The organism is Tessaracoccus oleiagri, assembly GCF_900103275.1.
Classification (GTDB): Bacteria; Actinomycetota; Actinomycetes; order Propionibacteriales; family Propionibacteriaceae; genus Arachnia; species Arachnia oleiagri.
Genome location: NZ_FNGP01000002.1, coordinates 112393 through 170063, shown reverse-complemented (window position 1 = coordinate 170063; position 57671 = coordinate 112393). Strand labels below are relative to the sequence as shown.

Annotated in this window: 48 protein-coding genes and 2 tRNA genes (2 of these 50 only partly in view); 27 read left to right on the top strand and 23 right to left on the bottom strand. The window is 71.1% G+C overall.

Annotated elements, in window-relative coordinates:
* Positions 1–1515, bottom strand: the 5' portion of a protein-coding gene (pepN, locus tag BLR46_RS05790) for an aminopeptidase N (protein WP_093249866.1). It extends 1095 nt beyond the left edge of the window; the window shows 1515 of its 2610 coding nt (coding positions 1–1515); it begins with the start codon at positions 1513–1515; its stop codon lies off the left edge, out of view.
* 50 nt (positions 1516–1565) lie between these two features.
* On the opposite strand from pepN, the gene BLR46_RS05785 reads away from it, so the two are divergent.
* The 10 genes from BLR46_RS05785 (at position 1566) to BLR46_RS05745 (ending at position 14267) form a co-directional block, all read left to right on the top strand.
* Entirely contained in the window at positions 1566–2006 is a 441-nt protein-coding gene (locus BLR46_RS05785) for a ribose-5-phosphate isomerase (RefSeq protein ID WP_093249863.1), read from the top strand.
* Positions 2007–2039: 33 nt separating this feature from the next.
* A complete protein-coding gene (locus BLR46_RS05780) occupies positions 2040–2861 on the top strand; it encodes an Fpg/Nei family DNA glycosylase (protein ID WP_093249861.1) in 822 nt (273 codons plus the stop codon).
* A 27-nt stretch (positions 2862–2888) separates the two neighbouring features.
* A complete protein-coding gene (locus tag BLR46_RS05775; protein WP_093249859.1) occupies positions 2889–4301 on the top strand; it encodes an MFS transporter in 1413 nt (470 codons plus the stop codon).
* Positions 4298–7234: a glycoside hydrolase family 88 protein gene (locus BLR46_RS05770; RefSeq protein WP_093249856.1), complete on the top strand. Its 2937-nt coding sequence runs from the start codon at positions 4298–4300 to the stop codon at positions 7232–7234. Before BLR46_RS05775 ends, BLR46_RS05770 begins: the two co-directional genes overlap by 4 nt.
* 48 nt (positions 7235–7282) lie before the next feature.
* A complete protein-coding gene (locus tag BLR46_RS05765; RefSeq protein WP_093249855.1) occupies positions 7283–7987 on the top strand; it encodes an HAD family hydrolase in 705 nt (234 codons plus the stop codon).
* The gene (locus BLR46_RS05760; RefSeq protein WP_093250738.1) at positions 7987–10467 is read left to right on the top strand and encodes a glycoside hydrolase family 65 protein; all 2481 of its coding nucleotides are present in this window, start codon (positions 7987–7989) and stop codon (positions 10465–10467) included. Before BLR46_RS05765 ends, BLR46_RS05760 begins: the two co-directional genes overlap by 1 nt.
* Positions 10464–11636: a hypothetical protein gene (locus tag BLR46_RS14845; RefSeq protein WP_143008227.1), complete on the top strand. Its 1173-nt coding sequence runs from the start codon at positions 10464–10466 to the stop codon at positions 11634–11636. Before BLR46_RS05760 ends, BLR46_RS14845 begins: the two co-directional genes overlap by 4 nt.
* Positions 11615–12553 (top strand): alpha/beta hydrolase, encoded by a 939-nt coding sequence (locus tag BLR46_RS14840; protein WP_143008226.1) that lies wholly within the window; start codon positions 11615–11617, stop codon positions 12551–12553. Before BLR46_RS14845 ends, BLR46_RS14840 begins: the two co-directional genes overlap by 22 nt.
* Positions 12550–13266, top strand: coding sequence for an alpha/beta fold hydrolase (locus BLR46_RS05750; RefSeq protein ID WP_093249853.1), 717 nt, complete (start codon positions 12550–12552; stop codon positions 13264–13266). Before BLR46_RS14840 ends, BLR46_RS05750 begins: the two co-directional genes overlap by 4 nt.
* Positions 13267–13364: 98 nt before the next feature.
* Positions 13365–14267 carry a GTP-binding protein LepA gene (locus BLR46_RS05745; RefSeq protein WP_093249852.1) on the top strand — a complete coding sequence of 301 codons (903 nt, stop codon included), beginning with the start codon at positions 13365–13367 and terminating at the stop codon, positions 14265–14267.
* Between the two features lie 29 nt (positions 14268–14296).
* Here the strand turns inward: BLR46_RS05745 and BLR46_RS05740 are convergent, their stop codons facing one another.
* Positions 14297–16150, bottom strand: coding sequence for an ABC transporter ATP-binding protein (locus BLR46_RS05740; protein ID WP_218118361.1), 1854 nt, complete (start codon positions 16148–16150; stop codon positions 14297–14299).
* Between the two features lie 118 nt (positions 16151–16268).
* On the opposite strand from BLR46_RS05740, the gene BLR46_RS05735 reads away from it, so the two are divergent.
* Complete coding sequence (locus BLR46_RS05735) at positions 16269–17393, top strand: nucleotidyltransferase family protein (protein ID WP_093249849.1); 1125 nt, start codon at positions 16269–16271, stop codon at positions 17391–17393.
* On the opposite strand, the gene BLR46_RS05730 is transcribed toward BLR46_RS05735, so the two are convergent.
* The 7 genes from BLR46_RS05730 to BLR46_RS05705 form a co-directional block, all read right to left on the bottom strand.
* Positions 17390–18328 (bottom strand): phosphoenolpyruvate carboxykinase (ATP), encoded by a 939-nt coding sequence (locus tag BLR46_RS05730; protein ID WP_143008225.1) that lies wholly within the window; start codon positions 18326–18328, stop codon positions 17390–17392. The genes BLR46_RS05735 and BLR46_RS05730 overlap by 4 nt on opposite strands.
* A complete protein-coding gene (locus BLR46_RS05725) occupies positions 18325–18777 on the bottom strand; it encodes a lasso peptide biosynthesis B2 protein (protein ID WP_176761679.1) in 453 nt (150 codons plus the stop codon). Before BLR46_RS05725 ends, BLR46_RS05730 begins: the two co-directional genes overlap by 4 nt.
* Positions 18774–19943, bottom strand: a complete 1170-nt coding sequence (locus tag BLR46_RS05720) for an asparagine synthase-related protein (RefSeq protein ID WP_143008224.1) — start codon at positions 19941–19943, stop codon at positions 18774–18776. The genes BLR46_RS05725 and BLR46_RS05720 overlap by 4 nt, the downstream gene beginning before the upstream one ends.
* A 71-nt stretch (positions 19944–20014) precedes the next feature.
* Positions 20015–20146, bottom strand: coding sequence for a lasso RiPP family leader peptide-containing protein (locus tag BLR46_RS15045; protein WP_176761678.1), 132 nt, complete (start codon positions 20144–20146; stop codon positions 20015–20017).
* Between the two features lie 49 nt (positions 20147–20195).
* Positions 20196–20462 (bottom strand): PqqD family protein, encoded by a 267-nt coding sequence (locus tag BLR46_RS05715; RefSeq protein WP_093249844.1) that lies wholly within the window; start codon positions 20460–20462, stop codon positions 20196–20198.
* 124 nt (positions 20463–20586) lie between these two features.
* Positions 20587–22332: a SulP family inorganic anion transporter gene (locus BLR46_RS05710; RefSeq protein ID WP_093249843.1), complete on the bottom strand. Its 1746-nt coding sequence runs from the start codon at positions 22330–22332 to the stop codon at positions 20587–20589.
* Between the two features lie 68 nt (positions 22333–22400).
* The gene (locus BLR46_RS05705) at positions 22401–23402 is read right to left on the bottom strand and encodes a cation diffusion facilitator family transporter (protein WP_093250736.1); all 1002 of its coding nucleotides are present in this window, start codon (positions 23400–23402) and stop codon (positions 22401–22403) included.
* 56 nt (positions 23403–23458) lie between these two features.
* On the opposite strand from BLR46_RS05705, the gene BLR46_RS05700 reads away from it, so the two are divergent.
* A complete protein-coding gene (locus tag BLR46_RS05700) occupies positions 23459–23812 on the top strand; it encodes an ArsR/SmtB family transcription factor (protein WP_093250733.1) in 354 nt (117 codons plus the stop codon).
* 7 nt (positions 23813–23819) lie between these two features.
* Here BLR46_RS05700 and BLR46_RS05695 read toward each other — a convergent pair whose 3' ends face one another.
* The 6 genes from BLR46_RS05695 to BLR46_RS05670 all read right to left on the bottom strand — a co-directional run bounded on the left by BLR46_RS05695 (position 23820) and on the right by BLR46_RS05670 (position 28614).
* Positions 23820–24809, bottom strand: a complete 990-nt coding sequence (locus tag BLR46_RS05695; protein WP_245701543.1) for a cation efflux transmembrane domain-containing protein — start codon at positions 24807–24809, stop codon at positions 23820–23822.
* Positions 24806–25297: a transporter substrate-binding domain-containing protein gene (locus tag BLR46_RS05690; protein ID WP_093249842.1), complete on the bottom strand. Its 492-nt coding sequence runs from the start codon at positions 25295–25297 to the stop codon at positions 24806–24808. The genes BLR46_RS05695 and BLR46_RS05690 overlap by 4 nt, the downstream gene beginning before the upstream one ends.
* 68 nt (positions 25298–25365) lie before the next feature.
* Positions 25366–26244, bottom strand: a complete 879-nt coding sequence (locus BLR46_RS05685) for a hypothetical protein (RefSeq protein ID WP_093249841.1) — start codon at positions 26242–26244, stop codon at positions 25366–25368.
* Positions 26241–27515 (bottom strand): hypothetical protein, encoded by a 1275-nt coding sequence (locus BLR46_RS05680; RefSeq protein ID WP_093249833.1) that lies wholly within the window; start codon positions 27513–27515, stop codon positions 26241–26243. The genes BLR46_RS05685 and BLR46_RS05680 overlap by 4 nt, the downstream gene beginning before the upstream one ends.
* On the bottom strand, positions 27512–28048 hold the full coding sequence (locus BLR46_RS05675) for a hypothetical protein (RefSeq protein WP_093249830.1): 537 nt from the start codon (positions 28046–28048) through the stop codon (positions 27512–27514). The genes BLR46_RS05680 and BLR46_RS05675 overlap by 4 nt, the downstream gene beginning before the upstream one ends.
* Before the next feature lie 104 nt (positions 28049–28152).
* Entirely contained in the window at positions 28153–28614 is a 462-nt protein-coding gene (locus BLR46_RS05670) for a GNAT family N-acetyltransferase (RefSeq protein ID WP_093249827.1), read from the bottom strand.
* A 44-nt stretch (positions 28615–28658) separates the two neighbouring features.
* Between BLR46_RS05670 and BLR46_RS05665 the strand changes: the two genes are divergently transcribed.
* From BLR46_RS05665 to BLR46_RS05655, 3 genes are all read left to right on the top strand, one after another.
* Positions 28659–30692, top strand: a complete 2034-nt coding sequence (locus BLR46_RS05665) for an MDR family MFS transporter (RefSeq protein WP_093249824.1) — start codon at positions 28659–28661, stop codon at positions 30690–30692.
* Between the two features lie 207 nt (positions 30693–30899).
* On the top strand, positions 30900–32309 hold the full coding sequence (locus BLR46_RS05660) for a tyrosine phenol-lyase (protein ID WP_093249822.1): 1410 nt from the start codon (positions 30900–30902) through the stop codon (positions 32307–32309).
* 62 nt (positions 32310–32371) lie between these two features.
* Positions 32372–32719, top strand: coding sequence for a UBP-type zinc finger domain-containing protein (locus BLR46_RS05655; protein ID WP_093249820.1), 348 nt, complete (start codon positions 32372–32374; stop codon positions 32717–32719).
* Between the two features lie 15 nt (positions 32720–32734).
* Here the strand turns inward: BLR46_RS05655 and BLR46_RS05650 are convergent, their stop codons facing one another.
* From BLR46_RS05650 to BLR46_RS05630, 5 genes are all read right to left on the bottom strand, one after another.
* Positions 32735–33598 carry a DNA-formamidopyrimidine glycosylase family protein gene (locus BLR46_RS05650; protein WP_093249818.1) on the bottom strand — a complete coding sequence of 288 codons (864 nt, stop codon included), beginning with the start codon at positions 33596–33598 and terminating at the stop codon, positions 32735–32737.
* Entirely contained in the window at positions 33591–38192 is a 4602-nt protein-coding gene (locus BLR46_RS05645; RefSeq protein ID WP_093249817.1) for a DEAD/DEAH box helicase, read from the bottom strand. The genes BLR46_RS05650 and BLR46_RS05645 overlap by 8 nt, the downstream gene beginning before the upstream one ends.
* Positions 38193–38225: 33 nt before the next feature.
* Positions 38226–38298 (bottom strand) — tRNA-Pro (locus BLR46_RS05640).
* Between the two features lie 49 nt (positions 38299–38347).
* On the bottom strand, positions 38348–38725 hold the full coding sequence (locus tag BLR46_RS05635) for a phage holin family protein (RefSeq protein WP_093249815.1): 378 nt from the start codon (positions 38723–38725) through the stop codon (positions 38348–38350).
* An 87-nt stretch (positions 38726–38812) separates the two neighbouring features.
* Positions 38813–38883: transfer RNA gene (locus BLR46_RS05630), tRNA-Gly, on the bottom strand.
* A gap of 67 nt (positions 38884–38950) precedes the next feature.
* On the opposite strand from BLR46_RS05630, the gene BLR46_RS15510 reads away from it, so the two are divergent.
* The 12 genes from BLR46_RS15510 to BLR46_RS05575 all read left to right on the top strand — a co-directional run bounded on the left by BLR46_RS15510 (position 38951) and on the right by BLR46_RS05575 (position 54272).
* Positions 38951–39085, top strand: coding sequence for a hypothetical protein (locus BLR46_RS15510; protein ID WP_281230825.1), 135 nt, complete (start codon positions 38951–38953; stop codon positions 39083–39085).
* 154 nt (positions 39086–39239) lie between these two features.
* Complete coding sequence (tig, locus tag BLR46_RS05625; RefSeq protein WP_093249814.1) at positions 39240–40676, top strand: trigger factor; 1437 nt, start codon at positions 39240–39242, stop codon at positions 40674–40676.
* A 158-nt stretch (positions 40677–40834) separates the two neighbouring features.
* Positions 40835–41431: an ATP-dependent Clp protease proteolytic subunit gene (locus BLR46_RS05620; RefSeq protein WP_093249811.1), complete on the top strand. Its 597-nt coding sequence runs from the start codon at positions 40835–40837 to the stop codon at positions 41429–41431.
* 17 nt (positions 41432–41448) lie between these two features.
* Entirely contained in the window at positions 41449–42087 is a 639-nt protein-coding gene (locus BLR46_RS05615; RefSeq protein WP_176761705.1) for an ATP-dependent Clp protease proteolytic subunit, read from the top strand.
* Between the two features lie 158 nt (positions 42088–42245).
* Positions 42246–43439, top strand: coding sequence for a glycosyltransferase family protein (locus BLR46_RS05610; protein ID WP_093249809.1), 1194 nt, complete (start codon positions 42246–42248; stop codon positions 43437–43439).
* Positions 43436–44644: a glycosyltransferase gene (locus BLR46_RS05605; RefSeq protein WP_093249806.1), complete on the top strand. Its 1209-nt coding sequence runs from the start codon at positions 43436–43438 to the stop codon at positions 44642–44644. The genes BLR46_RS05610 and BLR46_RS05605 overlap by 4 nt, the downstream gene beginning before the upstream one ends.
* Positions 44641–45789: a glycosyltransferase family 4 protein gene (locus tag BLR46_RS05600; protein WP_093249804.1), complete on the top strand. Its 1149-nt coding sequence runs from the start codon at positions 44641–44643 to the stop codon at positions 45787–45789. The genes BLR46_RS05605 and BLR46_RS05600 overlap by 4 nt, the downstream gene beginning before the upstream one ends.
* Positions 45776–47533 carry an ABC transporter ATP-binding protein gene (locus BLR46_RS05595; RefSeq protein ID WP_093249802.1) on the top strand — a complete coding sequence of 586 codons (1758 nt, stop codon included), beginning with the start codon at positions 45776–45778 and terminating at the stop codon, positions 47531–47533. Before BLR46_RS05600 ends, BLR46_RS05595 begins: the two co-directional genes overlap by 14 nt.
* Positions 47526–48608: an aminoglycoside phosphotransferase family protein gene (locus tag BLR46_RS05590; protein WP_143008222.1), complete on the top strand. Its 1083-nt coding sequence runs from the start codon at positions 47526–47528 to the stop codon at positions 48606–48608. Before BLR46_RS05595 ends, BLR46_RS05590 begins: the two co-directional genes overlap by 8 nt.
* Positions 48605–49648, top strand: coding sequence for a hypothetical protein (locus BLR46_RS05585; RefSeq protein ID WP_143008221.1), 1044 nt, complete (start codon positions 48605–48607; stop codon positions 49646–49648). Before BLR46_RS05590 ends, BLR46_RS05585 begins: the two co-directional genes overlap by 4 nt.
* Positions 49649–49722: 74 nt before the next feature.
* On the top strand, positions 49723–51000 hold the full coding sequence (gene clpX, locus BLR46_RS05580) for an ATP-dependent Clp protease ATP-binding subunit ClpX (RefSeq protein ID WP_093249796.1): 1278 nt from the start codon (positions 49723–49725) through the stop codon (positions 50998–51000).
* 59 nt (positions 51001–51059) lie between these two features.
* Positions 51060–54272 (top strand): S41 family peptidase, encoded by a 3213-nt coding sequence (locus BLR46_RS05575; RefSeq protein ID WP_093249793.1) that lies wholly within the window; start codon positions 51060–51062, stop codon positions 54270–54272.
* Positions 54273–54278: 6 nt separating this feature from the next.
* Here the strand turns inward: BLR46_RS05575 and BLR46_RS05570 are convergent, their stop codons facing one another.
* The 3 genes from BLR46_RS05570 to BLR46_RS05560 form a co-directional block, all read right to left on the bottom strand.
* Positions 54279–54872 carry a DNA-3-methyladenine glycosylase gene (locus tag BLR46_RS05570; RefSeq protein WP_093249790.1) on the bottom strand — a complete coding sequence of 198 codons (594 nt, stop codon included), beginning with the start codon at positions 54870–54872 and terminating at the stop codon, positions 54279–54281.
* 6 nt (positions 54873–54878) lie between these two features.
* A complete protein-coding gene (valS, locus tag BLR46_RS05565; protein WP_093249788.1) occupies positions 54879–57422 on the bottom strand; it encodes a valine--tRNA ligase in 2544 nt (847 codons plus the stop codon).
* A 108-nt stretch (positions 57423–57530) separates the two neighbouring features.
* Positions 57531–57671, bottom strand: the final stretch of a protein-coding gene (locus BLR46_RS05560; protein WP_093249785.1) for a DsbA family protein. The gene runs 675 nt beyond the window's last position; the window shows 141 of its 816 coding nt (coding positions 676–816); its start codon lies beyond the right edge, outside the window; its stop codon occupies positions 57531–57533.

Below are 57671 nucleotides of genomic sequence, written 5' to 3'. Positions count from 1 at the left end.
GTGCTTGCGCTCCCCGTCGCGGTAGACCCCGATCCCGACCCGGTGGGTGCGGAGGGTGGGCCAGTCGGGATGGGCCGACTGCTCGAGGTCGAAGCGGGTGAAGCGGCCGTCGGCGTCGAGGGCGAAGTCGGCGCGCAGCGTGTTGACGCCGGCCGTCTCCAGCCACTCGGAGGCGAACCACGACAGGTCCTTCCCGGAGGCCTCCTGCAGCTCGTGCAGCAGATCCGCCAGCACCGTGTTCCCGTAGGCGTGCTTCTTGAAGTAGTCGCTCACCCCGGCGAGGAACGCGTCCTGGCCGACGAACGACACCAGCAGCTTCAGCACCGAGGCGCCCTTGGCGTAGGTGATGCCGTCGAAGTTCTGCTCGACCTTCTCCAGGTCGGAGGAGTCGGAGGCGATCGGGTGGGTGGTGGGGTACTGGTCCTGCGTGTAGGCCCACGCCTTCCGCTCGTTGCTGAACGACGCCCACGGGTTGGCGTCCCCGCCGTGGCGACGCTGGATCTCGTCGGCGGCGTAGTGGGAGGCCCACTCGGCGAAGGACTCGTTGAGCCACAGGTCGTCCCACCACTGCATGGTGACGAGGTCGCCGAACCACATGTGGGCGAGCTCGTGCAGGATGGTGTTGTCGCGGGCCTCGAGCTCGCGGGCGGTCACGCGGGAGCGGAAGAGGTACTCGTCACGGAAGGTGACGCAGCCGGCGTTCTCCATGGCCCCGAAGTTGTACTCGGGGACGAAGACCTGGTCGTAGGTGCCGAAGGCGTAGGGCACGTCGAACGCGACCTCGAACACCTCGAAGCCGCGCTGGGTGGTCTCGAGGATCCGCTCGTGGTCGAGGTACTGGGCCAGCGACTGCCGGCAGGCGACGGAGGCCGCCAGCTCGCCCGAGGCGGACTGGATCGTCGAGCGCACGACGTGGTACTCCCCGGCCACGAGTGCGGTCAGGTACGTCGACAGCACCGGGGTGGGCTCGTGCACCCAGCGCCCGAACCCGTCGCCCAGGTCCTGCGGCTCCACGGCCGCGGCGTTGGAGAAGACGAGCCAGTGCGACGGGGCATCCACCGTCAGCTGGAAGGTGGCCTTCTGGTCCGGCTGCTCGAACGTCGCGTACATCCGGCGGGCGTCGGCGGTCTCGAACTGGGTGTAGAGGTAGACGCGGTCGTCGGCGGGGTCCACGAAGCGGTGGAGGCCCTCGCCGGAGCGGGAGTAGCGGCATACGGCCGTGATCTCGACGACGTGCTCACCCGCCTCCACGTCCAACGGCAGGCGGTACCCGTCGAAGCCGCTGACGTCCATCGGCTCGCCGTCGAGCGTGGCGTTGCGGACCTCGTCGCCGATGAGGTCGATGTGGGTCCGGCCGGCGCGGGATTCGAAGCGGAGCGTCGTGGTGGAGACGAACTGGCGCTCGGCTTCCGGGACGTCGCGGCCCGTCAGATCCACATGAACGTCATATGAACGGGCGGTGACGATTTCGGAACGCTGACGCGCCTCGTCCCTTGTGATGTTCGCTGTCGGCATGGGGCTGAGCCTAGTGCACGCGCGGTTGCCGTCGTGGAATAGTTGGCCCCATGCGTGTTCACATAGCTACCGACCATGCGGCGTTCGAGCTCAAGAACTACCTCGTGCAGCGGCTGGAAGAGGCCGGCCACGAGGTGGTCGACCACGGCGCCCATGAGTACGTGGCCACCGACGACTACCCCGGCTACGTCATCCCGTGCGCCGAGGCCGTGGTGGCGGAGGGGACGCTGGGCATCGTGCTCGGCGGCTCGGGCAACGGCGAGCAGATCGCCGCCAACAAGGTGCGGGGCGTGCGCGCGGCGCTCGCCTACAACCCCGAGATCGCGAAGCTCTCCCGGCAGCACAACGACGCGAACATCCTCTCCCTCGGTGGCCGCATGCAGTCGCTCGAGGAGGCATGGGCGATGGTGGAGACCTTCCTCGACACCCCGTTCAGCGGCGACGAGCGCCACCAGCGCCGCATCGACCAGATCGCCCAGTACGAGGCCTGAGCCGGTCCTGGCTCCGCTGGTAGGTTCCTGACCATGCCAGAGGGTCACGTCATCCACCGTCTCGCCCGTGCGCTCGGCGACACCTTCATGGGCGAGGAACTCGCCATCTCCTCGCCACAGGGCAGGTTCGCCGTCGAGGCGGCCCACCTCGACGGGTCCGAACTCATCGCGACCGAGGCCATCGGCAAGCACCTGTTCCTGCGGTTCGACGTGCCCGGCCCGGACTACGTCCACATCCATCTGGGGCTCATCGGCAAGCTGCAGCTCGCCCCGTCCGCGCCGCCCCGCGGGGCCGTCCGCCTCCGCGTCGACGACGGCCGGACCGCCGCCGACCTGCGCGGCCCGCAGTGGTGCCGCCTCGTCGGGGCCGACGTGCGCGAGGAGGTCTTCGCGTCCTCCGGCCCGGACCCGATCCGCACCGACATGGACCCCGCCGTCGGCTACGACCGGCTCCGGCGCTCGGGCAAGCCCATCGCCGCGCTCCTGATGGACCAGCGGATCGCCGCCGGGGTCGGCAACATCTATCGCGCCGAGGTCCTCTACCGTCACCGGCTGGACCCCGACGTGCCCGGCCGGGAGATCACGCCCAGGACGTGGCGCACCATCTACGCCGACCTCGCGGCGCTCATGGCCGACGGGGTGCGGCAGGGCCGGATCGACACCGTCCTCGACGAGCACACCCCGGAGGCGCAGGGCCGTCCCGCACGCGACGACCCGCACGGCGGCGAGGTGTACGTCTACCGGCGCCAGGGGCAGCCCTGCCTCGTCTGCGGCACCGAGATCCGCTCCAGGCTGCTCGAGGGCAGGAACCTCTACTGGTGCCCGCGCTGCCAACGGCGCAAGCACGCCGCCTGAGCCGCGCCCGCATGCGAGACTGGGCGCGTGAGCAACGCCGCCACCGTCCGCAGCCAGCGCCCATCCGAGATCACCGTGCGTGAACGCCTGACGTTCGCGGCCGGGGACGTCTTCGCCGGGGGAGCATCGTCGCTCATCGCGGTCCTCTACCTCATCTTCCTCACGGACATCATCGGGCTCGCGCCCGGGCTGGCCGGCACCGCGGTGCTCGTCGCGAAACTGTGGGACGCGGTCAACGACCCGCTGATGGGGGCCATCTCCGACCGCGTCCGCACGCGGTGGGGAAGGCGTCGCCCGTTCATCCTCGCCGGGGCGGTGGCGCTCTTGCCGGTGATGGCGCTGCTCTGGCTGCCCGTCGCACCCTTCGACTCCCAGATCGGCAAGATGCTGTGGGCGATGGCGAGCTACATCGTCTACAACACCGTCCAGACCGTGATGGCGGTCCCGTACGCGTCGATGTCGACGGAGATCACCACCGACTACGACCAGCGCAACAAGGTCAACACCACCCGGCTGCTCTTCTCGACGGTCTCCTCCGCCACCGTCACGCTGCTCGCCGCCCGGCTGTTCGACCTCTACCGGGCGGACGCGATCGAGCTGGGCGAGTTCTACGGCGGCATCGTGCTCGGCTTCGGCTCGGTGTTCACGCTGTGCATGCTGGGCGTCGCGCTGTTCTGCCGGGAGCGCACGCCCCAGCCGGCCGGGCACGAGCCGTTCCGGCCGCGGGCGTTCATCGCACCGCTGCGCACCCGACCCTTCCGGCGGCTCCTCGGGATGTACCTGTGCCACTCGCTGGCCATGGACATCGTCTCCGCGACGGTGCTCTACTACGCCCTCTACGTCGTGCCCGGCGCGAACTCGCAGGTCTTCCTCGGCATCTTCATCGCGATCAACGTGATCGCGTTCCCGATCGTCACCTGGCTGGTGGGCTTCACGTCGAAGCACAAGGTGTACGCGACGCTGATCCCGCTCGCGCTGCTGGGCGCGGCTGGAGTGGCGCTGTTCCCCTCCGACGGGCCCGTGCCGCTGGTCTACGTGCTGGCGTTCGTGCTCGCGGCGGGCATGGCCGGCGCCCAGCTGATGAGCTGGGTGATGTTCCCCGACGTGCTGGACGCTGCCGAGCTGGAGACCGGCCGGCGCAATGCCGGCTCGTACTCGGGCCTCATGACCTTCAGCCGCGGCATCGCCGCGGCGATCGTCCTGCAGATCTTGGGCCTCGTGCTGCAGGTGAGCGGCTACGTCGCCCCCGTCGGCAGCGAGGTGCCGACGCAACCGGCGGGTGCGGTCTGGGGCCTCCGCCTGTTCATGCTCGTCGGCATCATCGCGCTGCTGAGTGCGGGCTGGCTCATCGCCAGGCGCTACCCGCTGACCCGCGCCGTCTGCCTCCAGCAGCAGGCCGAGCTCGCCCGTCGCCGGGCCGACGGGTTGGTCGCTCCATGAGGCACCCCGCACCCGCCCTCGACGGCCCCCTCGTCGGTGGGCCGCCCGGGCTCGCCGACCTCGACCGCCTCCTCGCGGGTGAATCCGTCGACGAGCGCGCGGTGGAGCGGCTCTGCGACTTCGTCGACGCCCGGCTGGACTGCGCCGACTTCCGCGTCCTGACGCTGTTGCGCGTCGCGCACGCCGACAACCCGCACGTCAGCGGCGGGCTCCGAGAGCGCATCCGCTCGACCCTGCTCGGCTTCCGCTACTGGATGGACGAGGCGGGGTCCGACTCGATGTGCTTCTGGTCCGAGAACCACCAGGTGGTGTTCGCGACGGCCGAGTACCTCGCCGGACAGCGCTACCCCGACGACGTGTTCACCAACCCGGGGCCCGGGGGCCGGCGGTTGACGGGGCGCGACCGGATGGCCCGGGCGGGAGCACGCCTGGCCGACTGGTACGCCGACCGCCTCCGTTTCGGGTACACCGAGTGGCTCTCGCCCACCTACTACGAGGAGGACGCGGCGGCGCTCGCCCTCATGGTGGACCTGTGCCGGGATCCCGCCCTGACCGAGGCGGCGCGGACCACGCTCGACCTGCTGCTGCTCGACGTCGCCCTGCACCGCTTCGACGGCGTCCTCGCGGCCTCGGCCGGGCGGGCGTACGAGCAACAGAAGCTGTGGCCGGAGTCGGCCGAGATCACTCCCATCGCCGACCACGCCTTCGGGCGCGCAGGGTCGCGCCCACTCGAACGCCTGGCAGGGCTGTTCCTGACCAGCTCCTACGAGACCCCCGCCGCCATCGTCGCCGTGGCGAACTCCAGGCCCTCCGCCGCGGGGGAGACGGTGCGGCAGAGCTTCGGCCTCGACGTCGGCGAGGTAGCCCAGCGGCTGGGGAGCGCCACGTCGGAGCGGCCGGGGCTCTTCTTCTGGCTGATGGAGGCGTTCACCACGCCGGAGTCCATCCGCGTCACGATGGACCTCCTGCGCCGCTGGCGCCTGCGGGACAACCGGTTCCTCGCCCCGCTCGGATCCTTCTCCCGCGTGCCGGCGCCGCTGCTACCCGCACTGGTCAGGCTCCTGAACCCCGCGACGCAGGGAGTCGCGATCCAGCGCGCCGACGTCACCACCTGGCGCACCCCGCACGTGCAGCTGTCGAGCGCCCAGCGCCACCAGCCGGGCGGCTTCGGCGACCAGCAGCACCTGTGGCAGGCGACGCTGCCGGGCCCGGTGCCGGTCTTCGCGACGCACCCCGGCGTACCGATGTTCGACGACGCCGCCCGCAACGTCTCCCCGTCGCGTTGGGTGGGCAACGGCATCAACCCGTACCTGGGCCAGGACGGCCGTGTCCTGCTCGCGCTGTGGGACCTGCGGGTGCGTGGCGGTTTCCTCGAGCGCCGGCGGCAGCGCCACACGCACCTGTACTGGCCCACGACGCGGTTCGACGAGTCCCGGCGCGGCCGTCACGCAGGGGGAGGGGACTGGCTCGCGGCCCGCTGCGGCGACGGGTACGTCGGCGTGATCTCCACCGTGTCGTTGGTCGAGGGCTCCTCCCCGGACGAACTGGTCGCGCCCGGCTCGGTGACCGGCTGGACGGTGAAGGTGGGTGACGCACACCTGGACGGCGACTTCGACCGCTTCTGCGCCGACCTCGCGGCGACGGTCGTGGCGCTCGACCGCGGGCGGCGCGGCCACCTCGTCGTGGGCCGCCACCGGCTCGACCGGTCAGGGCTCCGTGCGGACAGCGTGCCCGTGCCCGCCCATCATCCGCGTCTCGACTCCCCCTGGGGGGCGGCGCCGCGCTTCCCCGACCGCATCGAGGTCACCTGCGGCGGACACACCTGGGAGGCGTCGCCGCGCGGCACTGACGCCGCGACGCGGGCAAGCGCCGAGCGGGGGAGCGACGTCGCCGAACGTGCGCTCCGCACGGCGGTGGAACTGTGCGACTCCCTCGTCGCCCGCCAGAGGGAGGTGGCTCCCTGGATGTGGGGGCCGGCGCTCTTCGGCTACGCGCTGGGCCGCCTCGACGAGCAACTGGGGGAGCCGAGGTACCGCGAACACCTGCTCCGGTACGCGCGGCACCACCTGGCGCACCCGCCACGCATCGACTACTCGGACCATGTCGCGCCTGCACTCGTGACGTTCGCGCTGCAGCAGCGGGGGTACGACGAGTTCGCCCCACTCACCGAGCGGGCCGTCGACTACATCCGCACCGCGCCGAGGGTGGTCGACGACGCCGTCAACCACCTGGGACGCTCGGCCTGGAACCGGCTCTACCCGCGGTCGGTGTGGGTGGACTCGCTGATGATGTTCAGCGTGTTCCCCGCGCTCCACGGGGCCGCGACGGGGGACCGCCGCCTCGTCGACACCGCCGCACGGCAGCCCGCACAGTACGCACGGAGGATGCTCGACCCGGGCACCGACCTCTGGCACCACTCCTACTGGGCGCGGGCCGGGCGCCCCCATCCGCGGTCCTTCTGGGCGCGGGGCAACGGCTGGGTCGTCGCGGCCCTCCCGATGATCCTCGACGCGCTGCCCCCGGACCATCCCGAGCGCGGGCCGATCGTCGACCTGCTGCGCCGCACGAGCGCCGCGCTGCGCGACCGGCAGCGGCCCGACGGCACCTGGCCCACCGTCCTCGGGCCGCGCCCGGGCGGTTACCGGGAGCTGTCCGCCACCGCGCTGATCAGCGCAGGCTGGTCGCACGCCGTCCGCGCCGGTCACCTGCCGGAGGAGTACCGCGGGCCCGCGCTCCGCGCGCTCGACGCGGTCACCCGGGCCGTGGAGCGGCGCGACGGTGCGGTCCACCTGCCGGAGATCTCCGGTCCCACCATCCCACTGCCCGTGTTCGGGCGGCTCGGGTACCTCCTCGTCCCCACCGGGCGCGACCATCCCTGGGGCGTGGCCGCCTACGTCCTGGCCGCCCTCGAGGCACAGGACGGCCCGGCCTGACGATCCGCCTCCTGAGCCGCGCGCTTTCCAGCCACTACGCTGGATCGCATGGATTGGAGCGCCTACTCAGCTGCCCTCTTCGACCTCGACGGGGTCATCACGCCCACCGCGGAGGTGCACATGCGCGCGTGGAGCGAGATGTTCAACGCCTTCCTGCCCCCGGACCAGCCGCGCTACACCGACGACGACTACTACCAGTACGTCGACGGGAAGCCCCGCTACGACGGGGTCCGCGACTTCCTACAGGCGCGTGGCATCAGCCTCCCCGAGGGTCTGCCCTCCGACGACCCCGTTGAGCCGACGGTCTGCGGGCTCGGCAACGCCAAGAACGCCCGCTTCAACGAGATCCTCACCCGCGACGGCGTGCAGCCCTATCCAGGTTCGGCGCGGCTCATCGAGAAGCTCGCCGCTGCGGGCGTCGGCCTGGCCGTCGTGTCGAGCTCGAAGAACGCAGCCACGGTGCTGAAGGCGGCGCGCCTCGACCAGTACTTCCCGGTCGTCGTCGACGGGCTGCGCTCGGCCGAGGAGCAGTTGCTCGGCAAGCCCGAGCCCGACACCTTCCTGCGCGCCGCTGGGCTGCTCGACGCCCCGGCCTCGCGCTGCGTCGTGCTGGAGGACGCGATTTCCGGGGTCCAGGCCGGGGCGGCGGGCGAGTTCGGCCTCGTGGTCGGCGTCGACCGGGGCGCCGGTGAGTCGGCGCTGCGGGAGGCAGGCGCGGACCTCGTCGTCCAGGACTTGGAGGAGCTCCTGTGATCCGTGAGGTGAGCGCCGACCCACTCAACCGCTCCCGCTTCCCGATCGAGGACTGGCGATTAGTCGAGACCGAGTACAGCCACAGGGACCTCGGCACCACCGAGACCCTGTTCACGGTCGGCAACGGGTTCCTCGGCATGCGCGGAAACCCGGAGGAGGGGCGCGACTGCTACGCCCACGGCACCTTCATCAACGGCTTCCACGAGACCTGGCGCATCCAGCACGCCGAGGAGGCGTTCGGCTTCGCGCAGACCGGGCAGACCATCATCAACGTCCCCGACACGAAGCTGATGAAGATCTACGTCGACTCCGAGCCGCTCACCCTCTCGGTGGCCGACCTCGAACGCTACGAACGCGCCCTGGACATGCGGCAGGGCCGCCTGACCCGCAGCCTCGTCTGGCGCACGCCGGCCGGCAAGCGGGTCCGCATCGACACCACGCGGATGGTCTCCTTCACCGACCGGTCGATCGCCCTCTACGAGCTGGAGATCGAACTGCTCGACGGCAACGCGCCCGTCGTGATCAGCTCCCAGATCGTCAACCGGCAGGACGGCGGTTCCGAGTACCGCACGCCCGACGACAACCCTGCCGGCTTCGACCCGAGGCGTGCCAACGGGTTCGCGTGGCGGGTCCTCGAGCCACAGTTCAACACGGCGTCCGGCAACCGGATGGCGCTAGGGTTCCGGGCCGCGAACTCCGGAATGACCATCGGCGTGGCGGTGGACCACTACTTCGAGACCGAGAACACGTACGGTGTCGCCTCCTCCACGGAACCCGACCGCGGCAAGGCGGTCTTCACCGTCGAGGCCGAGCCCGGCAAGCCGATCCGCCTGCGCAAGGCGGTCGCCTACCACGTGTCCCGCAGCGTGCCGGCGAGGGAGCTCATCGACCGGTGCCGCCGCAACCTCGACCGCGTCCGCGACTTGGGCTTCGAGCACTTCCAGCGCCTCCAGCGCGAATGGCTCGACGACTACTGGGAAAATGCGGACGTGGTCATCGAGGGCCAGCCGGCGATCCAGCAGGCGGTGCGCTGGTGCCTCTTCCAGTTGGCGCAGAACGCCGCGCGAAGCGACCAGCTCGGCGTCGCCGCCAAGGGCGTCTCAGGCTCCGGCTACGAGGGCCACTACTTCTGGGACACCGAGATCTACCTCGTCCCGTTCCTCATCTACACGATGCCCAACGTGGCCCGGAACGTCCTCCGCTACCGCGTGAACCTCCTCCCGCAGGCCCGGGAGCGGGCGGCGGTGCTGTCGATGAAGGGAGCGCTGTTCCCTTGGCGCACGATCAACGGCGAGGAGGCGTCCGCCTACTACGCCGCCGGCACCGCCCAGTTCCACATCGACGCGGACGTCGCGTTCGCGGTCACGAAGTACGGCTGGGCCACCGGCGACACGCAGTTCCTCCACCGCGACGGGGCGGCGGTCATGGTCGAGACCGCTCGCATGTGGGCCGACCTCGGCTTCTGGCGCCGCGGCGCTTCCGGCCGTGACGAGTTCCACATCCACGGCGTCACCGGCCCGGACGAGTACACCGCCGTGGTGAACAACAACATGTTCACCAACGTGATGGCGCGCGCCAACCTCCGCAACGCCGCCGCCCTGATGCGCGACATCCGGCGCGACGACCCCGACGCCTACGCCCGACTCGAGGAGACGCTCAACCTCCGCGAGGAGGAGATCGTGGAGTGGGAGCGCTGCGCCGAGGGCATGCTGGTGCTCTACGACGAGACCCTCGGCATCCACCCGCAGGACGAGAAGTTCCTGCAGTCGGAGTTGTGGGACGTCGAGCACACCCCGGACAACAAGCGGCCCCTCCTGCTGCACTACCACCCGCTCGTGATCTACCGCTTCCAGGTGCTGAAGCAGGCTGACGTCGTGCTCGCCCTCTTCCTGCAGGGCGACCAGTTCAGCGCGCAGGAGAAGCGCGCCGACTTCGAGTACTACGACCCGATCACGACCGGCGACTCCACCCTCTCCAGCGTGGTGCAGTCGCTGATCGCGGCAGAGGTCGGGTACCAGGACATGGCCATGAACTACTTCCTCACCGGCCTGTACGTGGACCTGGCCGACCTCCACGCCAACGCCCGCGACGGCGTCCACATCGCCTCCACGGGCGGGGTGTGGAACGCGCTCGTCCACGGCTTCGGCGGCATGCGCGACCACGGCGGGCACCTCTCGTTCGACCCGCGGCTCCCCGAACAGTGGCGCTCCTTGTCCTACCGACTGCAATACCGCGGCTCCCGCCTCCAGGTGGGGCTCGAGAAGGAGCGCATCACCTTCGAGGTGGTCGACGGGCAACCCGTCACCCTGTCGGTGCGCGGCGAGGAGTTCACCGTCGCGCCGGGCGCCCGCGTCGCCGTCCCGCTCGCCGACCAGGGCCCGCGGCTCAAGTCGCTCGAGGGGAGCCACCCCGTGATCGGCAAGGTCCGCGACGACGGCAGCGTCATCCAGGCCGTGGTGCCGGAATCGACGGAGAGTTGATCTTCACCTACCACGGCCTCGTGCTCCGGCTCGACGTGCCGGGGGAGTGGCGGCGCGTCGACGACGAGGACGCGCTGCGATGGTCCCACGCCTCCGGGCTCCAACTGGTGGTGCGATGGCGCGACGCCGAGCGCGGCCGGCTCGAGGTCGACGTCCTCCCCGCCGCGGGGATCGCCAGCGCCCCGGCCCCGCGGCTGCACATCGAGTCCGACCACCCCCTCATCCCGTGGCTCGGGGGCGCGTCGGGGGAGATCGTCGCCCTGACCGGCCGGGGGCCCGTCATCGCGCAGCAGAAGCGCGGCTACGCGTCGGGCTCCGCCGACTCGATGGGACTGTTCGCCGAGCCGCTCGTCGTCGCGCCCGGGCACCCGCTGTCGAGCGTCTGGGTGTTCGAGCGCTTCGAGGGCGATCTCCTGGACGCCCCGATGGAGCCCCGCTGGCTCCCGCCGCGCCGGCATGTCCCGCTCGGCGAGGAGATCGAACTGGCGCTCCCCGACGGCGTGGTGACCGGGGTCGACGCGGTGGAGACCGACGCGGGCTTCCTGCTGGTCGGCGAACCCGGCTTGCACACGGCGCAGGTCGGCGGCCCGACGGGGATCACGCAGCTGGAGGTGGGCTGGTTCCTCGACTGGCTCGAGCTCGTCGAGGCCGCCCGGGCCGGGGCACCCGACGACCTCTGGAGCTACCTGACGACGCTGCTGCCCCGCGACGTCGACGTGGACGAGCTCGACGTCCGCCTCGCCGCCGCACTCGAGACGCCGACCCTGTGGGGCACGCTCGCCGCCGCCCGCGCCGTCGACTACGGGCTGCCCACGTTCGACGAGGCCCGCTCGGCCGCCGCGCGGCTGGTGGAGGGCGCCGACGTGCCGACCCGGATCGCGCTGCTCAGCCGGGGGCTGGTCGACGTGGGGTGCCTCGTCGGGGTCCAGCTGGGCCGGGAGGCGGTGGAGGGGCTGCGTCGCTTCGGGCTCGGCCGGGTCATGTCGCAGTACCCGGACGGCGCCGAGCGCGAGCTGGCGGCCGTCTGGTTCTGGCTGGCGGGGATGGGCGACACGGCACTGGGCGCGCGGATCGGAGGTATCGTCGCGCTCGTCCACGCGCGGGCCCTGAGCCGCGCCTCGCAGACACTGGACCCGGAGGCGGTGGCATGGCTCTCCCTGTTCGCCTAGCCCGGACGATCCTGCCGGTCCTGGCCGCCCTGCTGGTGGTCGCGGGGCTCGTGTGGTCGACGGAACTCGCCCGCACTCCGATCCGGCAGTACCGGGACGTCGCCTACCTCCCCGACGAGAACCCGCGGCACCGGCTCGACGTGTACACGCCCCCCGGGGCCGACGGCGTCCCCGTCGTGGTGTTCATGCACGGCGGCTCGTGGGCGTTCGGCGACAAGGCGCTCGTCCACCCCGACGGGGCGCTGGGCCAGTACACGGAGTTCCTCGTCAGCCAGGGGTTCGCCGTCGCGAGCGTCAACTACACGCTCGTCGGCGGGGGCACCTTCCCGGTGCAGGTGCAGGACGTGAAGTCCGCGCTTGGGTACCTGCGCGATCATGGGGAGTACTTCGGTATCGACCCGGAACGGATGGTGATGATGGGCGACTCTGCGGGGGGACACCTCGCGTTGATGGTGGGGACGTCGATCGGCGACGAGCGGCTCTCGCACGACGGCCAGGAGGGGCTGGACGACGGCGTGCGCGCGGTCGTGAGCTTCTACGGGCCCACCGATGCCACGAAGTACTGGGAGGACCGGCTCGCCAGCGGCTGCGACGTCGGTGTGACCGGGCCCCGCTCGTCCATGGGGACGCTGCTGGGCGGCATCGATCCCGTCGACCCTGCGCACTTCGCGCTCGTCCGCTCCGCCAGCCCGGCGCTCCGAGCCACCCGCAGCGCCGTGCCCAGCCTGATGCTGCACGGGACCAGCGACTGCGTCGTCGCTTGGGGGCAGTCGCTGCGCATGGCGCGGGCACTCGACGAGCTCGGCGTCGACGAGCGGCTGATCGTCGTCGAGGGGATCGGCCACTCGCACCCCGACTTCTGGAACCGGCACGACCTGCGGATGCAGGTGCTGCGCTTCCTCCGGGAGCACACATGAGGCCGCTGATGGTGCTGGCCCACGGCACCCGAACCACGAGGGCGCAGTGGAACGGCTACGACGAGCTGGTCCCCGCCGCCGAGCTGTTCCCGATCGACCTGCCGGGACACGGGACGCGGCAGGGGCAGCCCGTCGACTACGAGTCCGTCATCGGGGTCTTCGACGAGGCCATCGCCACGGCCCGACCCGGCCAGCCCGTCATCCTCGGCGGGCACAGCCTCGGCGGCTACCTCGCGGCGATGTACGCCGAACACCTGACCCAGTCCGGGCGTGCCGCAGAACTGGCGGGGCTGGTCCTCGTGGGCACCACGGCCGACCCCTCGTCGCCGCTGGCGTCGATCTACAAGGGCTTCGCGAAGGTGCTGCCCGTGGTGGGCTTCGAGCGGATGACGAAGATCGCCAACGTCATGTACCGGGCGCTGGGCATCAAGGCCGACTACCCCGGTCCCGAGTCGTACGAGGCGCTCGCCGACGCGTGGGCGCTCGTGTTCGGCCGCTGCGGACCCCACAACCTCCGCGACCTCGAGTGCCCCGTCGTCCTGGTCAACGGCCAGTTCGACCAGATGCGCATCCATGCGCGGCAGTACGCCGCGCAAGTGCCGGGGACGACGATCCACCTCGTCAAGGGCGCGAGCCACGTCCTCCCCATGACCCACCCCGAGGAACTGGCCGCCATCCTCAACCGGGTCGCCGAGTCGTTCATCCGGTCCTGACGCGGCGGCCGTCACCCCACGTTTGCCCTTTCGTCACCTGATCGTGGGAGACGCCGTGGTCAAGTGGCATTTCGGCGCGTTGTCGATAGCATCGGGGCATGGCGAGGGCGCGCATCACCGACAGTTCACTCAGGGACTTCGTACTCCGGTTGGGCGACGAGCATCCGCCCATCGCCCTCGGCTCCGTGGACCGCACCGTCATCGACCCCGATGCCGTGCGCTCGCGCTTCGCCGGGGTCATCAACTACCTGGCCCGCGTGGAGTTGGAGGTGGACCGCAACGTCCTCGAACTACTCACGCTCCTGCCCAGGGCGTCGGCGGTCGACAAGCTCTTCTACCAGGACGTGTGGTACGACCAGGAGATGGCGCACGGCTACGTCCTCGACCAGCTCCAGGCCGACATCGGCATCGAGGCGGACGAGCCGTACATGGTGGTGCCGGCCGAGATGAAGCTGCTCGGCGCGCTCTCGCACCTGGAACCGATCCACGACGTGGTCCGGATGCTCTACTACATCACCGGCGCGGCGACCGAGCGCCAGGCGGTCCTCGCCTACAGCCACTTCATCCGGGGACTGGACGCCATGGGGGAGCACGCGATCTCGAATACGATCGTCCAGCCGATCAAGCGCCAGGAGCCGGGGCACTTCGCGTTCTACCGGATGTCGGCGGAGAAGATGGTCCAGGACGGCGAGCTCCGGCCCTGGCAGCTGTTCCTCACCCGTCTGCTCCGGTCCTCGAGCTTCAGCCTGGTGGGGACGAACAAGAACGAGAAGTGGAAGGCGCAGATGGGTGAGGTCCTCGTCGCCCTCAACTTCGACGACGAGTTGGAGCTCTTCGCGCGGGAGATCGGCCGCATCGAGTGGAGCATCCTCAACGCCCACGACCAGGGCATGCAGTTCCCGCCCTACATCCTGCGGGCGCTGCGGGAGGCGATCGAGGTGTACCGCGGGCAGGGCGACTTCTCGCGGCCGCGCCGCTCCTCGTTCTCCTGGGCCTCGTAGCGAACCAGCCGTGGTCCGGCAACGCCGGGTCACGCGTCCCGGTCACCCCCGGACTCGAGGAAGGCGCCCGCCTGCAGCCGGTAGAGCTCGGCGTAGCGCCCGTCGCGTGCCATCAACTCCTCGTGGCTGCCGGACTCCGCCACCAGCCCGTCGTGGAGGACGTAGATCCGGTCCGCGCCGCGGACCGTCGAGAAGCGGTGCGAGATGAACAGCGCCGTCCGGCCTCGCAGCGCGTCGCGCAGCGAGGAGAAGAGGGCGTGCTCCGCGCGGGGGTCGAGGGAGGCGCTCGGCTCGTCGAGGATGACGAGGGGGGCGTCGCGGTAGAAGGAGCGGGCGAGCGCGAGACGCTGCCACTGGCCGCCCGAGAGTTCGCGTCCCCCGGGGAACAACCGGGAGAGCAGCTGGTCGAACCCCTCGGGCAGCGACTCGATCGTCTCCTCTGCGCCCGCGGCTCGGGCCGCCGCCCGCACCCGGTCGGGATCGGGCGGTGCGTCGGCGCGGCCGATCGCGATGTTCTCCCCGGCGGAGAAGGCGTAGCGGACGAAGTCCTGGAACACGACGCTCACCCGCTGCCGGAGGCTGGATGGCCGGAACTCCGCGACGTCCCGCCCGTCCCAGAGGATGGCGCCGCTGTCGGGCTCGTAAAGGCCGGCGAGGAGCTTGGCCAGGGTGGTCTTTCCGGAGCCGTTCTCCCCGACGAGCGCCACCACCTCCCCGGCGCGGAGCTCCACGCTGACGCCGCGCAGCGCCTCGGTCTCCGCCGCCGGGTAACGGAAGTGGAGATCCTCGGCGACGATCCGCCGGAACGAGGAGGGTGCCTCGTCGCCGCGGTCCTCCTCGGCGGCGGCGGTGCCGAGGGACAGGAAGCGGTCCAGGTCGTCGAGGAACAGGCCGGACTCGAAGACCACCTGCACGCCCTTGAACAGGGACTGGACCTGCGTGGCCAGCATCCGGATGGCGACGATGGCGGCACCGGCCCCCGCGACCCCGATACGTCCCTGCGCGATGAGCCACACGAGGACCAGGAGGGTGACGAGGAGCACCAGCGCGGCACCGAGCTGGCCCAGCACCGTGAGCACGGTGCGGCGGCGCACATGGCCGACGAGGTCGCGCTGGTAGGCGTCGTAGTGCCGCTCGAAGCGCTCCATCAGCCAGGCCGACAGGCCGAAGGCTCGCACCTCCTTGGCCTCGTCGCGTCCAGTCTGGAGGACCGTGAAGTACTCGCGCCACCGCACCGTGACCGTCTGCTCGAGCGCGAAGTCGAACTCCAGGCGCGACTCGCGGCGGTTGGTCAGGAGGACCGGCACGCCGCCCAGGACGACGAGCGGGAGCAGGATCGGCGACACGGTGGCGAGGGCGGCGGCGACGGCCACCGAGGCCGCCAGCCCGCCGGCCATGCCCATGAGCCCCTGCGTCACCTGGTAGGGCCGCGTGAGGGCGTTGGTCTGCACCCGGCTCAGCCGGTTGTAGAACTCCGGCGTCTCGAAGTGGCGGAGGGCCACCCCCGTGGCGACGATGAGGGCGCGCCGCCACATCGAGCGGGTCACCCGTTCGGCCAGCAGACGCTGCACCTGGCCCTGCACCCCGGTGGCGATGAGGGACAGCGCCGAGAGCCCGGCCAGCACGAGGACGGGCGGCGCGAGGGCTCCCACGGATACCTCGGAGAGCACGGCCGAGAGCACCGCTTGGACTGCTAGCACCTGACCGGCCAGCGCCAACGCGGCAGTCAGTTGCAGCGCCAACAGGAGCACGAACAGTCCGCGCCCCGACTTCCAGACGAGGGCGACGCTCGTCGCCACGAGGCTGGTGAGCTGACCCATCGACCTCCGTCGTGCGCGCGCGGCAGCCCTGAGCGACAGCGAGCGCTCCGGCTCGTCGCCCATGGCCACCACCCCCTCGGGCCGAACGCAGGCGCGTAGCACCATTTAACCCGCACCGCCGCCGCTGCGTGGCCGATCGCTGTAGCGTGTGCCTACCGATCCGAGCCGGGGGGAGGGGCCCATGCGACGGCAAGCCTTGCGACAGCGGGTGGGCGAGGCGCTGGTGACCATCTGCCGCGGAGGTCGACCGACGTTCCCCGACGAGCTGTTGGCACTGGGCCACCTCTTCACCGGCGACCTCGTCGCGGGCGCGCGGTACCACCGGATCGCCCCCCTCGCGCACGTCGCACTGCGCGCGCAGCACCCGGAACTGGCCGCGCTGTTCGAGGACGACCGGACGGCGGCGGTCAGCCGGCACCTGCATGTCACCGCCCGGCTCGGTGCGCTCGCCGACACGTTGTCAGGGCTGCGGTGGCTCACCTTCAAGGGGCCGGTCCTCTCCGAGTTCGCCCACCCCGTCCCCGGGCTGCGCTTCTACAAGGACCTGGACGTCCTCGTCTCGCCGGCGAACTTCCGGGAGGCCTGCACCAGGCTCCTGGACGAGGGCTGGCGGGTGTTGCTGTCCGCCGAATCGCTGGAGAGTGAGGAGCTCCCCGGGGAACTGGCCTTCGCCGACCGCAACGGGCTCGTGCTCGACCTGCACTGGGCGATGGTCGTCAGCCGTTCGGTACGCAGCCGATTCACTTCCGACGCCGACGCGCTGCTCGCCCGTCGTCGGCCGGTGACCCTGGGCCCGACCGCCCTGTCGACGCTGTCGCACGAGGACGCGGTGGTGCATGTCGCCCTGCACGCCGCGCTGATCGGCGCGACGAAGCTGGGCCACCTGCTGGATGCCGACCAGCTGGCGCGGCAGGTCGACGACTGGGACGCGGTGGTCCAGCGGGCCGGGGAGTGGGGCGCGCCCGTGGAGGTGGCGGCGGTCCTCGGCCGCGCGGAGAGAATCCTCGGCACACGGCTCCCGGCGGACCTCGCCGCGAGGCTCGGCGTGGGCGCCGGCATGCGACGCCTGCTCGCGGAACTCGACCGCCGACGGCCCGTCCAGCGCCTGCGCGGGGACGCCTCCGTCGCACGTTTGGTGACCCGTGCGCTCCGCCCCGGGCTGGCGGCCACCGGCGGCAGGGCCCTGCAACGTGCCGCGAGCGGCGTGTCACATCGGATCGTGCGTCGCGCCGAACCGGCGCGGAATCCCACCACGCCGGAGGTGCTCGACGCGTACCTCGCCCGGGTGGAGACCGCCGCCTCCTAGGCCGCACCCACCGCTCGCCGGACCGAGGCGGCCAGCCCCTCGGGGAACGGCGGCCCCCAGGGCATCCTCGCGACGAAGACCGGCACCCGGTCGACGAGGTCGCCCAACTGCTGGAACTGTCGCCGCAGGATGTCCGCGTCGCGCCAGCCGATCAGGCGTGGGAACCGGGACAGCAGCAGGAAGGCCGCCATGGGGTCGGGCCGCTCGACGGTGGTCTCCCGGCGGCCATCCTTGTCGGGGAGGGGCACGATGACCGCCCTCAGCGGCAGCGCCTCGTCCTCGGCGGTGGACACCGACAGCGCTTCGCGGGCGTCGCCGGTCGTGCGTTGCCCCGGCCGTACGGCGAAGGCGTCGGCGAGGGTCCCGGCGGACTTGCGGAGCCTGAGTTCGGTCGCGCCCAGGAAACAGCGCGGTGCCATGCCGCCGAGGTCCAGCCGGAGCACGTCGTCCGTGATGAGCCGCGCCCCCTCCGCGCAGAACAGTGTGGCCGTCGTCGACTTGCCCATCCCCGACGAGCCGACGAACGCGAGCGCCTCGTCGCCCACCTGGACGGCGCTGGCGTGCAGCACGGGGTCGCCGCGGAGGGCGAGGACCGTGGCGAGGACGGTGCCGCCGAGCAGGACCGACAGGATCGCGGGATCGGTCCCGGGGAGCGCGTGCACGCTCGCCTGCCGGAGTCCCTCGTCGAGACGGACGTCGCAGGTCCCGTAGAAACGCAGCAGGTACCCGTGGTCGTCGGCGACGACGGTGTAGTACTGCCGGTCCATCTCGAAGTGCAGCAGCACCGAACCCGTCGGCGCCTCGGTCAGTGAGTGCGCGGGCGCGCCGACGGTGATGTCGAGGTCCGCGGGCGTGGCGGTGGGCAGGAGCCGCGACTGGTGCAGCGGCACTTCGGACCGCACCGTGAGACCGTGCATCCGCGTTGTTGCGCTCATCGCCGCACGTCCTTCCCGGGGGTGGTCAACGGCTGGTAGCCGCTGGCCGCGCCGAGCGGGTCGAGGATCGCTCCCTGGATGACGAGCCAGGCGTGGGCCCGCACCTCCCCGTCGATCCGGGCCACCCCCACCTGCAGCGTCGGCCGCAAGCGTCGGAGCAGCCGGCCGCTGACGAGCGCCTGGCGGAGGCACGTGTCGCCGAAGGGCCAATGCCGCAGTACGCGACGTGTCGCGCGGACCCGTGCTCGGGCCCACGGCGGCAGCGTCCTCATCGGTTCGGCCACCTGGCGGGCCTCCGTGGTTGCCAGCGGCACGCCGAGCCCCGCCGCCAAGCGATCGAGGGCGACGGTGCGCAGGCCCAGTTCGACGAGGGCCGCGACGAACACCGCGCTCGCCGCGCGGGAGAGATCCTTGACCGCTCGTAGGGTCCGTCCGGCGCGGGGTCTCACGGCCCCACTCCTGGCCGGCTGGCCAGCCAAGCCTCGTGGAGCAGTTGGCCCGTGGCCATGGTGGGCTCCTCGGAGAGCCACGAGTCACGGAGGCGCGCGACGTCGACCAAGTCAGGGTCCACCCCGGTCCCGTCCCAGTCCCGCGCGAACGCCCTCGTCTGTTCGCCGATGTACGCGTGGTTGAAACTGGCCTTCGTCGCCCGGGCAAGGACCACATCGGGGAGGACGTCGGAGAAGAGCGCCCGCATCGTCGCGGTGCGCCCCGTGAAGCCCCAGCGGCCGCCGGCCCGGGCCAGCGCGGAGAGGAAGCCGGCGTCGAGCAAGGGCTCGGAGGAACGGAGACCGTGCTCGGCTGCCGCCAGGGCCTGGTTGTGCGCCACCACGCGCAGGAACCGCCGGCCCGCGAGGTGCGCCAGGGCGGCGTCGTAGGGCAGCGGCTCGGCGCTCTCGTCGGCCGCCCCGAGCCTGCGGTGCTCGTGCAGCGCGTCCTTGGTGAGCCACGAACGCTCGCCACTGCGGACCATCGCCCGGCGAAGGAGCATACGCCGGACCGGCCCGGGGGCGATCGACTGCGCCGCCAGGGACAGGAGAGCGGCGGAGGGCCTTCGTCCGCGCCGGAGCGCCGTCAGCGGAGTGACCCGGTGTGGCCCGAGGACCGCATCACCCCCCTCGCCCGTCAGCAGGGAACCCGGAGACAACGAGGAGAACGTCCCGGCCATCGTGTGGAGGGCGGGGGGCCAGAGCACGCCGTGCCGCTGCAGTGAACTGCGCGCCGGCTCGCCAAGCAGGTCGGTCTCACCATGCAGGTACTCCAGACGGACCCACTCCGTCAGCCCCAGGTGCTCGATCACGAGCTGCTGCCACTCGTCCTCGCGGGTCTCGGCCACCAACGGGTGGACCCGGGTGACGGGCACCGGCAGAGCATGGCCCTCCCGGCGGGCGAGCGCGGTGGCCGCCGCCAGGACTGCGGAGGAGTCCCGGCCACCGGAGAACAGCACGTAGCACGGGGGCGACTCCAGAGCCGGGCGCAGCGCATCGTCGAGGGCCTGTCGCGGTGTCGCGGTGCCCGTGGGCCACTGGACCTGAGCGAGCGTTCCGTACACCCACCCGGCCGCCACTTCGAGGGGCGCGCTCCGGATGTACTCCCGGGTGGTCGTGGGGTTCATGGTCAGCACCTCCAGATCGACATGGGTCGGGGGCGGCCGGAGCCGCCCCCGAGTCGTCGGGCCATGGCGGTTCAGGAGAGAACCGGTCCCCACGGCGCCCTCTCGTTGTACAGGTCGTCGGTACCGCCCCGTCCTCCGCCGAGCGTGAGGTCGGTCAGCGAGCCGACTTTCGTCAGCTGCGGCGGCTCGTATGTCTCTTTCATAGCTTCACCTCCCCGAAGTGTGCGTGCCTCGTCGCCCGTGCGACGGAGATCAGGCGGTGTTCCGTGTTTCCAGCAGTCCACTGTCATTGAGGGCCTGCACGAAGTGCCGTACGTCCGACTCCGCCTGGTCGTGGTCGATGCCGAAGGCATCGACGAGCGCCTGGGCAAGCTCCTGGCTCGAACGTTCCTCGGTGAGTTCCTTCATCAGGACCGCCCCGCTGGCGTTCGCCGTGAGATACGTCGATGAGGTGAGGTCGAGAATGATCAGATCGCCATCGATCTCACGCCAGGTGATGTCGGTTGTTCGAAGCTTCATGTGCGTCCCCCCGAAAGCACATTCGGCTCGCCCCCAAAAAAATCGAGCCGAATGAACCGAGTGTAGGCGCCGGAAGGGTTCCTGTGAAGAGCCACTTGCTCCCGGTGGTTGCGGCGCCGGGGGGTCAGCGCTCGAGCACGTCCGCCGGCACGCCTTCGGGGAGCCGGCCGTGGCGTTCGCGGTAGCGCAGGGCGTACTCCTTCACCGCAGTCGGCAGGGTGGCGAAGATCTGCTCGTCGCCCACTCGCGCGATGAAGCCGGTGGGGGCGAGCCGTTCGTAGAGGTCCTGCTTCACCCTGGCCATCGCGAACCGGATGCCCCGGTCCTCCAACCGCCTGCGCAGCTGCTCGAGCGTGTCCAGCGCGGTGAGGTCGATCTCGACGTTGGCCTCCGCGTTGAGCAGGAACCAGCGTACGGGCTCGTCGGCCTCGTCCACCGCGTCGAGTGCGCGGGTGAGGAAGTCGTCGGAGTTGGCGAAGAAGAGGGGGGAGTCGTAGCGGAACACGACGAGGCCCTCCACCTGTGCGGCGTCGGGGTAGTCCTCCAGGCTGTGCATCCCGGCGACACCCGGGGCGTAGCCCAGGACGTCGGCGTGCGGACGCGTGATGCGACGGATCAGGTCGAGGATGGACAGGGCGACGGCGATGCCGATCCCGATGAGTACGCCGAACAGGCCGACGCTCACGGCGGTGATCGCCGTGATGACCAGTTCGCTGCGACGGAAGCGCGCGATTCGGCGGAGCTCGCGCACGTCGACCAGCTGGGTGGCGGCGTAGATGATGAGGGCGCCGAGCGCGGCGTCGGGGAACGTCTCCAGGACCGGGCCGGCGAACAGCAGCACCGCCACCACCCCGAGCAGCGCCACCATGGAGTGCAGTTGCGTGCGGGAACCGACGGCGTCCCCCAGCACCGTGCGCGACCCGCTGCACGAGATCGGGAAGCCCTGCAGGAACCCGTTGGCGAGGTTGGCGGTGCCGAGCGCCAGGAGTTCCTGGTTCGCGTCGATGCGCTGGTGCTTCGCGGCGAAGGCGCGGGCGATCAGGACGTTGTCGGAGAAGCCCACCACCGCGATGCCGACGGCGTAGGGGAGGAGCGCCCACACGTCGAGGTCGCCCAGCCCCGGGACGCGCGGACTCGGGAGGCCGCGCGGCACCTGGCCGACCACGTCAAGCCCGTAGCGCTCGAGCCCGAACACGGCCACGACTCCGGCGGCTAGCAGCAGCACGGCCAGCGGTCCGGGGGCCTTCGGGAAGCGCCATCTCGTCAGGTACAGCAGGCCCAGCACGACCACCGAGACCAGGACGGTGGGCAGGTGCGCGGACCCGAGCTTCACGACGAAGGCCGACAATTCCGCGACGGTGCTCTCGCCCTCGACCTCGACCTTGGTCACCTTGTCGAGCTGGCTGACGATCATCAGCACGGCGATCCCCACCATGTAGCCCACGAGCACCGGCGCCGACAGCAGGTTGGTCAGGAATCCCAGCCTGGCGATGAAGCCGACGAGGCAGACGATGCCCACGGCGATCGCCATGATGGCGGCGACCTCCGCATAGCGCTCCTCACCCGCCGCGCCGACGAGCGCACCGACGCCAGCCGCCGTCATCAGGGCGGTGGTCGACTCGGGCCCGATCGAGAGCTTGCGCGACGTCCCCAGTGCGAAGTACACGAGCATCGGGGCGATGATCGCCCAGAGCCCTACGACGGGGGAGAGCCCCGCGATGACCGCGTAGGCCATCACCTGGGGGACGAGGTAGGCGGCGACGGTGAGGCCCGCCACCACGTCGCCGCGGAGCCAGCCGCGCTCGTAGCGGCGCAGGACGGCGATCCCGGGGAGCAACCGCTCCCACATGGGTTCGTCCACGCGCGCCATGGCCAGACATTACCCCCGTGCGCCCTCGTCAGAGGGCCTGCGCCGCGTTCGCGGGGCCGCCACGGGAGTCAGCCGAGGCGCACCTGCACGACCGCGCGGTCGAGGTGGGGCAGCGCCCCGTGCAGGGCCGCGCGGACCTCGTCGGCGATGGCTTGGATGGAGGCCTGGCCGGCCTCTTCGGGAACCGTGATCGTGACCTCGCCCTCGAGGCGGTGCCCCAGCCAGCGGGCGCGGGCGTCGTCCACCGACACCACCCCCGGGACGGAGCGGGCCGCGGTCTCCACCCTTTCGAGGGTCCCGTCGTCGACCCCGTCCATCAGGCGCCGGACGACGGTTCGCATCGAACGGATGAGCACCAGCACGATGACCGCGGCGATGACCAGGCCGATGATGGCGTCGAGCTGGGGGAGGCCGAGCCACGCACCCGCGACGCCGATGATGACCGCGAGCGACGTGAGTGCATCCGTCCGCGCGTGTTGGCCTTCAGCGACCAACGCCGCCGAACCGATGCGCCGGCCGGCGCGGATGCGGTACTGCGCCACGATCTCGTTGCCCGCCGCCCCGATGATCGCCGCCGCGAGCACCCACCCGAGGTTGGTGAGTGCCCGTGGCTCGACGATGGCCCGGACCGACTCCCAGATGATCAGCGCGGCGGAGAGCGCGATGACGAACCCGATCAGTAGGCCGACGAGGTCCTCCGCCCGCTTGAAGCCGTAGGGGTACCGCCGGGTGCGGGGCCGGCGCCCGATCCGGAAGGCGAGGATCAAGGGGATGGTGGTGGCGAGGTGGCCGAGGTTGTGCAGCGTGTCGGCCAGGAGCGCCATGGAGCCGCTGAGGGCGACGATCACGATCTGCAGCACTGCTGTGGCGCCCATGCCGGCGAGGCTGAACCAGGCCGCCCGGATGCCGTAGGCGCTGGCCTCCTCCGCGGTGAGGATCGCCTCGGTGTGGTCGTGGCTGTGCGGGGTGAGGGCATGGCGCAGCCGGCCGAGCGGGCGGTGGTCGTGGTGGTGGTCCGCAGGGCCGTGGTCGTGATCGGTGTGCGGCTCCGCGGGATGGCTGTGGGGCATGGCCACAGCTTATCCTCATGTCTTCGCAGGTATGCAGGTAGGTTAGCCTGGTGGGCATGCCAGTGGGGACGTCGAGACTCGTGCCGGAGCCCGAGCATGCCCGCCTCGCCAGTGAATCGTTCCGGATCCTCGCCGATCCAACTCGGGTCCGGCTGCTGTGGGTCCTGCTCCGGGAGGAGTGCAACGTGGGACGGCTCGCCGAGTTGGTGGACGCGAGCCCCACGGTGGTCAGCCAGCACCTGGCGAAGCTGCGCTCGGCGCGGCTGGTGGACACCCGTCGGGAGGGCACCTACGTCTACTACTCCGCCACCGACGCGCACGTCGGGCGCCTGCTCACCGAGGCGCTGTCCTACGCGGAGCACCAGTCCGGGGCGGCGAGCGGGGACGACCCCCACTCGTACGCCCTCTGAGCGACGCTCAGTCCGCCGGGACCTGCTCCGGCCGGAGCTCGTCGACGACCGCCACCACCACGTCGTGGACCTTCCAGTCCAGGTCCTCCAACGTCGTGCGCAGCTCGACGATCTGGGCGGGCGTCGGGTCCATGCCCAGCAGCGGAACCACGAACATCTCGACGTGGAAGACGTGGCCCTCGTCGCGTACGCGCGCCCGAGCCTCCTTCACCCACGGCACTTCCCGCGCCTTCTCCTCGACCTCCACCGTGAGCGGGTGCGGCCCCTTGTCGTCGTGGGTCTTGGCCCGAGCGTCGGTCAGCCCCGTCACAGCTGCGCGGACGTTGGTCACGCCGTCCTTCACGATGGACGCGGACACGGCGATGGCGGCCGCGGCGTCGGCCCACCACAAGCCCATCCCGATGCCGAGCACGCCCACGACGGTGGCGAGGCCGGTCATCCAATCGGCCTTCAGCATGTCCGCGTCGGCGAACAGTACCTTGTCGTGCAGTTCCTCCGAGAGCTTGAGCTTCATCCGGCCCAGGACCACCATCGGCGGCACCGCGACGAGCATCGCGGCCACCATGGGCCAGCCGGCCCAGATGGCGTGGCCGAACAGCACCGTCATCCCGATGGGCGGCTTGTCCACCATGAGCAGCCCGATCGCCGAGTCCACCAGGAGCAGTGCCCCCATCGCGAACAGTGCGACGGCGGAGACGAGGTGCCCGACGCCGATGGCCCGGTGGTGACCGTAGGGGTGGTCCCGCGAGGGCCCGCGCCGGATCACGCGGGTGGCGACCAGGAACGCGATGGGCGGTAGGAGCGCGAGGATGTCCTCCACCCATGCCACGCGCATGGCCTGCGACTGGCCCATCACCAGGCCGACCATGGTGATGACAGCGGCCACGATCGCGATGGAGATCCACTCCAGGCGGATCGCCTTCCGCATGATCTCGCTCTGCTTGTCGGGCAGGGCGTCGTGCCCCGACCCGGCGGCGGTCTGGCTGTTCGACGTCACCGGATCTCTCCCTCCTGCTCGGCGAGGTAGCGCTCGAGGGCGACCTGGAAGGCGTTCTCGCCCTTCGGGACACCCATCACCATCTTCTGCTGCTTGCCGTCCTCGCTCTTGACCTTCGTGTAGGGCCGCGTCAGCGAGATGTCGCTCTTCCATGGGGACACGGAGGTGAGGCCGCCGATCACGATGTCGACCTGCCCCCGCTTCACCTCGTCGGCCAGGATGGACTCCGGGCCCACCTCCCACTCGATCTCGGCGCCGAGGCTCTCGGCGAAGCCCTCGACGAGCGCCGCCTCGCTGCCGGACACCTCGTCGCCCGGCCCCACCGACGTCCAGGGCTCGTGCTCCGAGACCCCCACGACGAGCGTGCCTCCCCGGACCCTGTCGAGCGTCCCCTCGGAGTCCTTCGGGAACGTGCCGCAGCCGGTGGCAGCGACGACGAGCGCCGCCGCCGCGGCGAGCGCCCGGCGCGTGGATCGCCTTGCAGACATCTGACCTCCTTCGAAGTGATCGATCGTAGCCCCGGGCCCGTGCACGGGGCCCGATGGTGGGCGCGGGCTCAGCCGAGCGGCACCTCCGAGAGGCGGGTGCCCTGCCGGACCGTCATCCTCGCCGTGCCGCCGAGGTCCCTGCCGATGGTCACCTCGACACCCGCGGGGTCGACGATGCCGACGTCGGACATCGCCTGCTGCTGGAGCGCGGCCAGCTCGCCGGCGCTGAACTGCGCGAGGTCGAGGGGAGGCTCCGCGCTCGGGGTGTCGCACCGCCACGCGAGGTCGGTCCCGTCGCGCGCGATGTCGAGGGCGGGCTGGCAGCCATTGGTGGCGCTGGCCGCCGACAGGCCGAAGCCGACGCGTTCCTGGTCGAGGGACAGGCTCGTGAACCGCAGGGACGGGTCGAGGACCGCCGCCTGGGCGAGCAGTTGGTCCCATGTCTCCTCGACGGTCAGCCCGCCGTAGTCCGGCAGCGCGTCGTCCCCCAGGTGGACGGCGACGGGATCCGCGCCGCCCAGAGCCTCGAACTCCTCGTCGCCGCAGCGCAGCTCGCTGACCAGCGCGGACGGGGTGAGTGCTTGCACGGTGACGCGGAAGTTCGCTCCGTCGCAGCCCTCGGCCAGCGCCTCGACGCGGGTCTGCAGCTCCGCCGGGTCGATTCCCGCGAAGTCGACCGCCGGGTACTCCTGCTCGACGGCCCGGCTGTCGGAGGTGCCCTCGGCGAGCCGCCAGTGGCGCAGCGCGCCGTCCCGCACGGCCCAGGCCACGATCTCCTCGTCGCCCACGTCCAGCCGCGAGAACGTGTCGGCCTCCTGCGCGAGCTCGGTCAGGCGCTGCCCGACCAGGGCAGGGGCGGAGGCCGTGGGTGTACCTTCTGAGCCCGTGCAGCCGGTCAGGGCCAACGCCACCGCCAGTGCGCCGGCCCGCGCCGTCCGCCTGCTCACTCGTCGAGCATCTGCTCGAGCCGGCGCGCCTCCGCGGCGTTCAGGTCCTCACCCTCGAGGTAGGTGCGGATGGTGCCGTCGAGGATATCCGACATCTCGGCCGCCGCGCGCTTGCCGCGGCGGAGGGCGGCGTCGACGATGTGGTCGGCGAGGCTGTTGAGCCCGGCCGCGGTGGTGGCCATGAAGCCCGGCAGCTGGTGGAACATGGTCTCGATCGCCGGGGTGTTCGCGGCGGTGTCGATGACCGCATCGAAGTCGCCGCTCATGTCCGCCCAGTACTCGATGTGGTCCTTGAAGTACTGCGTCTGGAACTTGAGGTCCTCGAACGAGCTCTCCCCGACGCCCTTGCGCCCGGAGAGCGCGGCCGGCATCGGCCAGCCCACGCCGCCCGCTCCGGTGGGCTCGCTCATGCGGTTGAGCTCGTTCTTCTGCGACTCGGTCTGCAGGATGTCGGTCACGGCGCTGTTCAGCGTGGTCACCAGCGCCTCGATCTCGGCGATCTGCAGCGTCTTGTACTCCCCGACCTTCTCACCGATCGTGCCTGCGATGTTGATGATCGCGTCGATGCTCCACTCGTCCGGCACCCACGACTCCGTCGCGAGCCCCACGTAGTAGTCGTACTGGGCGCGTTCGAGCTCCGCGAATTGCGTGAGGTGCGTGCCCATGCTGCTGAGGAACTCCGCGTCGCGGTTCAGCATCGTCTCGATGCTCGTCGCCGTCGTCTCGTGGGCGTCGTGCTGCAGCGCCACGTTCTCGCCGTAGGTGTCCGAGGCGCTGGGGCTGCGCCATCCGTCGAGGTCGCCGCTCGTGGGGATCTGGCTGGCGGAGCTGGCGTAGACCAACTGCGAGAAGCGGGAGGAGACGTCCACCCAGCCGCTCATGTGCTCGGCGATGCTGGTCACCGAGTCACGCATGTGCTCCGCGTCCAGCTCGAACTTCTCGTCCGCGTCGTCGACGATGCCCTGGGTCTCGGCGAGGGCGTCGAGCGCCTCCTGCTTGCGCGGGTGGTCGACGACCTCCTCGCTGAAGCTCATGCCGCCGGTCCAGATGAGGGCCTTCTCCCACCAGGCGTAGGGGTCGTCACGGTACTCGACGGAGGTGTGCCCCGACTGGCCGTGGGTCACCGTGTACTTCCACTGCTTGAGCTGGCCGATGACCGACTTGATGTTGCCGAGCACGTTCGCGCCCTCCTCGGCGAGCTGGCCATAGCTCTCGACGAGGTCGAGGCACGTCTGCTCGATGGCGCGGGCGGCGTTGTAGGAGTCGTTCATCGGCGCACCGCCGAGGCGAACTCGCTGATGGAATCGTGCAGGCGGTGCAGCGCCCGGCGCTCCTCGGCGGCCGGGTCGTGCAGGACGAGGTCCACGTCGGCGAAGGCCGCGAGCACCTCGTCGACGAGCGTCTGGATGTTGGCCTTCTCGGCCCAGGCGGGGTTCAGCTTCAGCGACTCGAACCGTCCTTGGGAGAAGCGCAGCTGCACGTGGTTCCCCTCGGCGGCTGCCACGGGGGCAGGATCGGGGACCAGCGTGCCCTCGGCGGCGCGGCGGCGGAAGTCGCGCGCGCGGCGGTGCCAGTCGTTGTGCTGCTCCATGTAGGCGCGCAACTCGCCCGGCGACATCGCCCGCGCCGGCGCGGGGACGGCCGCTGTGGCGCGGGCTGCGGGTGGCATCGCGTCGCGGATGGCGGCGGAGATGGCCTGCGCGAGCTCCTCGGGCGTTCCGTGATCTCGCCATTTGTTGCTGATCAGGAGGCGGGCGAGGCGACCGTCCTCCACGGCGACCTCGACCCTGTCTGCAAGCGGCATGGATTTCCCTTTCTTCGCGGCCAACCATAGGAGGCGGGGAGCCCGTCGCGCGCCCCTTCGCCGCCGTTCGGAGGAAAGTTGGGCGAGAATACTCAGGGCCCTACCTAGAGCACGCGCACCATGAACGTGCTGTTGGGGTCCGGGCCGTAGTCGCCGAACGGACCGCACTCCACGAACCCGTACTTCGCGTAGAGCGCCCGCGCCGGAGCGAAGAACTCCATGCTGCCCGTCTCGAGCCACACCCTCTTCGCTCCCGACGCGCCAGCCTCGGCGAGCACGCGTTCCAGCAGGGCGGTCCCGACCCCCCGTCCGCGCGCTGCCGGCTCGGTGCGCATCGTCTTGAGCTCCAGGTCGCCGCCCGCCATCCGGCTCAGCGCCGCGGTCCCGACTAGCACGCCATCGAGCCGCGCGACCCACAACCGCACGCCCGGCCGCTGCAGCTCCTCGAGCGAGAGCGGGTGCTGGCTCTCCGGGGGCGCGGTCGGCCACATGTCGTCGATGTGCGCCTGGACGAAGTCCGCCAGCGCGGGATCCGCGAAATCCGCGGGTTCGATCGTCAGAGTCACGCGGTAAATGATCGCAGAACTTTTTCGGCGTACATTGGCCCCTCGTGAGCAGTGAGCGTGAGAGGGAAGCCGCCTTCGAATTCGGCGAGATCCGGTGGGCCTACCTCGGGCTGGTGATCGGCATGTTCACCGCGTCGATCAGCCAGACGATCGTCGGGCCGGCCATCCCACGGATCGTGGCCGACCTCGGCGGGCTCGCGTGGTACTCATGGCTGTCGACCATCGTCATGCTCGTGTCGGCGGTGATCACGCCCATCAGCGGCAAGCTCTCCGACATCTTCGGGCGGCGGCGCTTCTACATCATCGGGCTCGTGGTCTTCATGGTCGGCTCCATGCTCTCCGGCGTGGCCACCAGCTTCAGCTTCCTGATCTTCGCGCGCACGGTCCAGGGCATCGGGATGGGCATCCTGATGCCGCTCAGCCAGACCATCCTCGGCGTGCTGATCCCGGCCCGGCAGCGCGGCAAGTACCAGGGCTACATGGGGGCGGTGATGGGCGCCTCCCAGGTGGCGGGCCCGCTGCTGGGAGGCTGGATCACCGACGTGTCCAGCTGGCGCTGGCTGTTCTACATCTCGCTGCCGGTCGGTTTCGCCGCGCTGGTGGTCATCCTGCGGCACCTGCACATCAGCGAGGAGTCGATCGCGCCCAGGATCGACTACGCCGGTATCTCGACGATGACGATCGCCGTCACCACGTCGCTGCTCGGGATCTCGCTCGGCGGATCGATCGGGTGGGCGGACCCGCAGGTCGCCATCCTGCTCGTCGTCGGCCTCGTATTCAGCGTGGTGTTCGTGCGCATCGAGCTGCGGGCCGAGGAACCGATCGTGCCGATGTACCTGTTCCGCAACTCGATCTTCACGTTCTCCACCCTCGCGGCCTTCTTCATGAACATGGCCATGGTGGCGATCCTCATCTACGTGCCTGTCTACGTGCAGGGCGTACTGGGGGAGTCGGCGACGGTGTCCGGTTTCATCCTCATCCCCATGAACGTGGTCCTCTTCGGGATGGGCATCGTGGTCGGCAACCTCACCACCCGCACCGGCCGCTACAAGGAGTTCGCCTCGATCGGCGCCGTCCTGCAGACGGTCGGCGCGCTGCTCATGCTGCGGCTGGGCGCCGACTCCGCCCGCTGGGAGGTGGCGCTCTTCACGTCGGTGGTGGGCTTCGGCTACGGCATGGCGTTCCAGATCTACGTGTTGGCGGTCCAGAACGCGCTGCAGCGTCGCGACCTCGGCGTGGGCACGTCGACCCTGCAGTTCTTCCGCAACATCGGCAACACCCTCGGCACCGCCATCGCCGGCACCATCATGACCACCGGGCTGGCGTTCGCGCTGGGACAGCGCACGACGCCCGAGCTCGAGGCGCAGCTGCCCGCCGGCGGGCTCGACCCGAACGTCGTGCTCAATCCAGCGCGGCTGGCTTCGCTGCCGGAGCCCGTCGCCCAGCTGTTGCGGGCGTCCCTCGCCGACGCGATGGGCCACGTCTTCTTCGTGCTGCCGTTCATGACGGGGCTCAGCCTGCTCTTCACACTGTTCATCAAGGTGATCCCGTTGAAGGACACGCTCACCGAGCCGGACGACCGCGGCCGCGAGCTGCTCGACTCCCAGGCGATGTCGAGCCCGGAGGACCGCCAACTCCTGTCGCCGGAGGAGTCCCACGCGCGCATGAAGGAGCGCATCCTCGGGGCCCACCTCGTCCTGTTGGCCGAGCAGGTCCGCGACGAGAACCCTATTCTGCGGGACGCCGTCGCCGAGTTCGGTGGGGGCGACGTGGAGCGCGGCAAGCAGCTGCTCCGCTCGGCCGGGACCATGCTGCTCACCGAGGACCCGTCGGTGATCGACGAGCACGAGGCCTTCGCAGTGGAGCTGTCGAAGCGCGGGCAGCTGCGCGACATGCTGAGCGACGACGTCACGTCGCGCCTCGACGCCGTGGCCGCCCGGGTCGCCCAGCAGCCGACGGACGTCCCCACCAAGCCGCGCATCGACACCGTCGACGGCATCGACGGCGGCGCCATGCGGCGGGCGGTGATGATGCTCGACTCGGCATACGTCGCCGACGTGGCGTCGCGGCGCTGGTGACGGTCACTGCCCGGGCGGGACAACCGCATCCTGTGCGGTTCTGACGCCGTCCGATGTCCTGAGACATCACACGTTTCTGACGCCGCACAGGTGGCCCCTCAGCCCGTCGGGCTGGTTGCCAACGTCCCGCCCCGGACCGACCCCGCCGCCAATAGCATCGGTGGTGCCGGGCAGCGAGGCCCGGCCGTATCCGAAAGGGAAGCCGTTATGCCGAGCCTCCACACCATGGGGCAGCAGCAGGACCGCCGCAGCTGGGCCGAGCCGTACAAGATCAAGGCCGTCGAACCGCTGCACATGACCACCCGGGAGCAGCGGGAGCGGGCCATCGCCGACGCGGGGTACAACACGTTCCTGCTGCACAGCCGCGACGTGTACATCGACCTCCTGACCGACTCCGGCACCAACGCCATGAGCGACCGCCAGTGGGCGGCCATCATGCTCGGCGACGAGGCCTACGCCGGGAGCGAGAACTTCTACCACCTCGAGAAGACCGTCCGTGAGGTGTACGGGTTCAAGTACCTCGTGCCCACGCACCAGGGCCGCGGCGCCGAGAACATCCTCTCCTCGACACTCATCCGGCCCGGCCACCACGTGCCCGGCAACATGTACTTCACTACGACGCGCTACCACCAGGAGGCCAACGGGGCCACCTTCCACGACGTGGTCGTCGACGAGGCCCACGACACGTCCTCGGACTTCGAGTTCAAGGGCAACGTCGACCTGGCCAAGCTCGAGCGCCTGATCGACGAGGTGCGCGCCGACCAGATCCCGTACGTCTGCGTCGCCGCGACCGTGAACATGGCGGGCGGCCAGCCGATCTCCATGGACAACATGCGGGCGGTACGGGAGCTGACCGCCCGGCACGGGATCCCGATCTACCTCGACGCGACGCGGGCGGTGGAGAACGCGCTCTTCATCCAGGAGCGCGACGAGCACTACGCCGGCACCCCCATCGCCGAGATCCTGAAGGAGTTCTGCTCCTACGCCGATGGCGCCACCATGTCGGGCAAGAAGGACCCGCTCGTCAACATCGGCGGATGGCTGTCCACCAACGATCCGGACGTGTACGAGGAGGCGCGCAACCTGGTCGTCGTCTACGAGGGGCTGCACACCTACGGCGGCATGGCGGGGCGCGACATGGAGGCCATGGCGGTCGGCATCCGGGAATCGGTGCGTGACGACCACATGAAGTCGAGGATCGGGCAGGTCCGCTACCTCGGGATGCTGCTGGAGGAGTGGGGGATCCCGTTCGTGAAGCCGATCGGCGGCCACGGCATCTTCCTCGATGCGCGCGCCTTCTACCCGCACCTCGACCAGGAGCAGTTCCCGGCGCAGACGCTCGCGGCCGAGCTGTACCTCGACTCCGGCATCCGCGCCATGGAGCGCGGCATCGTCTCGGCCGGCCGTGACCCGGTGACGGGGGAGCACCGACGCCCCAAGCTCGAGCTCACGCGCCTCACGATCCCGCGGCGGGTCTACACGCAGGCGCACATGGACGTCGTGGCGGAGGCGGTCAAGGAGTGCTTCGACCAGCGCGAGTCGGTGAAGGGGCTGCGGATGGTCTACGAGCCGAAGTACCTGCGCTTCTTCCAGGCGCGGTTCGAGCCGTTGGGTTGAAGAACGGCCCGCGAAGCCGCGGAACCCCTGTGCGGACCGGGCCGGAGGCGTACCGTCGAGCCATGAGCGAGATCGCGATCGACACCGAGGTGCCGCCCAGCGGCACGGGCTGCGACGAGTGCGAGGCGTCCGGCGGCTGGTGGGTGCACCTCCGCCGCTGCGCGGCCTGCGGGCACATCGGCTGCTGCGACAGTTCCCCGGGGCAGCACGCCACCGCCCACTTCCGCTCCACCGGTCACCCGATCATGCAGAGCTTCGAGCCCGGCGAGAGCTGGATGTGGGACTACGCCCAGGAGGACTACGCCGACGAGGTGCGGCTGGCTCCCCCGACGTCGCACCCGGAGGACCAGCCGGCCCCCGGACCGGAAGGACGCGTGCCGCCCGACTGGCGCCAACACATCCACCGCTGAGGCCTCCAAACCGCCTCAGCCCTGCAGCGGTTGGCACCTCGGGCACCAGTACACGATGCGGTCCTGCCCCGCACGGGGATCGGCGACGCTGGTGGCGCCGCCCAGCCGTCCGCTGCGGACGGGGGTGCCGCACCGTCGGCAGGGTTGCCCCTCGCGCCCGTAGACGAAGGTGCGCTCGCCGGCCCTGTCGACCCCGGTGAAGAGCCTGGCGACGCGCTCCCGGTTGAACTGCAGCGCCTCGGCCGCGAGGTCGACGACGAACTCCGGCTCCCGGCTGCGTACGTCGGAGGCGGGGTGGACGCCCAGGAGGAAGCACAGCTCCGCGCGGAAGACGTTGCCGAGGCCGGCGATCACGCGCTGGTCGAGGAGGGCCTCGCCCACGGTGGTGCCCGATTGTGCGGCGAAGCGGTCGACGGACTCTTCGCGCCCGGGCCGGTCCCAGCGCCCGGGCGCGTCCCAGTCGGGGCCCAGCGGGTCGGGCCCGAGATGGGCGGTGCGCTTCTCGTACTGCTCGGCCGGCCAGAGTTCCACCATCCCGAGGTCGTGGCCGACGAGTTCGACCTCGCGAGAAGGATCCGGGGACCCGGCCACGCGCACGACGAGGCGGGCGGTGTGGGCGGGGGCGCTCCACCGGCTCCCGGCGGCGTGGACGCGCCAGGTGCCGTCCATTCGCAGGTGGGTGTGGAGGACGTCGACGCCGCGCTCGGAGACGATCCGCCAGAACAGGTGCTTGCCCCACGGCCAGACCCGTTCGATGACCGCGCCGGTGGCGTCGGTGGTGGCGAGCGACGGGACGCGCGCGTCCCAGGCGGTGATGGCGCGGCCCTCGAGCGGCTGCTGCCGCTGCCAGAGCTGGTAGACGGTGTCGCCCTCAGGCACGGCGCGCCTCGAACACGACACCCCGCGGGGTGTTCCGCGCGCCGGCCGCGATGAGCGCCTCGAGGTCCGGCCCGAACCCGAGCGGCTCGCCGTCGAGCGACTCGATCTTGATCCTCGGTACGCGGTGCTCGGTGACGGCCTGGTGCAGCGCGCGCCCGACGAGCCCCACCACCTCGTCGCGGGACGGGCCGTGGGCAGACTCGAAGATGGTGAGGCTGCGGCCGCCGCGGGTCAGGTGCGCGAGGCAGAGACCGTCGGCGAGCACGACGAGTGCCCCCGCGGCCCGGGTGACCCGCACCGTGGGGTGCTCGGGCCAGCCGACGATGCTGCCGTAGGGGTTGGCGGGGTCCGAGGCGGACAGCACGACCGGCTGGGCGTCGGCGACGCCGGAGGGCCAGGTGGTGTCGTCGGGGCTGTCGGCGAAGGTGCGGATGTGGTCGACGGTGGCGGAGGTGGCGAACTGGGAGCCGCCGAGCCCGTCGACGATGTAGCCCCGCACCACTTTCCCTGCGCGCTCAAGTTCGGCGAGCACATGGTACGCGGCGGCGAACCCGCCCTCGGGGGACTCGGCCATCACCGCGCCCCGGGTGATCACGCCGAACCGCTCCAGCCACGCCGAGATGCGGGCGATCGCCTGCTCGGCGGGTGGCAGCGCGGGGTCGGCGACGCGGTACCAGCGGCCCGCCACAGCGGGGGCGACCCCGTCGAGGCTGGGGCGGCCGAGCAGCGCGCGGCCGGGGCGGGGGAGCCGCGACCGGCTGCGCGCCGGCGGCCGTGCGCCGCGGTGGGCGGGCTTGCCGGAGCCCGTGATGCGTGCGCGCACCGGTGCCATGGAGGTCGGGGCGATGAGCCCGGCCTCGGCCGCGCGCCACCAGGCCTCGATGAGTTCCGGGGTGTCCTGCAGCGCGCCGCTGGCGCGCTCGCGGGCGGAGCGCACCTCGGTGAAGAGGCCCCCCGAGGCGCCCAACTCGTCGGCCAGCCCCGCCAGTTCCTTCTCGGGGGCGGGCGGGGGCGCGAGCAGATCGAGGTCGGCGGCCGGCACGAGCGCGACGAGTGGGTCGCCCGGGCCGAGCGCGCCGCGGAAGCGGATCACCACCTCGCCCTCGGCGAGCAGGGTGTCCAGGTGCGACGGCGAGTAGCCGCGCACCCGCGACGGCAGGACCTGCGTCTCCCACGCGCTCGCCGGCAGGGCCGCGCCGGCGAGGCGCTGTAGGGCGGTGAACACCTCGTCGGGGCTGGACTCCGGCCGCTCGTCGAGCCCGTGCCACGAGGCCAGGAACCGTGCGAGGCCCGAGGTGGAGACGGGTTGGATCTGGGCCCGGGCCGCCGCCAGCGCGCGGCCGCGGATGCGACGCAGCACCTCGGGGTCCGAGTACTCGGTCTCCGTGCGGCCGGGCGTGAAGTGGCCCTTGATGAGGCGTTTCGCGGCCGCCTCCCGCTCGAGGATGAGGTCGGCGGTGGCGGTGCCGAGCCCGAACGCCGTCGCGATCCCGGCCGGGGTGAACGGCGCGTGGGTGCGGGCGTAGCGCATCACCAGTTGCGTAAGCGGGTCCCGGCCCGGCTCGGCGGTCGCGCCCTCGGGGGCGCCCGGGGGCAGGGGGACGCCGAGCGCGTCGCGGAGCAACCCCAGGTCGCCGGCGGCGGCGAGGTGCGGCCGGCCCGCGAACTGGACGACGAAGACCCGCCCCGACAGCTGCTCCACGGCGGCATCCATCGTCGCGCCGAGCTCTGGCACGAGCCGGGCAGGCAGCAAGTCGAACGGGATCGGACCGAGCAGGCGGGGGAGGTCGGCGAGCTCCTCGACGGTGCGGGCGCGGCGCTCGTCGGTGGTGTGCTGCAGTTCGGCCTCGACCTGCTCGATCACCTCCAGGTCCAACAGTTCGCGGAGGTCGACCGTGCCGAGGACGGCCGCCAGCAGCGCCGGGTCCATCGACAGGGTGGCGGCCCGGCGCTCGGCGACGGGCACGTCGCCCTCGTACATGAACTCGCCGGTGTAGCGGAACAGCATGGTGGCGGCGAACGGACTGGGGGTCGGCGTCGTCGTCTCCACGACGCGCAGCGCCCCCTTGTGCACGGCGCGCAGCACCTCGACGAGGCCGGGGAGGTCGTAGACGTCGCGCAGCACCTCGCGGACGGTCTCGATGATGATCGGGAATCGGGGATGGTGCCGGGCCACCTCCAACAGCTGGGCGGCGCGCTGGCGCTGCTGCCAGAGCGGGCTCCGGCGGCCGGGGTCGCGCTGCGGGAGCAGCAGGGCGCGGGCCGCGCACTCGCGGAAGCGGGCGGCGAAGAGGGCGGTGCCGCCCACCTCCTCGGTGACGGTGTCGACGACGGCATCCGCGTCGGGGATGACGTGGTCCAGGATCTGCTCGGCGGTCTCGCTGTCGGGCAGCCGCCAGATGATGCCGTCGTCGGAGGCCACGGGGACCACGTCGATGCCGGTGGCCGACCGCAGCGACGACCCGATGGCCAGCGCCCACGGCGCCAGCACCGCGCGGCCCAGGGGGCAGTGCAGCACGAAGCGCCAGTCGCCGACCTCGTCGCGGAACCGCTCGATGACGACGGTGGTGTCGTCGGGGACGTGCCCGGTGGCGTCCTTCTGCTCGGCGAGGTAGCCGCGGATGTTGGCGCGGACCTGCGGCGTGAGGATGTCCTGCTCCAGTCGCTCCGCCCCACGCAGCGCTTCGCGGTGGAAGCGACCGATCGCTCGGCCGAGTTCCGCGGGCCGCGACTCCATGTCGCCGTGCCAGAACGGCAGCCGGCCGGTGTGGCCGGGGGCCGGGACGACGAGCACCTGGTCGCGGGTGATCTCCACGATCCGCCACGACGACGCGCCGAGGGCGAACACGTCGCCGACCCGTGACTCGTAGACCATCTCCTCGTCGAGCTCGCCCACGCGGCGGCCGGGCCCCTCCTCGCCGGCGAGGAAGACGCCGAAGAGGCCGCGGTCGGGGATGGTGCCGCCGGAGGTGACCGCGAGCCGCAGCGCGCCCGTGCGGGCGTGCAGCCGGCCGTCGGACTCCACCAGCCGTGCGCGCAGATCGCCGAAGTCGGCGCTCGGATAGGCGCCGGTGAGGAGCTCGACCACGGAGTCGAACAACCCGCGGTCCAGCCCGGCGAACGGCATGGCGCGGCCCACCGACTCGAACCATTCCTCGACGTCCAGCCCCAGCTCGTCCGCGGCCACAGCCGCGGCGACGGTCTGCTGGGCGAGCACGTCGAGCGGCGAGCGGGGGATGCGGATCTCCTCGATCTCGCCGCGGAGCATGCGCTCGGTGACCACCGCCGACGGGATCAGGTCGCCCCGGTGCAGGGGGTACACGGTGCCGCGCGAGACGGCGCCGACGTCGTGCCCCGCCCGGCCGATGCGCTGCAGCGCGCTCGCCACCGACGGCGGGGACGAGACCTGGATCACGCGGTCCACGGCGCCCATGTCGATGCCGAGCTCGAGCGACGACGTGGCCACCACGCACTTCAACTCGCCTGACTTGAGCGCGGCTTCGATGTCGGCGCGCGCCTCCTTGCTCACCGACCCGTGGTGCGCGCGGGCGATCACCGCGGGGGCCGCGCCCACCTCGTCGGAGGAGGCCATGACCTGCGCGGGCGGACGCCTGGAGGGGGCGGCGAGCGACTCCGGGTCGTGCTCCTCGGCCCAGATCTCGTTGAGGCGCGCGGTGAGGCGCTCGGCCGTGCGGCGGGAGTTGGTGAACACCAGCGTCGAGCGGCCGGCCATCACCGACTCGTACACGTCCTGCTCGACGTGCGGCCACAGCGACTCCGTGGTCTCCGCGGGCGCCGACAGCAGCGGGTCGAGGCTCTCTGGCGGCGGGCCGCCTGGTGGCGGACCCGGCTGGGTGATGTCGTCGACGGTGAGCCGCACGGACACGTCCCACGCCTTCTCCGACGGCGGGGCGACCACCTCGACGGGGCGGTCGCCGCCCAGGAACGCAGCGACGCGGTCGATCGGCCGGACGGTGGCAGACAAGGCCACGCGCTGCACGTCGCGCCCGGTCAGCGCGTCGAGCCGTTCCAGGGTGAGCGCCAGGTGGGAGCCGCGCTTGGTGCCGGCGAGCGCGTGGATCTCGTCGATGATGATCGCCTCGACTCCGGCGAGGGTGGCACGAGCCCGCGACGTGAGCATCAGGTACAGGGACTCGGGCGTGGTGATCAGGATGTCCGGAGGGCGACGCACGAGCGCGGCCCGTTCCTTGGGGGTGGTGTCGCCGGAGCGGACGCCGACGGTCAGCGGGGGCGTGCTCACGCCCAACCGCTCCGCGGTGCGCCGGATCCCGACGAGCGGGGCGCGCAGGTTGCGCTCCACGTCGACGCCCAGGGCCTTCAGCGGCGACACGTACACCACGCGCGTCCCGATGTCGTCGGGCCGGGGCTCCTGCGACAGGCGGTCCAGGAAGTGGAAGAACGCGGCCAGCGTCTTGCCGGAGCCGGTGGGGGCCACGACGAGCGAGTGCCGTCCCTGCCCGATCGCATCCCAGGCGGCCGCCTGCACGGGGGTGGGGGAGCGGAACACCTCGGTGAACCAGGCGCGCGACGGTTCCGAGAAGCGCACCAGCGCGTCGTGGTCGGTCACCGTCATGGGGCAATACTGCCAAAGGGGGGAATCCAGCGGTCGGGGCGACAGGACTCGAACCTGCGGTCTCCTGCTCCCAAAGCAGGCGCGCTAGCCACTACGCTACGCCCCGGTGCCCTCGCGGGCCTGCTGCAGTCTACTGCATCGGCGCCGAGACGCTCTCAGTCCTTGTTCGCGCCCAGCAGCCCGCCGGTGACGGCGCTCACGATCGAGATGATGATCGACCCCCACAGCGCTGGCCAGAACCCGTCGACGGAGAACCCCAGGCCCAGCACCTCCGCCAGCCACGACGAGAGCATGAGCATCAGGGCGTTGATCACGAGGTAGAAGACGCCCAGGGTCAGGATGATGAGGCAGGCGCCGAGCGCGGTCGCGAACGGCTTCACGAACGCGTTGACGAGCGCGATCACGGCGGCGACGAGCAGGAGGGTGAGGATCTGGGACTGCGTCGAGTTCGCGGTGAGGGTGATGCCGGGGACCAGCCAGACGGCGACGGCGGTGGCGATCGCGATGGCGACGATGCGGAGCACGGTCTTCATGGCTCCACGGTACTGAAGGGGCCGCTTCGCTGCCGCGAAATGGCTGGTGGGGCAGCTCCCTGGGAAGCACCTAAGCTGGTGCCATCGAGCGGATGACGGGAATCGAACCCGCACCACCAGTTTGGAAGACTGGAGCTCTACCATTGAGCTACATCCGCGAACGTCGATGAAGTTTAGCAGCAGGCGCGCGGAACGAGCGAAGTGCGCAGCCGGGAGGGATTGGGCGTGCTCTACCAGCCGAACGAGGAGCCCGAGCGCGGCCGTCCGCACTGGGTGCGGGTCGTCGCACTGGTGCTGGTGCTCGGCATGGTGGTGATGACCGCCGGCGCGGCCGTCCAGACGCTGCTGCTGGGAATCTGACGCGGCGCACGGTGGTTTCGACCAGCCGACTGCTCCGCGGTCGGCGCTCAACCATCATGGGACCCGTGACCCACTCAACCATCGCCGATTCTGAATCTTGGCGCGGATCGCTAGGATTGCACAGTCACATTCGTAATCACAGGAGACAACTTTCGTGCCCAGCACCCTTGAGCAGCTCAGCCCCACGCGGGTGAAGCTCACCGTCGAGATCCCGTTCGCCGACCTGAAGCCGCACCTGGACAAGGCTTACAAGGAGATCGCGGGACAGGTGAACATCCCCGGCTTCCGCAAGGGCAAGGTGCCGGCAGCGGTGATCGACCAGCGCTTCGGCCGCGGCGTCGTGCTGCAGGAGGCCATCAACGAGGCGCTGCCCGCGGCGTACAACGCGGCGGTCGCCGAGCACGACATCACCCCCCTGTCGCAGCCCGACATCGACATGACGAAGCTCGAGGACGGCGAGGTCGTCGAGTTCACCGCCGAGATCGACGTGCGCCCCGAGTTCGAGCTGCCCAAGTTCGAGGACATCACCGTCGAGGTCGACAACGCGGAGTCCACCGACGAGCAGCTCGAGGAGCGCATCCAGCTGCTCCGCAAGCGGTTCGCCACCCAGAAGGACGTCACCCGCAAGGCCAAGAAGGGCGACCTCGTCACCATCGACCTCAAGGCGACGAAGGACGGCGAGGAGCTCTCCGACGCCGCCGCCGAGGGCATCACGTACGAGATCGGTGACGACAAGAACATGCTCGAGGGCCTCGCCAAGGCCGTCACCGGCCTCAAGGCCGGCGAGTCCAAGACCTTCCAGTCCACGCTGCTGGGCGGCGCCCACCGCGGCCAGGAGGCCGACATCGAGGTGACCGTCAACAAGGTGCAGGCGCAGGAGCTGCCGGAGGTGGACGACGAGTTCGCCCAGCTGGTCTCCGAGTTCGACACGGTCGACGAGATGAAGGACGACCTGCGCAAGGCCGTCGAGGCGCAGGCCAAGCAGGAGCAGATCGCCAACGCTCGCGACAAGGTCATCGAGGAGGTCGTCGCCCGCACGAGCTTCGAGCTCCCCGAGAAGGTCCTGCAGGCCGACCTGGAGGCCCGCCGCCAGCAGGTCGAGCGCCAGCTCGCCCAGGCCGGGCTCACCCTGAAGCAGTACCTCGAGGACGCCGAGGACGAGGAGGCCGAGACCGAGGAGGAGTTCTGGGCCGAGCTCAACAAGCGCGGCGAGGAGGCCCTCCGCGCGCAGATCATCCTCGACAAGTTCGCCGAGGAGAACCAGGTCGACGTGTCCCAGCAGGACCTGACCGAGCTCATCTTCCAGAAGGCCCAGCAGTCCGGGAGCTCCCCGCAGCAGGAGATCCAGCACATGATGGAGCACAACCACATGGGCGAGTGGATGGGTGAGGTCCGCCGCGGCAAGTCGCTCGCGCAGATCTGCGCGCTCGCGGTCGTGAAGGACGCCGACGGCAACGTGGTGGAGATGCCGAAGCCGGTCGTCGCCGAGGAGGAGCCGGAGCTCCTCGACACCGAGGACGCCGACGAGGAGGCTCCGGCTGCCGAGGTCGTCACCGAGTTCGACGAAGAGGACGAGGCCGAGAAGGCCTGAACCAGCGCCTGACGAGGGCGGTCCGGCTCCGGCCGGGCCGCCCTTTTCCCTTGTTGGCCCGCGAGTCGGCTTCGGGCGAACATCCGCGCCGATGGTTGGGTGGGGCCGAACTGCCCGGTAGGTTTGTGTCCGTGACTGAGAAGCTAACTTTGCCGACCATGGCCGCACCCGGCAGCGGCGCACTGGGAATGACCGACAACGTCTACTCGGCGTTGCTGGCCAACCGGATCATCTTCCTCGGCTCGGAGGTCCGCGACGAGAACGCCAACGCGATCTGCGCCCAGATGCTCCTCCTCAACGCGGAGGACCCCAACAAGGACATCTACCTCTACATCAACTCGCCCGGCGGCTCCGTCGACTCCGGCATGGCGATCTTCGACACCATGCAGTGGATCAGCAACGACGTCGCCACCGTCGCGATGGGCCTCGCGGCCTCGATGGGACAGTTCCTGCTGTCCGCCGGCACCCCCGGCAAGCGGTTCGCGCTGCCGCACAGCCGCATCATGATGCACCAGCCCTCCGGTGGCCTCGGCGGCACCGCGTCGGACATCCGGATCCAGGCGGAGCAGTCGCTCCACATCAAGAGCACGATGGCCCGCCTCATCGCCGAGCACACGGGGCAGACCGTCGAGCAGATCGAGAAGGACTCGGACCGCGACCGCTGGTTCACCGCCGAGCAGGCGCTCGAGTACGGCTTCATCGACCACGTCTACGAGCGTGCGTCGCAGATCAAGACGGAGGCACCCAACCAGTGATCACCAACCCGAACGCCATGGCCCACCTGCCCGGCGGCCTGGCCCCGGCCGGCCCGTCGATGGACTACTTCATCCCGCAGTGGGAGGAGCGCACCAGCTACGGCGTGCGCCGCGTCGACCCCTACACGAAGCTGTTCGAGGACCGCATCATCTTCCTCGGCACCCCGATCAGCGACGACATCGCGAACGCCGTCATGTCCCAGCTCCTGGTGCTGCAGTCGATGGACTCCGAGCGGCCGATCTCGATCTACCTGAACTCCCCGGGCGGATCCTTCACGGCCCTCACCGCCATCTACGACACCATGCGCTACATCAAGCCCGACGTGCAGACCGTCTGCCTCGGCCAGGCGGCCTCCGCCGCGGCCGTGCTGCTGGCGGCCGGCGCCAAGGGCAAGCGACTGGCCCTGCCGAACTCGCGGATCCTGATCCACCAGCCGGCCACCGAGGGCGGCAGCGGCCAGTCCTCGGACCTCGAGATCCAGGCCCGCGAGATCCTGCGCATCCGTTCCCTCATGGAGCAGATGCTCGCCGACGACACCGGCCAGCCCATCGAGAAGATCTCGAAGGACATCGAGCGCGACAAGTACCTCACGGCCCAGGAGGCGAAGGAGTACGGCATCATCGACGACGTGCTCACCTCGATGAAGGACCTCTGAGCCTCGAAGCACGACCGACGAGCAGCCCCGGGCAGCGAGAGCGCCCGGGGCTGCTGCATGGGTGGACGGTGCAGAATTGTGAGGATCCTCTCACAAAGGGTTAATCGAGCCTTCAGCGGACCTTGGTTGACTCCTCGTACCGAGGAAAGGACCGCCCGATGCTCCACCGCCCCAAGAGTGACCGCCCCTGGCGGGTCGTGCTCTACTCGCACGACTCGCAGGGCCTGGGCCACATCCGCCGCAACCTCGCGGTGGCGCAGTCGTTGGCGACGCACCTGCCGCGGCTCACCGGCCGCGCGGTGACCGGGCTGCTCTTCACCGGGTTCGACTCCATCTCCGACCAGCTCCCCGCGGGCTTCGACCACGTCTCCCTCCCCGGCCTCACGAAGGAGTCGGGCGGCTACGCGCCGCGACGCGTCGACGTGTCGATGTCTCGGCTGCTGCGGATCCGCTCGCAACTGCTCGCCGCCTCCGTCGGGGCGTTCGAGCCCGATCTCGTGATCGTCGACCGGCATGCCCTCGGCCTGCGCGGTGAGCTCGAGCGGGCGCTCCGCACGCTCCGTGAGGAACGTCCCCAGGCCTCGATCGTGCTCGGGCTCCGGGAGGTGCTCGACGAGCCGGCCGTGGCCGCCCAGGAATGGGAGCGGCTCGGCGACCCCGAAGACCTCGCCGCGCTGTACGACGCCATCTGGCTCTATGGAGACCCCCGGGTGCATGACCCGCTCGCCACCGGTGAGGTCCCCGCTCGGCTCAAGTGCCTCGTCGCCTACACCGGATACCTGGCCAACGGCAGGCCCGCCCGGCCCGCGCGACGGCCCCGGGTCCCATACGTCCTCACCATGGTCGGCGGCGGCTCCGACGGCGCCGCGCTCTGCGACGTCGCGGTGCGTGCGCCGGTCCCCAGCGGGTACCAGCACGTCGTCGTCACCGGCCCGCAGATGCCCGCCGAGGAGCGGCGGGCCATCGTCGCCCACGCTCGTCCGGGGACGCGCGTGGTGGACCAGGTGCCCGACGGACTCGCCTCCATCAGCCACGCCTCGGCGTTGGTCTCGATGGCCGGCTACAACACAGTGACGGAGGCCATGACCACGAGCGTGCCGCACCTCCTCGTGCCGCGCAGCCGCCCACGCCTCGAGCAGGTGATCCGCGCCGAGGGCCTCGCCGCCATCGGGGCGGCGGAGACCATCCGCCTCGAGCAACTCGACCCCGGGAAACTCGGTGAGTGGATCGCCCGGGCGGTGGGCCGGGAGGTCCGACGGGACGGGCTCGACCTCGACGGACTGCGAGCGGTGGGCTCGCTCGCCGCAGCGCTGCTCGTCGGCAAGCATGACGGGGCGGGGGTGGCGGCATGACCACCGGCTACGTCGTCAAGGTGTACCCCCGATTCTCAGAGACCTTCATCGTCACCGAGATCCTGGCCCGGGAGGCGGCCGGCGAACAGCTGGCCATCTACGCCACCCGACCCACCACCGACGCGCGCTTCCACCCCGAGATCGCCAAGGTCCAGGCACCCGTCACCCATCTCGCGCGTCCTTCGAAGGCCTCCGACCTCTTCTCATCCATCAAGGCGGTCGACGCCGAGCTGCCCGGCGCCCTGCACGGGTTGGCCGAGCTCATGCCCCTCGTCCACCGCATCGATTCCGGTGACCTCGCCCAGGGGCTCGACCTGGCGCGACGCGTGAGGGCGGACGGCATCGACCACCTGCACGCCCACTTCGCCAACTCCGCGGCCCGCGTAGCCTGCATCGCGGCGCACCTCGCCGGCATCACCTGGTCGGTCACCGCGCACGCGAAGGACATCTTCCACGAGGACGTCGACGAGCGTCTGCTGGAGGAGCTGCTGACGCGCGCCGACCGCGTGATCACGATCAGCCGCTACAACCTCGAGCACCTCTCTGACCGGTTCCCGCAGGTCGCCGACCACCTGCACCTGGTCCGCAACGGGCTCGACCTTGCCCGCTTCCCGTACCGAGAGCCGCGCTCCCCGGAGGGACCGCTGCGGGTGGCCGCCGTGGGCCGGCTCGTCGAGAAGAAGGGGTTCGACGTGCTCCTCGACAGCGCCCGCGCCGCCCGGGACCACGGGCTCGAGCTCGACGTCCGCATCGCCGGCGACGGCGAGCTGGCCCACGATCTCAGTCGCCTCGCTGCCGACCTCGGGCTCGGGGACGCGGTCACCTTTCTCGGCCCGCGCAGCCAGGACGAGGTCGTCGAGCTGCTGCGCTGGGCCGACGTGATGGCCGCGCCCTGCGTCGTCGGCGCTGACGGCAACGCCGACGGGCTTCCGACCGTGCTCCTCGAGGCGATGGCGACGGGTGTCGTCCCGATCTCCACCCGCGTCACCGGGATCCCGGAGGCCGTGCACGCGGGGGGCGACGGCCGCCCCGCCACGGGCCTGCTGCTGGAACCCGGCGATCGGGACGGGCTCACTCGGGCGCTGCTCGACGTCGCCGACCCCGACTTCCCCCGCGCAGAGGTGTCCCGTGCCGCCCGCGAGCTGGTGGAGCGCGAGTACGACACCGCCCGCCAGTCCCGTCTGCTGAGCGAGGTGACCGCATGAGGGTGGCCTACATCTGCGCCGATCCCGGCATCCCCGTGTTCGGGACGAAGGGGGCCTCGGTGCACGTCCAGGAGATCGTTCGCGCTTGGCGCGCCCGCGGGGCGGAGGTGCACGTCTACTGCACGAGGCTCGGCGACCACCGGCCGCACGACCTCGAGGACGTGGCCGTGACCGTCATGCCCGTCGGCAAGGGCCGAGGTGCCACGGACGAGGAGCGGACGGCCGACCGCGAGCAGCAGGTGGCCGACGTCTCGCGGCGTCTCGCGCGCGCCGCCATCGCCGACGAAGTAGACGTCGTCTACGAGCGGTTCTCCCTGTTCTCCGTCGCCATGTCGCTCGTGGCCCAGCGGCTGGACGTCCCCGCCTACCTCGAGGTGAACGCGCCCCTGGTGGAGGAGCAGCGCGACCACCGGATCCTCGTCGACGAGGCATGGGCGCGCGGGGCGCTGCGGGCGCAGCTGCACGCGGCGACGCGGGTGGCCGCGGTGTCCCGGCCGGTCGCCGACTGGTGCCTGGCCCAGGCGGGCGATCCCGAACTGGCCGCACGCGTCGTCGTCGCCCCGAACGGGGTGAACGTGGACCGGATCGCGCCGGTGGTTCCCGGGACGGAGCCGACCGTGCTGTTCGTCGGCACGCTGAAGCCCTGGCACGGGACGGAGCACCTCATCCGCGCCGCCGCGCTCGCGGGGCGACGGTGGAGGCTGCGGATCGTCGGCGACGGCCCGCAGGGGTCCGCACTGCGCGACCTCGCTGACAGTCTCGGCGTTGCGGTCGACTTCGTCGGCGCCGTCCCGCCCGAGGGCATCCCGGCGGCGATGGCCGGCGCCTGGGTGGCGGCCGCCCCGTACCCGGAGCAGCGGGACCAGTACTTCTCGCCGCTCAAGGTCTTCGAGTACTCGGCCGCCGCACTGCCGGTGGTGGCGAGCCGCGTCGGGCAGATCCCGACGATCGTCCGCGACGGCGAGACCGGCCTGCTGGTGGAACCCTCCCGTCCCGACCAGCTCGCCGCCGCCATCGACCGGCTCGTCGCCGACGCCGCCACGGCGCGCCGCATGGGCGCCGCCGGGCGCGAGCTGATGACCGGCCGGCACACCTGGGAGAAGGTGCTGGCGCGCACGATAGAGGGGGAGCATGCCCGCGTCTGACAAGCCCTCCCGCTCGGCCCTGCGCCGCACGCTCGGGCTGGTGCGGCCGCACCTGCGGGGCCACGGGCCGGTCATGGCCGGGGGCGTCGTGGCGTTGCTGTTCGAGGTGGTGTTCCGGGTCCTGGAGCCCTGGCCCTTGAAGTTCGTCATCGACGCCCTGACCCGCAGCCTCGGCGCGGACCTCGCCGGCACGGGCCCGACGGCGAGCCTGCGCCTGCTGCTCCTGGCCGGGGCCGCCACCGTCGCCATCGTCGGCCTGCGCGCCCTGGCGAACTACCTTGCCACGGTGGCGTTCGCGCTCGCCGGGTCCCGTGTGGCGACGGCGCTGCGGGCCCGGGTCTTCGGCCACGTCGCGAGGCTGTCGCGGCGGTTCCACGCCACCAGCCGCTCCGGTGACCTCGTCCAGCGGCTCATCGCCGACGTGGGGCGGCTGCAGGAGGTCGCGGTGACGGCCGGGCTGCCGATGCTGGCCAACCTGGTGACGCTGGTCGCCATGACGGTCGTGATGTTCTTCCTCGACTGGCTGCTCGCGGTCGTCGTGATCGTCGCCGCCGCGACGTTCGCGCTCACCTCGCGCACCTCCACGTCGAAGATCACGACCGCCTCCCGGAGGACGCGTCAGGCGGAGGGGGACCTCGCCAACATCGCGCAGGAGACCGTCGGGGCCATCTCCGTGGTGCAGGCGTACGGGCTCGAGCGCCACCTGGGCGACCGGTTCCAGGGCAGCAACGCGAAGTCGCTGCGGGACGGGGTGAAGTCGAAGCGGCTGGCCGCGGGGCTCGAGCGACGCACCGACCTGCTGATCGGCATCGCGACGGCCACCGTGCTGGTCTTCGGCGGCTGGCGCGTCATGACGCTGAACATGACGCCCGGCGACCTGGTGATCTTCACCACCTACCTCAAGACCGCGATGAAGCCGCTGCGCGACATGGCCAAGTACACCGGCCGGATCGCGCGGGCCACCGCGTCCGGGGAACGGGTCGCGGACGTCCTCGACGTCGAACCGGAGATCCGCCCCGTCGGCGCGCCCCGCCGGGTCCCCGCGCTCACGGGTGCCCTGCGCTTCTCCGGCGTCACCGTCCGGTTCCAGAAGCGGCACGAGGCCGTCTCAGACATCGACCTCGAGATCGTGCCGGGGGAGCGGGTCGCCTTCGTCGGCCACTCCGGCTCCGGGAAGTCCACCCTCGCGTCGCTGGTGCCCAGACTGATCGACCCGTCGGAGGGTGTCGTCCTCGCCGACGGCATGGACCTGCGGACGCTCGACATCGACTTCCTCCGCTCCCAGGTTGCGCTGGTCCAGCAGGAGGCCGTGCTCTTCAGCGGCAGCGTCATGGACAACATCCGCATGGGCCGCCTCGACGCCACCGACGAGGAGGTCATGGATGCGGCGAGGGCGGCGCGCGCGCACGACTTCATCATGGCCATGCCCGACGGGTACCAGCACCTCGTCGGCGAACGCGGCGGCACCCTGTCGGGCGGGCAGCGCCAGCGCATCTCCATCGCGCGTGCGCTGCTGCGGGACGCGCCCATCGTCGTCCTCGACGAGGTCACCACCGGCCTCGACGGCGACAACGCCGACGCCGTGCTCGCCGCCATCGAGACGCTCACCAAGGGGCGGACGACCATCGTCGTCACCCACGACGACCAGGTGGCCGCCGCCTGCGACTGGGTGTTCCGGCTGGAGCGGGGGAGGGTCGTCTGGCAGGGCGCTGGCGACGCCTTCCTGGGGTCGCGCCGTGGCTGACCCGATGCGGACCGCGGCGCTGTTCCTCGACGCAGAGCGGCTCTCCGCCCTCGTGGGCACCGAGGTGGTGGCGAAACGCCTCCGCCACAAGCCCGGCCTCTCGACGGTCGCCGCGCTGCACACCCCCGACGGCGTCCACGGGTGGGCGCAGGTGGCGAGCCGCGCGCACGACCCGAGGATCGTCCGCGCCGTCCGCCGGGCGGGACGCGCGGGCCAGCGGATCCGGGTGATCGAGCACGATGGCCTCACGCTGGCGTTCGGCCCGGTGGCCTCCGACCCCGAACTGGCCGCGGGCTTCGCCGAACTCGGCGACGAGCAGCGCGCCGGCAGCGTCCTGCTCCGGTACAACCCGCACCGCCGCGCGGTGCTCCGCGGCACCCTCGACGGGGCACCGGTCAGCATCCGCGTCCACGGGGAGCGCGGTGACGCGAAGGCCGCCCAACGTCGCGCTCGGGGGCTCCTCGCGGACGGCGTGCCCACCATCGTGCCCCTGCAGCGGACGCGGTCGACGAGCACCTGGGCCTGGGAGGGCGAGTCGGACCTGGCCCACCCCTCCGCTGACGGGGAGTGGGCGGCTCGCCGGGCGGGGGAGGCCCTCGCCCGGCTGCACACCGTCGGCGGCGACGCGCGTGAGCCCAGATCGACGCGGGCCGCGCTGCTCCGTCAGGCCGAGGACCTCGCCGTGCTCGACGAGCACCTCGGCCGGCGGGCCCGCCGACTCGTCGAGGAGGCCGACCTCACCGAGACGGACCTCGTCCCCGCGCACGGCGACTTCTCCGCCGACCAGGTGGCCATCGGGCCGGGAGGCGTGTGGCTGCTGGACTTCGACCGCTACCGTCTCGCGCCGCGGCTGAAGGACCTCGGCGGCTTCCACGCGGTCGAGCTCCTCTCGGGCCGAACGCCGCTCACCGGCCCGCTGCTCGAGGGATACGGCGTCGACCCGGGCGACGCACTCAGGCCCTGGGTCTTCGCGGGCCTCGCGGCCCGGCTGATGGAACCGCTGCGCGACGCCGACCCCCGTTGGCGGGACCGGATCTCGGACCGCCTGGACCAGATGGAACAATGGCGGCGATGACCTTCCTCGCAGTGCCCCGCTCCGTGGGCGACGTCCTGATCACCCGCGCCTGGCCCGCCGGCGAACCGTCGGCCGAAACCGTCACCCTCCGCATCGAGGGCCGTGACACCCGCGGGCTCGTGCGGGCCGGCGAGCTCGAACTGGGCCGCGCCGGCACCGTCGAGCACGCGACGATCGCCCCCTTCGGCGAGGATCCCGCCCTGCCGGCCCTGGCCGACGTGAACGGCGAGTTGCTGGGCCACCGCTACGGCAAACGGGCGGTCGTGCGCCACGGAGACCTGTTCGTCAAGGTGGTCCCGGAGCGCCGGGCGGAGTCGCTGGCGGAGCGCAACGTCCTCGGCGCGGCGATCGGGCAGTCGGCAGGGTTCCTCACCGCCGCCCCGACGGTGACCGCCGCCGGCGTGCTCGCCAGCCCCGCACTGCCCGGCCGTGCACTCGCCGACGTGGCCCCGGAGCGCTGGGCCGACGTGTGGCGTTCCTGGCTCGACCGCTGGCCGCTGTTCGCCACCGTCGAGACCCCCGGCATCCCGGCGCACACGCCCGCCGACGAGGCGCGGGTCCTCGAGGGCTGGGTCGCGGGGGCGCTCGACCGGGGCGTGCTCGTCGACACCACCGGCACGGCCCGCAAGACCGTCGCCCGCGTCGCCGAGCAGCTCGTCGGCGGCTCGCCGGACGTCGCGTTGCTCGCGCACCGTGACCTGCACGACGGGCAACTGCTGTTCGACGAGTCGACCGGCGAACTCGCGCTCCTCGACCTCGACACGCTGGCCATGGCCGAGCCCGCCCTCGACCTCGGCAACCTCGCGGTGCACTCGATCCTCAGGGTCGCGCAGGGGGAGTGGACGCAGGCGCAGGGCGACGTCGTGCTGCACGCCGTGAGCGAGATGGCGGAGACGCTCGGCGTGTCCCAGAACCGCCTGCAACTCGCCCAGTCGGCGGCCGCGCTCCGGCTCGCCGCGGTCTACGCCTATCGTCCCCGCTGGCAGCCGTTCGCCCAGCAATGGCTGCAGGTGTGGCTGACCAAGCCGGTGCTCCGGTGACTGGCATGTTGCGCGGGTCATGCACAATGCACTGGGTAGGCTGGTAGGCGAACTGAGGAGGAAGGAGCGCAACCATGGCACGGATCAGCGAGTCTCGTGACCTCTTCAAGTGCAATTTCTGCGGCAAGACCCAGAAACAGGTCAAGAGGCTCATCGCCGGCCCCGGCGTGTACATCTGCGACGAGTGCATCGGGCTGTGCAACGAGATGATCGAGGAGGAGTTCCCCGAGACCTCGTCCTCCGTGCTCACCGAGGAGCTGCCGAAGCCGCGCGAGATCCGCGACTTCCTCGACACCTACGTGATCGGCCAGGACAGCGCGAAGAAGGCGCTGTCGGTGGCGGTCTACAACCACTACAAGCGCATCCAGGCCGAGCACAAGGGCCCTCGCCGCAGCGAAGCGGAGGACGTCGAGGTCTCCAAGTCCAACATCCTGCTGATCGGTCCCACCGGCTGCGGCAAGACGTACCTCGCCCAGACCCTGGCCCGCATGCTGAACGTGCCGTTCGCCATGTGCGACGCGACCGCGCTGACGGAGGCCGGCTACGTCGGCGAGGACGTCGAGAACATCCTCCTGAAGCTGATCCAGGCCGCGGACTTCGACATCAAGCGCGCCGAGACGGGCATCATCTACATCGACGAGATCGACAAGGTGGCCCGCAAGTCGGAGAACCCCTCCATCACCCGCGACGTGTCGGGCGAGGGCGTGCAGCAGGCGCTGCTCAAGATCATCGAGGGCACGGTCGCCTCCGTGCCCCCGCAGGGCGGCCGCAAGCACCCGCACCAGGAGTTCCTGGAGATCGACACCACCAAGGTGCTGTTCATCGTCGGGGGCGCGTTCTCGGGCCTCGAGGAGATCATCAGCAACCGCCTGGGCAAGCGTCCGCTGGGCTTCAACAGCAACGTCGAGCCGAAGCACGAGCTCGACGACCCGTTCGCGCAGGTCCGCCCCGACGACCTCCACAAGTTCGGGCTCATCCCCGAGTTCATCGGTCGCCTGCCCATGATCACCACCGTCGCCCCGCTCGACCGCGACGCGCTGGTGCGCATCCTCCGCGAGCCGCGCAACGCGCTCATCAAGCAGTACCAGAAGCTTCTGGACCTCGACGGGGTCGAGCTGGAGTTCACCGAGGACGCCATCGGCGCCATCGCCGACCGCGCCCTCGCGCGCAACACCGGTGCCCGCGGCCTGCGCTCCATCCTCGAGGAACTGCTGCTCGACGTCATGTTCGACGTGCCCTCCGACGAGGAGGTCGCCGTCGTCCGGATCACCGCCGAGGCGGTCAACGGGGAGTCCTCCCCGCAGCTGATCACCCGCGGCGAGATCGAGGCCCACCGGGGTCTCTCGGCCTAGCCCTGACGGGCCCTCCGCCGGAATTCCGGCCCCGCCCCGGCGGGCTATGATTCTGACTCATGAGCCATGGGTATCGACGCTATCCCCACGTCCACGGCAGCCAGGTGGTGTTCGTCGCCGACGACGACCTCTGGCTCGGTGAAACCGCTGGTGGGGTCGCGGCCCGGCTGACCCGCGGCGAGGACACCCCTCGGAGCCCGCGGTTCTCCCCGGACGGGCAGCAGATCGCCTACGTGGCCACCACCAACGGCGGCTTCGACCTCTACATCGCCGACGTGGCGGGCGGCTCCCGCCGCGTCACCTGGCTGAGCGCCGGCCGCATGCTCGTCGCCCGTTGGATCGACGACCGCAACATCATGATCGCCTCGTCGCACGAGGCCATCTCGCGCGGACTGTCGTGGCTCTACGCCGTCTCGCTCGACGGGCAGGTCCGGCGCCTGGACTACGGGCTCGCGATGGACGCCGCCCAGGGCAGGCGCGGCGTCGTCGTCGCCAGCCCGAACTTCCGCGACCCCGCGGGCTGGAAGCGTTACCGCGGCGGCATGGCGATCCGGTTGTGGTTCTCCGCCGACGGCGCCACCGACTGGAAGCGCATCCTGCCGAACCAGGCGGCGAGCCTGGCGGGGCCGTCCTGGTACGGCGACCGCATCATCTTCACCTCGGACCTCGGCGAGTCGCCGAGGTCGCAGGCGCAGCTGTGGTCCGTCACCGCGACGGGCCGCGACCTCCGCCAGCACACCGAGCACACCTTCGAGCAGGGCTACGTGCGCGACGCCACCACCGACGGCCGCAGCATCATCTACCACTCCCGCGGCGAACTGTTCCACATGACGTCGCTCGAGGGCCGGCCCGAACGGCTCGACCTCCGCACCCGCGTCGGCCGCCCGCAGCCCGTGCCCGCGGCCCCCACCGAGCGGCTCGAGGCCATCGTCCCCGACCACGGGGGCGACGGGTCGCTGCTGGACTGGCGCGGCGCCGCCTATTTCCTCACCCACCGCGCCGGCCCAGCCCGCGCGCTGGCCGACACCCCCGGCGTGCGCATCAGGGAGCCGCGTCTGCTCGGCAAGACGGGCAAGGCCATCTGGGCCTCCGACGCCGAGGGCGAGGACTGCCTGGAGATCAAGGCCGTGGACGGCGACGGCAGCGCCCGCCGCCTCGCGCAGGGACGGCTCGGGCGCGTCGTCGCCCTCGAACCCAACCGGGCGGGCACGAAGGTGGCGGTCGGCAGCCACGACGGCACGATCTTCCTGCTCGACGTGGCGCGAGGTTCCCTGAAGCGCATCGGCCGCTCTCCGGTGGGGGAGCCCACCGGGTTCACGTTCTCGCCCGACGGCCGCTACCTGGTGTGGCGCGAGGCCATCGCCAACGAGGGCGAGCACGGCCGCCTCGTGGGCTACGACCTCACCGCCGACAAGGCCTTCACCCTGACCCGCGGCCAGTTCAACGATTTCGCGCCGGTGTTCACCTCCGACGGCAAGCACCTCGCGTTCCTCTCCAGCCGCACCATCGACCCCTCCTACGACGAGCTCACCTTCGACCTGTCCTTCACCGACACCGTGCGGCCCTGGCTCGCGCCGCTGTCGCCGGAGGAGACGGCGCCCTTCGGAGTCAGCGCCGACGGTTGGCAGATCAGCGAGACCGAGGACGACGACAAGTCCGACGAGAAGAGCGAGGAGAGCGCTGACAAGGGCGGCAAGCCGGACGAGGGCGGCGAGGAGATCGTCTTCGACACGGCCGGGTTCGAGGACCGCATGGTCGTGTTCCCCGTGCCGTCGGGCCAGTACCGCGACCTGCTCGCCGTCAAGGACGGGGTGGTGTGGACGCGTTCGACCTCCGGCAGCGCGGTCCTGGGCGACGGGCGCGCCGGGGCAGAGGACGCCAAGGACATCGTCGAGCACTACTCGTTCAAGCAGCGGAAGGCGACGGTCGTCGTCGAGGGCGCCGACTCCGTGGCGGTGTCCGGGGATGGCGAGCGGCTCGTCGTCCGCTCCGGCGACGAGGTGTGGGTGCAGCCCGCCGACTCCAAGCCCGAGGACGAGGAACGCGTGCACGTCGACCTCTCGCGGCTGCGGCGCGACATCGACCCGCAGGCCGAGTGGCGGCAGATGTTCGACGAGAACGCCCGCCTCATGGCCAGCCACTTCTGGCGCGAGGACATGGACGGCGTCGACTGGCAGAAAGTCGTGGCGAAGTACCGCGGTCTCGTCGACCGGATCGCCACGCACGACGACCTCGTGGACCTGATGTGGGAGACCGTCGGCGAACTCAACACCTCCCACGCCTACGTGCTGCCCGCCACCCACACCGATGCCCCCATGGTGGGCTGGCTCGGCGCCGAGTTCCACCGCAACGCCAAGCGCGAACTGGTCATCGACCGCATCCTGCCCGGCGAGTCCTCGGACCCGCACGCACGGTCGCCGCTGAGGGCCGCCGGCATCGGGGCGCAGCCGGGCGACATCATCGTCGCCATCGACGGCCGCCCCACCTCCGAGGCCCCGCACGTGGGCGCGCTGCTCGTCGGGTCGGCGGAGAAGGTCGTCGAGCTCACCCTCGTCCGCGGGCGCATGAAGCGGCGGGTCGCCGTCGTGCCGGTCGCCTCCGAGGTGCCGCTGCGCTACCACGAGTGGGTCCGCGACAACGTGCGCTACGTCGAGCGGGCCTCCGAGGGGCGGCTCGGCTACGTGCACGTCCCGGACATGGTGGCCTCCGGCTGGGCGGAGTTCCACCGACTCATCGGGGAGGCGTCGAAGAAGGACGGCGTCGTCGTCGACGTGCGCTACAACGGCGGCGGCCACACGTCGGAGCTGGTGATCGAGCGGCTGATGCGCAAGGTCATCGCGTTCACCGGCGCCCGGCACCACGACGGCGCCTCCACCTACCCGGCGCAGGGCATGCGCGGGCCGGTGGTGTTCGTGACCAACGCGTTCGCCGGCTCCGACGGCGACATCGTCACCCAGGCGGCGCAGGAGCTCGGGCTCGGACCGGTCATCGGTGAGCGCTCGTGGGGCGGCGTCGTCGGGATCGACGGCCGCTTCCACTTGGTCGACGGCACCGAGGTCACCCAGCCGCGCTACTGGATCCAGTTCGAGAAGTCGGGGATGGGTGCCGAGAACCACGGCGTCGACCCGGACATCGTCGTGGAGATGACGCCCTCCGACTGGGACGCGGAGCGCGACCCCCAGCTCGACGCGGCCATCGGCGAGGCGCTGAAGCGGCTCGAGAAGACGCCCGCCAAGCAGCCCAAGCCACTCGGGCGGCCGCGTTTCATCTAGGCGCGGTCAGCGCGGACGGGAGACCGTCGGATCGCCCGCGAGGTGGAACCGAAGGTGCAGCTCGGGCGGCTCCGTCGCCTCCGGCCGGAGCCCGACGCGGGGGCTGACGACGATCTCGCCGACGGGTTCGGTCCGGTCGGCGACGTACAGCCCAGCGCCTTCGCAGAGGTCCAGCCCGTCGTCGAGCCAGGTGAGCCCCAGAGCGACGGTGAGGCGCCCGGGCCCCTGGGCGAGGTCGGAGTCGCGACGGGTCACCCCGGCCGCCGAACGGCGGGCCCTGGCGATCTCGACACCCTGAACGATCTCCCCGGCGCGGATGAGGCAGCCGTTGGCGTGGTCCACCGTCGAGGCGACGATGTTGCAGCACGAGTGCAGCCCCATGTGCCGGTACACGTACAGGTGGCCGGCCTCGCCGAACATGGTCGCGTTGCGCTTGGTGCGACCCCGGAAGGCGTGCGAGCCGGGATCCGTCGGCCCCTCGTACGCCTCCACCTCGGTGATGCGCAGCACGACCTCGCCCGCGACGAGGTGGCAGCCGAGCAGCCTCGGCGCGAGCTCGCGCGCCGGGCGCTCGAAGAAGGTGCGGGGGAGCGGCTCCACGCGCCCCTACTGCTCCTGGGGTGCCAGTTCGACGTCCACCCGGAGCGGCGCGTCCTGGTGCGTCCACTCGATCTCGCCGACGATGCGGCCGACCGCCCGCAGGTCCTCCTCGATGGCCTTCAGGTTCTCGACGACGGCCGCCGGGCCGGCGAACACCGCGCGGGTGATCTCCGTGCGCATGGACACCTTGGCATTGGACTTGGCGCCGCGGATCGCGACGAGGGCGCCCTCCACCGCGTCGAGCAGTGCTGACTCCGCCTCGGGGAGCTCCTCGACGGTGGGCCACGCGGCCCGGTGGATCGACCCGTCGCGGAACCAGTTCCACGTCTCCTCGGTCACGTACGGCAGGAACGGCGCGAGGAGCCGGAGCTGCACGTCGAGCGCCAGTTGGAGCGCGGCCTTCGCGGAGTCCGCCTCGGGGCCCTCGGAGTAGGCGCGCTCCTTGACGATCTCCAGGTAGTCGTCGCAGAACCGCCAGAAGAACGACTCAGCCGCCTCCAGCGCGCTGGTGTAGTCGAAGTCCTCGAACCCGCGGGTGGCCTGCGCGACGACGCCGCGCAGCGTGCCGAGCATCGCGAGGTCGAGCGGGTTGGTGACCTGGGCCAGCGTGAAGTCGCCCTCCGCGCGGCCGAGCGCGAACTTGCTCGCGTTCAGAACCTTCATGGCCAGGCGGCGGCCGACCTTCATCTGCGACTCGTCGAACGGCGAGTCCAGGCCCGGGCGGGCCATGGCGGCGCGCCAGCGGACGGCGTCGGAGCCGAACTTCTCGAGGATGTCGGTGGGCACCACGACGTTGCCCTTCGACTTCGACATCTTCTTCCGGTCGGGGTCGACCACGAAGCCGGAGATCGTCGCGCGCTTCCACGGCAGCGTGCCGTTCTCGAAGTGCGCGCGGACGACGCGGGAGAAGAGCCACGTACGGATGATGTCGTGCGCCTGCGGCGCGATGTCCATCGGGAACGTGAGGTTGAACAGTTCCTCGTCGCGCTCCCAGCCGGTGGCCAGGTGCGGGGTGAGCGACGACGTCGCCCACGTGTCCATGACGTCGGGGTCGGCCATGAAGCCGCCGGCCTGCCCGCGCTGCGACTCGTCGTATCCCTGCGGCGCCTGCGACATCGGGTCGACGGGCAGCGCCTCCTCGGGAGCGAGGATGGGGTGCTCGTAGTCGGGCTCGCCGTCGGCGTCGAGCGGGTACCAGACCGGGAAGGGGACGCCGAAGAACCGCTGGCGGGAGATGAGCCAGTCGCCGTTCAGGCCGCCCACCCAGTTGTCGTAGCGGTGCTTCATGTGCTCGGGCGTCCACTTGAGCTCCGCGCCGCGCTCGAGGAGCGTCTGCTTGAGCTCCTCGGAGCGTCCGCCGTTGGTGATGTACCACTGGCGGGTGGCGATGATCTCGAGCGGCTTGTCGCCCTTCTCGTAGAAGTTCGCCATGCGGGTGGTGTGCTTCGGCTCGCCGTCGAGGTCGCCGGAGGCGCGCAGCATCGCGACCGTGGCCTCGCGGGCCGAGAACGCCGTCTTGCCGGCGAGTTCGGCGTAGGGCTCGGCGTTGGTGAGCCACTCGGGGGTCTCGGTGGCGAAACGTCCGTCGCGGCCGATGACGGTGCGGGTGGGGAGGTTGAGCTCGCGCCACCAGGTGACGTCGGTGAGGTCGCCGAAGGTGCAGCACATGGCGATGCCGGCACCCTTGTCGGGCTCGGCGTCGGGATGGGGGAGCACGGGGATCTCCACACCGAAGACGGGGGAGGTGACGTTGGTGCCGAACAGGTCCTTGTAACGGTCGTCGTCCGGGTGGGCGATGAGCGCGCAGACGCTGACGAGCAGCTCCGGACGGGTGGTCTCGATGTAGACCGGCTCCCCGTCGGGCTTGTGGAACGCCACGCGGTGGTACGCACCCGGGTAGTCGCGGGCCTCGAGCTCGGCCTGGGCCACCGCCGTCTGGAAGGAGACGTCCCACAGCGTGGGCGCGTAGGAGAGGTAGGCCTCGCCGCGGGCGAGGTTGCGCAGGAACGCCTTCTGGGCGATGGCCTGCGACTCGGGCGAGATCGTCGCGTAGAGCAGGTTCCAGTCGACGGAGAGGCCGAGGCGGCGCCAGAGCTCCTCGAACACCTGCTCGTCAATGGCGGTCAGTTCCTCGCAGAGTTCGATGAACCTACGGCGGCTGATCGGCACCTGGCGCTTCGGGTCGGGCTTCGCCGGCGGGGTGAAGTCCTCCTCGTACGGCAGCGACGGGTCGCAGCGCACGCCGTAGTAGTTCTGGACGCGGCGCTCGGTGGGCAGGCCGTTGTCGTCCCAGCCCATCGGGTAGAACACCTCCTTGCCGGTCATCCGCTGGTAGCGGGCGACGACGTCGGTGTGGGTGTAGCTGAAGACGTGACCGACGTGCAGCGAACCCGAGACGGTGGGCGGCGGGGTGTCGATGGAGAACACCTGGTCGCGCGACGACGGGCGACGGAAGGCGTAGGTGCCCTCGTCCCGCCATACCTTGCCCCACTTCTCCTCGAGGCCTTCGAGGGTCGGCTTGTCGGGGATGCGGGAGAGCTGTTCGGTCATGCGGGCGATCTTAGTGGCTCGCGCGCGGAGACCCCATATCGTCGACGGGTCCGGAACGCGAAGGACCCGCGCCCAGTTGAGCGCGGGTCCTCGTCGAGCTTCGGCCGATCAGGGCATCGGCTCGTGCGTGCGGGCGTCCTCGCCGTTGAAGGCGGCGTTCACGGCGGCCATGAACGAGTCGGCGGTGTTCTGGATGAACACCTCGTTGGTGGTCTGGTCGGCGAAGATGAGGCGCTGGTCGTTCACGAC

Excerpts from the sequence above, each read along its gene's own strand:
- BLR46_RS05620 (WP_093249811.1), top strand. The coding sequence starts at position 40,835 with ATGGCCGCACCCGGCAGCGGCGCACTGGGAATGACCGACAACGTCTAC.
- BLR46_RS14840 (WP_143008226.1), top strand. The coding sequence starts at position 11,615 with ATGGCTCTCCCTGTTCGCCTAGCCCGGACGATCCTGCCGGTCCTGGCC.
- BLR46_RS05660 (WP_093249822.1), top strand. The coding sequence starts at position 30,900 with ATGCCGAGCCTCCACACCATGGGGCAGCAGCAGGACCGCCGCAGCTGG.
- BLR46_RS05635 (WP_093249815.1), bottom strand. The coding sequence starts at position 38,725 with ATGAAGACCGTGCTCCGCATCGTCGCCATCGCGATCGCCACCGCCGTC.
- BLR46_RS05605 (WP_093249806.1), top strand. The coding sequence starts at position 43,436 with ATGACCACCGGCTACGTCGTCAAGGTGTACCCCCGATTCTCAGAGACC.
- BLR46_RS15045 (WP_176761678.1), bottom strand. The coding sequence starts at position 20,146 with ATGAAAGAGACATACGAGCCGCCGCAGCTGACGAAAGTCGGCTCGCTG.
- clpX (WP_093249796.1), top strand. The coding sequence starts at position 49,723 with ATGGCACGGATCAGCGAGTCTCGTGACCTCTTCAAGTGCAATTTCTGC.
- BLR46_RS05610 (WP_093249809.1), top strand. The coding sequence starts at position 42,246 with ATGCTCCACCGCCCCAAGAGTGACCGCCCCTGGCGGGTCGTGCTCTAC.
- BLR46_RS05715 (WP_093249844.1), bottom strand. The coding sequence starts at position 20,462 with ATGAAGCTTCGAACAACCGACATCACCTGGCGTGAGATCGATGGCGAT.
- BLR46_RS05740 (WP_218118361.1), bottom strand. The coding sequence starts at position 16,150 with ATGGGCGACGAGCCGGAGCGCTCGCTGTCGCTCAGGGCTGCCGCGCGC.
- BLR46_RS05770 (WP_093249856.1), top strand. The coding sequence starts at position 4,298 with ATGAGGCACCCCGCACCCGCCCTCGACGGCCCCCTCGTCGGTGGGCCG.
- BLR46_RS05705 (WP_093250736.1), bottom strand. The coding sequence starts at position 23,402 with ATGCCCCACAGCCATCCCGCGGAGCCGCACACCGATCACGACCACGGC.
- BLR46_RS05600 (WP_093249804.1), top strand. The coding sequence starts at position 44,641 with ATGAGGGTGGCCTACATCTGCGCCGATCCCGGCATCCCCGTGTTCGGG.
- BLR46_RS05700 (WP_093250733.1), top strand. The coding sequence starts at position 23,459 with ATGCCAGTGGGGACGTCGAGACTCGTGCCGGAGCCCGAGCATGCCCGC.
- BLR46_RS05585 (WP_143008221.1), top strand. The coding sequence starts at position 48,605 with ATGACCTTCCTCGCAGTGCCCCGCTCCGTGGGCGACGTCCTGATCACC.
- BLR46_RS05780 (WP_093249861.1), top strand. The coding sequence starts at position 2,040 with ATGCCAGAGGGTCACGTCATCCACCGTCTCGCCCGTGCGCTCGGCGAC.
- BLR46_RS05785 (WP_093249863.1), top strand. The coding sequence starts at position 1,566 with ATGCGTGTTCACATAGCTACCGACCATGCGGCGTTCGAGCTCAAGAAC.
- BLR46_RS05750 (WP_093249853.1), top strand. The coding sequence starts at position 12,550 with ATGAGGCCGCTGATGGTGCTGGCCCACGGCACCCGAACCACGAGGGCG.
- BLR46_RS05745 (WP_093249852.1), top strand. The coding sequence starts at position 13,365 with ATGGCGAGGGCGCGCATCACCGACAGTTCACTCAGGGACTTCGTACTC.
- BLR46_RS05615 (WP_176761705.1), top strand. The coding sequence starts at position 41,449 with ATGGCCCACCTGCCCGGCGGCCTGGCCCCGGCCGGCCCGTCGATGGAC.
- BLR46_RS05595 (WP_093249802.1), top strand. The coding sequence starts at position 45,776 with ATGCCCGCGTCTGACAAGCCCTCCCGCTCGGCCCTGCGCCGCACGCTC.
- BLR46_RS05730 (WP_143008225.1), bottom strand. The coding sequence starts at position 18,328 with ATGAGCGCAACAACGCGGATGCACGGTCTCACGGTGCGGTCCGAAGTG.
- BLR46_RS05765 (WP_093249855.1), top strand. The coding sequence starts at position 7,283 with ATGGATTGGAGCGCCTACTCAGCTGCCCTCTTCGACCTCGACGGGGTC.
- BLR46_RS05675 (WP_093249830.1), bottom strand. The coding sequence starts at position 28,048 with ATGCCGCTTGCAGACAGGGTCGAGGTCGCCGTGGAGGACGGTCGCCTC.
- BLR46_RS05575 (WP_093249793.1), top strand. The coding sequence starts at position 51,060 with ATGAGCCATGGGTATCGACGCTATCCCCACGTCCACGGCAGCCAGGTG.
- BLR46_RS05710 (WP_093249843.1), bottom strand. The coding sequence starts at position 22,332 with ATGGCGCGCGTGGACGAACCCATGTGGGAGCGGTTGCTCCCCGGGATC.
- valS (WP_093249788.1), bottom strand. The coding sequence starts at position 57,422 with ATGACCGAACAGCTCTCCCGCATCCCCGACAAGCCGACCCTCGAAGGC.
- BLR46_RS05645 (WP_093249817.1), bottom strand. The coding sequence starts at position 38,192 with ATGACGGTGACCGACCACGACGCGCTGGTGCGCTTCTCGGAACCGTCG.
- BLR46_RS05720 (WP_143008224.1), bottom strand. The coding sequence starts at position 19,943 with ATGAACCCCACGACCACCCGGGAGTACATCCGGAGCGCGCCCCTCGAA.
- BLR46_RS05735 (WP_093249849.1), top strand. The coding sequence starts at position 16,269 with ATGCGACGGCAAGCCTTGCGACAGCGGGTGGGCGAGGCGCTGGTGACC.
- BLR46_RS05655 (WP_093249820.1), top strand. The coding sequence starts at position 32,372 with ATGAGCGAGATCGCGATCGACACCGAGGTGCCGCCCAGCGGCACGGGC.
- BLR46_RS05690 (WP_093249842.1), bottom strand. The coding sequence starts at position 25,297 with ATGTCTGCAAGGCGATCCACGCGCCGGGCGCTCGCCGCGGCGGCGGCG.
- BLR46_RS05680 (WP_093249833.1), bottom strand. The coding sequence starts at position 27,515 with ATGAACGACTCCTACAACGCCGCCCGCGCCATCGAGCAGACGTGCCTC.